This window comes from Acinetobacter sp. WCHAc060025 (assembly GCF_004209355.1).
GTDB classification, from domain to species: Bacteria; Pseudomonadota; Gammaproteobacteria; order Pseudomonadales; family Moraxellaceae; genus Acinetobacter; species Acinetobacter wuhouensis.
This window is the reverse complement of sequence record NZ_SGSX01000023.1, coordinates 1-50,589: the sequence shown is the minus strand read 5'-3', so window position 1 is coordinate 50,589 and position 50,589 is coordinate 1. Positions and strand designations below refer to the sequence as shown.

The following is a 50,589-nucleotide window of genomic DNA, read 5'->3' as shown; positions in this document are numbered from 1 at the left end:
GCCATGGCTATTTTGCAGTTGTGAGCTGATTTGTCCTGTGGTGTCATCAAAACGGAGTTGTCCAAAGCCCTCGCCTTGGTATTCTTTAGAGCGAATCCCTGCCAGTTTTTTGGTGTCAGGTAACTGTCCCTTTTTGTCGAATTGGGTCGGACTTCGTTGGGCTTCGTGAATGCGTCCTACGACAAATGGTCGGTCGATGTTGCCATCAAAGAAGTCGATTACAACGATTTCACCGATTCTCGGGAGGAATCTTACCCCATAGCCTTCTCCTGCCCATGGGGTAAGGACATCGACCCATGCTGAGTCGGTATCGTTGTCGTTAGAACCTGCACCACCATCATGTCCATGATCTTCTGTTCGAGTGAAGAGGAAGCGGACTTTGATACGTCCCCATTCATCGACATGGATTTCTTCACCACTCGGCCCAACCACTTTGGCACGTTGTGGATGGGTGCTTGGTCGATGGTGGAGTGGATTGTATTCTGGAACTGTCGTAATGTTACGTCGTTGTACCGTTAAGCTATTGGCTTGGCGTTCTTCTGTTGTGTTGTTTGTATTGTTATTAGTTTGGTTCATCCAATTGCTTTGTTCAAGCAGTTTACTGATCTGATCAGTGAGATCTTTCGGTAAGTTGTTTTGGTTGTAGTAGTTTTTTTCGGTGATCAGGAATTCTTGGTCTGAGCCATTGTGTTGATCAATCTCTGGGTGTTCGGTAAATTTGAACCAGTAGCCGACTTGTGCATCTCGTACGGTTGAGTTAGCGATGAATTGTTTGGACTGGCTATTGTAGTAGTGACTTAAGTTTTGGTTAAGCTTTTCAATTTGGCTGTTTTTGGATGCTGTGGCTTGGTCTTCGCCTTTGAGGTCTTGCATCCATGCAGGGCTGATATGCCATGCTTGTTCTAAGCCAAGACTGGCATTGTCTTGGTTGTTGCTGTGTTGGTGCTTACTTTGAACACTGCCTGCACCTTCTTCTTGTTCGAGGACATCAGCTTGCCAGCGCTGTATGTGAACGGCTGTGGGTTGTAGGCTGCGTTGTCCAATAAAGCTGGTAATGCTGTCTTGTTTTTCTGTGGCACTGCTACGATGGTAGCGAATGTTTCTACGGTCTAGCGCTTTGTATTGACTATTATCATCGATTAGGCGAAGTTTTTGTGCTTGAATTTGTGTTGCTGAATTTGGAACTTGGAGTTGTGCTTCGTCAATCAGCCAGTTGATGCCTTCGCTACGCATTAAGCGAGTGAGAAAGTCATAATCGCTTTCGTTACTTTGCATGATGAATGGGCGGATGTCGTAGTCTTTTTGCAATCCACTTTTATCAAGGCTTAGGCTTGATGCGAATAAAGGGCTTTTGTCTTGCCATTCTTTAAAGATGGTTTCGATGACTTCAACTGCCGATTTGTTCATGAATACACGACTGTTTCGGCGTTTATGCCACAGTGACGTTGCATCTTGTAATTTGAGTTTGTAAATCGTTAGTGAGCCATCGCTTTGTCCTTGGGCTGCTTCAGTGATAATGCCTGTGGTACGGAATAGTTGTCCTTGATCGGTGACTTGATCGATCGCAACTTGTGTACCGATGAATTGTTTAAGTGGAATGGTGGCTGATGTTGAGAGACAAATGAGTTCAGCAGACACGCCTTGATTCAACGCATGTTGTCCGTCGATGCGTTGTAAGTAGACGTGTTGGTCTAAGTCTGTATTTGTAAATTGGATATGGATGGCACGTTTTTGGGCGGTAAGTCCAAGTTGTTCTAATGCCTTAAATATATTGGCGAACATAATGATATTCTTATAATTAATTTAATCTTAAAAATTACTATTATTTAATCAAATTTAACGACAAAAAACTACAAATGATACAATTTAACTAATAAATAAAAAATCAGCACCAAGGTGCTGATTTTAAAATAAATTCAATGCTTTATTTTTAAATTGAGTAAAAAATTACTCGGCATCCATCATTGATGCGCTCATACCTACAGTATTAAAGCCTGCATCTACATAAAGAATTTCACCTGTAATCCCATTCGCCCAAGGTGAGCAGAGGAATAACGCAGCATTACCCACATCTTCAATCGTCACATTACGTTTTAATGGTGCAATTTTTTCATTGGCATCTAACATTTTACGGAAAGATTTAATGCCTGAAGCTGCCAAAGTACGGATTGGACCTGCTGAGATTGCATTAACACGAATACCGTCGGCACCAAGGCTAGACGCCAAATAACGCACACCCGCTTCCAAAGATGCTTTTGCCATACCCATCACGTTGTAGTTTGGCATTACAGACTCAGAACCTTGATAAGTTAGGGTCAATAAGCAACCTTGGCGAGCCAATAACAAAGGTTTTGCAGCACGTGCCATCGCAACAAAGCTATAAGCACTAATATCATGTGCAACTTTAAAGCCTTCACGATCAGTTACATCGGTAAAGTCACCGTCAAGGGTATTTGCAGGTGCAAAGCCGATCGAGTGAACCACACCATCTAAACCATCCCAATGCTTTGCAAGTTCAGCAAAAGCATTGTCAATGTCTGCATCGACAGCAACATCACAAGGAAAAACTAAAGTTGAGCCGAATTGTTCAGCAAACTCATCTACACGTTTTTTAAGTTTGTCATTTGGATATGTAAATGCAAGCTCTGCACCCTCACGGTGAAGTGCTTGAGCGATACCAAATGCAATTGATAATTTACTCGCAATACCTGCAATTAAAAAACGCTTACCTGCCAATAGTCCTTGTGCCATGAAATTCTCACTTGATCAATTTTGTAAGCATAATGCCAAGAGTTGACACAGAACAAAATTGCATAATGCATCTTTTTTTAAAAGATTACCAAAAACATAAAAAAACGCGCTATATCAAGCGCGTTTTATTTTGGTCAATAACAATATAAAAATTAGTCATCACCAGAAATTAAACTGAATAAACGTAGGAATGAATAATACATCCAGACCAATGTTGCGAGTAATGCGATACCACATAACCATTCGTATGATTTAGGTGCGCGTTGTGCTGCTGCTGATTCGATTAAATCAAAGTCTAAGATCAAGTTTAATGAAGCAATCACAGCAACAAAAGCAGCAAAACCAATGCCTAACCAAGAGCTTTCAAATAGACCTGGAATGCTGCTTCCAAATGCTAAACGCATGATGATCTGCACAACAAATACCAAAGCAATCGCAATTGAAGCAGAGATCACGATCGATTTAAATTTTTCAGTTGCACGAATGATTTGGAACTTATATAAAGCAAACAAAACCAGTGTCGTCACAAATGTTGCCAATAAAGCTTGTAAAGGTACGCCTGGAAATTTCATCTGAAAAATAACAGAAACACCACCTAAAAATGCACCCTCAAAAAATGCATAAGGAATCGCTAAAACACGAGCTGTATTCGGTTTAAACGTGGTAATCAAACCTAGAATTAGACCACCCACTGCACCGACAATAGCAGATGCAACAGCAATTCCTGCATTTAAGGTGAACATACAATAAAAGAAAATACCTAAACCAAGTACTGCTGCAATCACAGTCAATAAAACTGACTTTTGAATTGCACCTTGAATCGTCATTGGTTGTTCATAATCCGCATAGGTTTCCGCACGGCTTAAAATCGGGTTATTACTTTGCATAAGCGATCTCTTTGTAATAATTCAAATATATAAAAGGATATTAAAATGTTTTATATGCAAACAAATGTACTGCTTGCTATTTTTTGTAACGAGTTGTCGTAAATGATACGCACTCAGTATAACTGAAAATTCCAGAATACAAAGTGAATAAAAAAGAGGCAATAAATGCCTCTGATTTAACTTTACGATTTAAACCATCATTACGGTAGATTTAGTCTTGATTCGCAATGAAAAAATATTGACGATAATATTTCAATTCTGCAATCGAATCACGAATGTCATCCATTGCCAAATGTGATGCGTTCTTTTTCAAACCACCCATAATTTCAGGTCTCCAGCGTTTCGCCAACTCTTTAACAGAAGACACATCTAAATTACGATAATGGAAGAATTGTTCAAGCTCTGGCATTAAGCGATGCATGAAACGACGGTCTTGGCAGATCGAGTTCCCACACATTGGTGAAGACTTCGCATTTACCCATTTCTTTAAGAATTCTAAAGTCTGTTGTTCCGCATCTTGAGCTGTCAATTTACTACGGCGAACACGTTCAATCAAACCCGACTGACCATGTTGTTTGGTATTCCACTCATCCATTGCGTTCAGAATAATATCTGATTGATGCACAGCCAGCACAGGCCCTTCCGCCAAGATGTTGAGATTATCATCGGTCACAATTGTTGCGATTTCAATGATCTTATCATTATCGGTATCCAACCCTGTCATCTCAAGGTCGATCCAAATCAAGCGGGTATCTGGAGTGCTGCTCATATCGTGCAATCTTATTGGGCTAATAAAACAAGAATAGTAGCAAATTTCTTGCAACTTCGCTGTAATTCATTCGCCCATCATGGTATTTTTGCGTTCTAATTTTCAAGGTTTTTAGGATATGAATGGCTTTAATTCGTAAACGTCGTTTAACTGAACAGCAGCAACGTCGCATTCAGAAACAACATCAAACACGTCAAGAAGACCTCGATACCTCCAATGACCTTGAAGGTCTAGTTGTTCAACATTATGGACGACAACTCGAAGTACAAGCCCTTTCTACGCCTAGCCCACATCCGCAAAAGCCGATTGTCAATGACGGCGAACCTGAACCGTTTTGGAAACCCATCGAGCTCAATAGCGTTTGGCGTTGTCATACCCGTACCAATTTAGAACTTTTGGTCACAGGTGATCGCGTCAAATGGCAAGCTGATCCCAATACGGGTTTAGGCATTATCACTGCGATTCAGCCAAGAAATTCATTGCTGACACGCCCAGATCGTTATCATAAAGTTAAGCCTGTGGCTGCCAATATCAGTTTAATTGTCATTGTATTTGCACCACTTCCAGAACCTGCACCGACATTGATCGACCGCTATTTAGTGGCATGCGCAGATGCAGATATTCCAGTTTTATTGGTCTTAAACAAATCAGACTTGCTCAAAGAAAATGATCCAATTCTAGATATGCTCAAAGAATATCAAGACTTAGGCTATGAAGTGTTAATCACTCAATCTGAGGGCGATATCAGTGAGCTTGAAAAGCGACTAGACAATGAAACCGTTGCATTTGTTGGACAGTCTGGTGTTGGTAAAAGTACCCTGATTAATATCATTGTTCCTGACGCAGCACAAAAGACCAATATTATTTCTGAAAACTCTGCACTGGGACAACACACCACGACTTCAACGCGTTTAATTCGTTTTGGTGAAAATGGTGCATTGATTGATTCACCAGGAATCCGAGAGTTTGGTCTGTGGCATTTAGATTTAGAAAAAATCGATGCAGGATTCCCAGAAATTTCAAACTTAATTGGACATTGCCAATATCGCAACTGCACCCATACCCATGAAAAGCAATGTGCAATAAAAAAAGCCGTGCAAGAAGGTGAAATATTGGGCAGACGACATGAAAGTTATTTACGATTAATTGAAGAAATAACTGAGGCACAACAAAAAAATTAAATTTCTTTGTTGCTGACCTTGAAGCGGTGATTTTGATCACCATATATATACGCTATACTCGACGCAATTTTTGATTGTAATTAGGTGACTTGTGGAACGTTGGTTTGAGTTTATGGGGAATCACCCCTTCTTATTTGGTATTTTAGGGGCACTGATTATTTTGTTCTTTATTTTTGAAGGGCAACGTAGTGGTCGTAAAATTTCACCACAATCACTCGGTATTTTAGTAAAAGCTAAAAATGCGATGTTGATTGATTTGCGTGATGCTAAAGACTTCCGTGAAGGACATGTCAGTGGTAGCCGTAATATTCCATATAGTCAAATTGCAACCCATATTGAAGAGTTAAAAGCTGCGGATCGTCCGTTGGTGTTCATCTGTAACTTGGGTCAAGTTGCAGGAAGTGCCTTACAACAAGTCGGTCATGCAGACAGCTATCGTTTAGATGGTGGTATTAGTAACTGGAAAGCCCAAGGCTTACCATTGGTTAAAGCTAAAAAATAAGCTATAGGAGCTCAACATGACTGCTGAAGTAAAAGTTTATTCAACAACTTTCTGCCCTTACTGTGTACGTGCAAAGTCTTTACTTGAGCGTAAAGGTGTAACTTTTTCTGAAATCAATCTTGATCAGGAAGCACCAGAAGTTAAGCTTGAGCTCATGCAAAAAACCAAGCACCGTACCGTGCCACAAATTTTTATTAATAATGAATTTATCGGTGGTTTTGACCAGCTTTATGCTTTAGAAAAAGCAGGCAAGCTCGATGAATTACTTGCATAATGAATTGTTTTACAAATCACTTCTGAGAATTTAAGGAATAAAGAATGAGTGAAGAACAACAAGCTCAACCACAATTAGCTTTAGAACGTATTTATACAAAAGATATTTCTTTTGAAGTGCCTGGGGCTCAAGTTTTTACCAAAGAATGGCAACCTGAACTCAACATCAATTTGTCTTCTGCTGCTGAAAAAATTGATGAAACACACTTTGAAGTATCTTTAAAAGTTGTGGTTCAAGCGAATAATGCGGGTGATACTGCATTTATCGTCGATGTAACTCAATCTGGTATTTTCTTGATTGATGGTATCGAAGAAGACCGTCTTCCTTATATCTTAGGCGCTTACTGCCCGAACATTTTGTTCCCATTCTTACGTGAAGCGGTGAATGATCTTGTGACTAAAGGCAGCTTCCCACAATTACTTCTTACTCCAATCAATTTTGATGCCGAGTTCGAAGCAAATATGGAACGTGCTCAAGCCGCTGCTGCTGAAGGTCAAGCTTAATTCTATTGGATTAAGTTTTGATTCAAAAGACCGCTTTATGCGGTCTTTTTTTGCTTTGAAATAATTGTTCTAAACGTCAGATTAATTCGTACCATCTTCACTTTCTTCATCGGTGGTAAACGATGTAACCAAAAGCTTTGGGTACAATCTTTCATGACCAATAAACTGCCATGTTCCAATAAGACTTCAACTTTTTCTTGCGTATTCTTATGCTTAAATAAAAATCTTCGTTCTGCGCCAAAACTCAACGAAGCGATAGCCCCATTCTTTTTTAAATCTGTTTCACCATCACTGTGCCATGCCATCCCCTCTTCACCTGAGTGATAAAGGTTCAATAAACATGAATTAAATGTTTCGCTAGTTTGGGTTTCAACCAATTGTTTTAGCTCTAATAATTCCTTTGTCCAAGGCAAAGCTCGCTTTTCCGTTCCAGAATAACGATAAGAAAAATCCTGTTCTCCATACCAAGCCACTTTCCGCTTGGTTATTACCGTTTTTCCAAAAATCACGGCTCGATCATGTTGCCACTCTATAGTTTTCAATAACTGATTGAAATAATGGTTTGCAGTTTCATGATCTAATATTTTGCCAAAATAATTCACTGTTCCATCTTTGGGAAGTAAGTTTTCATTAAAATACGTTTCAGAGTTTTCTAAATCAAAGCCGATCTGCTCTGAAATTCCTTTAGACTGGCTCATGACAGTGCCCTGCTTCCCAACCGATCATTGCTGTTTTTCGAACTTTTCCCCAATGATATTCACCTAGCACACCCGTTGCTTGAATCACACGATGGCAAGGAATTAAAAAAGCCACAGGATTTGCACCAATGGCTGTACCCACTGTGCGAGAGGCTTTTGGGGCATCTATATGTTTGGCAATTTCCCCATAAGATGACAACTGCCCCATTGGAATTTTCAGTAAGCATTCCCAAACTTTAAGCTGAAAATCCGTGCCTTTAAGATGTAATTTAATTTGTGGTAAATCTACATTCTCCAATGAAAATATGGAGAGCGCATTTTCTTGTAACTCATCTGATTGCCAAATAAATTGAGCTTTTGGAAATTGTTCAACTAATTCATTTAATGCCTCTATATCAGCTTCAATAAAAGACATTTTACAAATGCCTTTTGAGGTTGAAGCAATTAAAACTCTGCCAAATCGAGTATCTGTACACTGATAATTAATTTTAAGATTTTCCCCACCATTTTTATATTCAGTAGGCGTCATGCCTTCAATTTGTACAAATAATTCATGTAAGCGACTGGTACTGGATAGCCCAGTTTCAAAAGTCGCATCAAATACACTACGATCTTGTTTTAGAATATTTTTAGCATGCGTCAAACTGATATATTGCAAAAATTTCTTCGGGCTAGTTCCCGCCCATTCCGTGAATAAGCGTTGAAAATGCGCGGGACTTAAATGCAAATGCTCGGCAACCTCATCTAAATTCGGCTGATCTTTAAAATTGTTTTGAATATATTCAATGGCTTTAGTAATACGTTCAAACTGAATCTGTGCTTGCATCATATTTCCCTCATCTTCTTGTTTTAACTTAGCAGTAACATCGAAAAGAAAAAATCCGAATCATGTGCAGTTTGAATATTTTTATGTTTTAGCCTTAAAAATAAAACCGCTAGTAATCCAACTAGCGGTTTTTAAAATATCACTGGCAAGAATTGATATCAATTAATGATAAATCTTATGCCCTTGATCACGAATCTCAGCAATTTTCTTGCCTTCCATTTTGGCATGATCTAAATGCCCTGCTTTTACCACAGCCTGTGTTTTGTCAATTTGAGCAATCAATTGATCATATAACTGTGTTGAAGTTGGTGCTTTGGCATCACCCCGACCTTTCAACTTCACTTTTTTTGCATCCGTTGCAGCAGCACGCATATTATCGAGTGCTTTATTGGCTTCTGCAGCATTATTGGTTTGGTTAAACGCTTTATAACTTTTTCCAAGCGTTTTCATATTGTCTTCTAAACTTGCAGCAAAACTCATTGAACTGATTGCAACAGTTGAAACAAGCATCATCGTGGCTAACGTTTTTTTGATCATTTTGATCTTCCTTAAAACTTTGGCTATTTGAATAATTATCCATTTTTAAGATTAAACATAATTTAAAAGTTCAAAAACACCAATAAAAAATGCAACGGATTCGTTGCATTTTTATGTCTAAAATTCAGTACTAAACAGGCTCTATTTCATTGTGCAAAGCATCATGAATCGCTTCCACCAATTGCTGTGCGATTTCTTGCTTAGAGGCTTTTTCAAGATCACGTTTTTCCATTTGATATTGCTCTGCAAAGAACACAATCATGGCATTTTCATCAGAAGCAAATCCAATGTCTGTACGGGACACATCATTACACGCAATCATATCGAGTTTTTTCGCAACTAATTTCCCAGCTGCGTATTCTTCTACATTACGTGTTTCTGCTGCAAACCCCACCATAAATGGGCGCTTTTCTTGCTTGGCAATGGTTGCGACAATATCAGGGTTTTTAATCAAAGAAACATTCAGCTCATCGCCTGCTTTCTTGATTTTATGTTCAGCCACTTCTGCCACACGATAATCAGCCACCGCTGCTGTTGCGATAAATACATCACAACCTTCTTCGAGTTGATGCAAACTTTCATCTAACATTTTAATAGCAGAAGAAACATTAATTCGTTTAACACCATTTGGGGTATCTAGGCTCACTGGACCTGCCAATAAAGTCACTTTTGCCCCTGCGCTATAACATGCTGCGGCAATCGCAAAGCCCATTTTCCCAGTACTGTGGTTAGAAATATAACGTACAGGGTCAATTGCTTCTCGTGTAGGTCCAGCGGTAATCACCACTCGCTTGCCTGCCAATAAACCAAACTTTTCAGCAATCGCACGTTGCGCTTGATGGAAATAATCTTTGACTTGTTCTGCCAAATCTTCAGGTTCAGGCATACGTCCCAAACCAACATCACCACATGCTTGTGAGCCTGATTCAGGCAAAATCACATGCACACCATCTTCAACCAAAGTATTTAAATTGCGCTGAGTCGGTTTTGCCGCCCACATTTGTTGATTCATTGCTGGTGCAACCCAGACAGGTGCTTTGGTGGCTAAGTATACGGTGCTGAGTAAATCATCCGCCAAACCTGCTGCGAACTTGGCAATCGTGTCACAACTTGCAGGCGCAACCAGAATCAAATCCGCCCAACGTGCTAACTCTATATGCCCCATGCCCGCTTCCGCTTCTGGGTCTAATAATTCAGTATGCACAGGATTGCCAGATAAGGCTTGAAAGGTTAATGGTGTAATAAATGCTTGAGCGCCTTTGGTCATGACCACGCGTACGTTAAAGCCATAATCCTTTAAACGGCGTACTAGAATGGCACTTTTATAGGCAGCGATACCACCAGTAACAGCGAGAATAATGTTTTTATTAGAAAATACACTGAGATCGAAACTCACGATCAAGTCACCTTTCTGTTGCAGTGGCGCTCACAATAGCATTAAATAGAGCATCTCCCAAGCAGTTCAGAGGAGAAATATGAAAAGTAAAATAATTTTAAAATGTGAACAATAATGAATAATTCCACAACATCCTTGCCTCATCAGTCCATTAAACAATGGCCAGAACAAGAACGCCCAAGGGAACGCTTACTTTTACAAGGTGCACACAGTTTATCCGACGCAGAACTACTGGCTATTTTTCTACGCTCAGGCTCTAAGCAACACTCTGCTGTGGAGTTGTCACGTTTATTGATCCAACACTTTGGCAATTTAAATGCGGTCTTTGATTCATCTTTAGAAGATTTAAGACAATTTCATGGCATTGGAGATACCAAATATTCACAACTCATGGCAGTGAAAGAACTCGGTCGACGTTATCTAAAAAATCAGTTAGATCAAGGTTTAGATCTCAGTCGTTCTGATTTAATTCGTGATTATTTACGTTATGAATTGCTCGGTGAAGCACAAGAAGTTTTTGCTGTACTTTGCTTAGACAGCCAATTGCGCAAAATCAGTTTCAAGAAATTATTTTTTGGTTCCATCAATTATTGCAATATTTCCATTAACCAATTATTGCGTTATGCCATTCAAAAGCATGCCACGTTTATCGTGATTGCGCATAATCACCCTAAAGGTTTTGCCAAACCTTCACGTGAAGATTACGATTTAACTCAACAAATTTTGACTGCATGTCAACTGCTTGAAATAGAATTATTGGATCATATTATTATTGCTTCTGAGCAAAGTTATTCGTTTGCTGAACATGCGCTTATCAAATCGAAGACTTTCCCAGCGAATACTGTTGACAAGTGCCCATGAAGCAGTGAAGATCACTTAAAAAATATAGATACAAATGCAATGATTGTTCGTGAACAAAACGACACCCTAAAACTGTTATTTTCTTGGCGTGGAACGATTTTACCCAAGGTTTTGCCTCCTCTCGGCTTTGTGATGCTGATTTCGGCGATTGTCGGTGGCATTGAATATACTGACATTTACCGTTTTCCAGAACTTCCACTTGTCGGCTTCACCCTGATCGGTGTAGTGCTGTCAATCTTTTTAGGTTTTAAAAATACCGCCTGTTATGACCGTTGGTGGGAGGCTCGTAAGCTCTGGGGCATGCTCATCGCTAATGCACGACACTTTGACCGTGACTGTCGTATCTTTCCGCAAGGTCGTCGTGAGCGAATCATTCAACATGTGATTGTCTATGCCAATGTGTTACGTGATCGCTTAAGACATCAAACCATGAACCCTGATGCACTTGTACAAACCAGTGGCATGAGCCAACAGGCTTTAACACAGCTGTACCAACAGAATAATGCACCACAATACACGCTCAGTTTGATTCAATGGGAACTGATGCAAGCACTGAAAGAAGGTGAAATTTCCGATATTATTTATACGCAGTTAAATGAGCATGTCAATGAACTCAGCCTTGTTCAAACGGGTTGTGATCGTATTGCAACAACGCCACTGCCTTTTGCGTATTCAGTATTACTCAACCGTACAGTGTATTTCTTCTGCTTTATGTTGCCATTTAGCTTAGGTTCTTTATTGGGTTTAGCGACACCACTTTTAGTCGGAATTTTGGCTTATACATTTCTAGGTTTAGATGCACTAAGTTCAGAAATTGAAGAACCTTTTGGCACACAAAGTAATGACTTACCGCTTGATTCGATGGTACGTATGATTGAAATTGAATTGCTAGGAACGCTTGGAAAACCAACCCCGCCACCAATTCAAGCACATGATAATAATTTGTTGTAGTCAAACCATTATCTGAATCAGCAATAAGGAATCATTGTGAAATATGTTGTGATTTTTAAAGCCAAAGTAAAACAGCTAGATCCTGAATATTTTCAAACAGCGCAACGTTTACGTGATAAAGCCTTAAGCCAGTTTCATTGTAAACAGTTTGAATCTATCGCTGAAAATGGTTTTGAAATCGCACTGTCTTATTGGGACTCACTTGAAGATATTCAGGCTTGGCATAAAGATGCAGAACACCAAGCAGCACAAGGCATCGGTAAAGAAAAATGGTATGAAAGTTTTAGTGTTGAGATTGGTGAAGTTTTAAGACGTTATCCTTAATAATTGACTCAATTAGATTGATGAATGAATCATTATTCATCAATCAACGTACTTCAAACTCAGCTTCCGCAGGATCAAAGCGCCAAGTTCGAATAATACGAAGTTCTGAAATATCCTTCATTTTCGCATCAAAGCGTCCAAACGGCGCACCCTTACGGACTGAGTTCTTGGCTGCTTCATCCAAGATTGAATGCCCTGAGCTTTCTACCAGACGGATTGCTCGTATTCCACCTTCATTGTTTAAAATCACCATCAAACGAACCTCACCAGAAAGGCGTTGTTGCTTCGCAAGATCAGGATAATAACGGTTGCCATACATTTCGACTTTTTCACGAAACTTATCTAAATAACCAGCTGAAGCATCTTGTTTGGCTTGTATACCGTCAAGAGTTTTAATTTTTTGTTGCTTACTAAAGTTTTGCTGTTTCTGTAAATATTGCGCCTCTAAGCTTGCCACCATTGCAGCCTTAGCTTGCATTTGGCTTTGCAACTCTTCCATAGCTTTTTTACGATCATTTTGCTCGGCTTGTTTCTGCCAACTTAAAACCGTCATCAATACTTTTTCTTCAAAGTTTAATTCACGCTTTTGTTGCATTTGTTCCAAAGCTTGTAACTGCTGATCCCCAGCACTTTGATCTTCTGCTTGAGCAGGCATATCGCTCGACATACGATGTTCTTTACGGAATGTCCCTGAACCCTGCTGATCAGCTTGAGCGAGAAAGTCCGCATCTTTGACTTTGTCTTCACTTGGTCGAATTGAGATCGCGATTTCTTTGGTCGCAGCATCATTTTGTTGAGGCATGCCAAATTGGATCGATAAAAAAAGCAGATGCGTAATGACTGCAACTGAGACAGCACCGATAAATAACGGATCTTGCCACCAATAGTCTAAATGCTTGGTATCTGCATATAATTTTTTTATCATGACATTTATCCGACAAAATTCCCCAACCGCCAAATTTAAAACGCATTAAAATAAGCTTAATCTGACATTATTCAGCAACTTTGCGACTGAATGAGTGTAAATAACGACGTAATTTTAAAACACTAAAAATGGTGCAATGTTTTTTGTTAAACTGCAATCCTTAGACTTAATTTTTTTAATGATCGACAAGTTTATCACCTTAAAATGTTGATGATTTGGGACAATACTTATGCCGACGCTGCTTTCTAACATTGCTAAACGTATTCGACAAGTATACCAAAAAGCCGAAGGTTTTATAGAAGAAGAACGCGAGTTTCCAGTTTCTCAAGTATTTTTAAATGCAACCTTTCAGCGCTATGTCACAGACAACGTAAAAATTTTAGAAGACTTACACGCTGACCTGCATAATGATTGGCTCAGACTCTATGCAACACTGAATGTAAAAGGTATGCATCTGGTACTTTCTGTAGATCTAAAATTGATTCAAATGGAACTCAATAAAGATATGCAACTGATCGTATTTGAACAAATCAGTAATACCCAAGTGATTGAAGCCCAATATCCAAGTTGGCTCTATAAAATTGGGGTTAAATCGGCGCTATTTTTCTATCAGAAAATATTAAAAAAAGACCCTCTCGGTATGATCTTAGAGAAATTTGAAGTCGTCACAGTCAAAGATGAATTACTTCATTTAGACCTGAATCGCTGGTTAGGCAAAAACCGTTCTATCATCGATGCATTGAATAAAGTTCATGTTAATCATGCTGAGTTACGAGAAGCTGAATTGGTGGTGATTGGCAATGTCAATCTCACTGCGCTCTTTAGTAAATTCCGTGAAGATCGTTTTGATGATTGGGAAGATGATGACGACTATATCGATAGCGAAGTCACACCGATCAAACAAAAGAATGATGATTAACTGATGTTACGCAGTAACATCAAAATCACAAATTGCATCTCGATAAAAAATAGATACGCGACAACGTCATCCGCAACGTGTTTGAGGCAGGACTACATCTGTAAGTTAACGTTTCTGCGATATATCAATCAAAAGATGGTAGTTGACGAGTCTTGCGGTGAGGAGCAACGCTCCGCAAGTTGGTTTTCTTGCGAAGCTTCGCTTCTCATTTTCCCGAAAGAAAAGTAAGTCCAGCGGAAGGCTAATCCCTAAATCAAAACTTTTGATGTAAGACTCCGCTGAGTAAGCTTCAAAACAGTTTAAAACGATACTTTACTTTTGAAGTACGTAATATCGGTAATTAAATTTCAAGGCTAAATACTCAAAACTTATACATAAGTTCACAGTTTTAATTAAAAATTTGATATTTTATACCGAATTAGCCTCCATAATAGACTCAGACTTTTAAATGCATAGGACATTTAATGATGGCAAAAACATTATTCAAAACATTGAGCATGGCAACAGGTCTTTCAACTGCAATGCTTTTAGTGGGATTTTCAAGCAATGCGCTTGCCATGAGTCCATTCCAAGCAAGTTATCAGTTTGCTTATAATGGTAAAAACTTAGGTTCAGCTACACGTACTCTGAGCCAAAGCGGTAATAATTGGAAATATGTCTTTACTGCCAAAGCGATTGGTATGGCATCTGCCAGTGAAACCAGTAACTTTAACTTTAGTAATGGTCAAATCACTTCAAATAGTTTCAGCCGTACCAGTAAAATTTTGGTACATAGCGATACCATGACCATTAACTTTAATCCAAACAGCAAAACCATTAACACCAAGAAAAAAGACACACCACGTTCTTTTGCTTGGAAAGCAGGTGCATTGGATGAGTTAAATGCTGAACTGCAAGTTCGTGAAGACTTAAAAGCGGGTGGTTTAAAATCAAGCTATTTGATTGCAGATGCCAAAGGTTTAGATACGCGTCACTTTGTTAAACAAGGCACTGAAACAGTAAAAACACCTGCGGGAACATACAACACCATTAAAGTTGTACTCACCCATGACAATAAAGCTAAAAGCTCAATCTTTTGGTTAGCACCGCAATTAGACTATGCACCAGTGAAAATGTCACACGTCGATGGCAATACTTCTTATAACTTAACCTTAACAGGTTACAAAAAATAAGAGATTTTTCACCATTTAGTTAAATTCAGCTTGCATTTTTTTGGGTGCTTTTTAAAATACGCCTTTGCTTTAAAAAGCACCTTGCCCTTAGAGGATTCTCCCTGTGTACGCACTAGAACAGAAAATCTTAGCTGAAGGTATCGTTCTATCTGATCAAGTTCTGAAAGTCGATTCTTTTCTAAACCATCAAATTGACCCTGCGATGATGCAGCTCATTGGTCAAGAATTTGCTCGTCTTTTTAAAGACGCAGGTATTACCAAAATCATCACAATTGAAGCTTCAGGTATTGCACCTGCTGTGATGGCTGGTTTGGAACTTGGTGTACCCGTTATTTTTGCTCGTAAATATCAATCTTTAACGCTTAAAGATGATTTATACCGTTCAAAAGTATTCTCTTTTACCAAACAAATTGAAAGTACCATTGCGATTTCTAAAAAGCACATTGTCAAAGGCGACAAAGCTTTAGTGATCGATGACTTCTTGGCAAATGGTCAAGCAGCATTAGGTCTTGCAGATTTGATTCATCAAGCTGAAGCTGATGTTGTCGGTATTGGTATTGTGATTGAAAAATCTTTCCAACCAGGTCGTCAACTTTTACTTGATAAAGGTTACCGTGTTGAATCATTGGCTCGTGTTGAGTCATTGGCAAATGGTACTGTGACTTTTGTGAAAGAATAATTTCGAATAAAGCCTGTATCTAAAATCGAGCGCGCTATGCGCTCTTTTTTATACTTTTTGAAAATATAAGCATCATTTTGACCATTCATTTAACCTACATTTTCAACTATATTGTTTTTAGAAATAAAATTTAGGTCAATAAAATAGAATGGAATCAATTACTCAGAATCTCATCAACTTACTCAATGTGCAGAAAATGGATGAATATCTTTTTCAGGCACAATGCACTGACCTGTTTGGAACACATTTATTTGGTGGGCAAATTCTTGGGCAGTCTCTAATTGCTGCCTCCAAAACCACAGATCGTCCTGCACACTCCTTACATGCTTATTTTATTCGCAGTGGTCGAACTGACCTACCTGTACTTTATAAAGTAGAAAATTTACGTGATGGTAAAAGCTTTGCCACTCGCCAAGTTTACGCACTACAAGATGGTACTGTAATATTTTCAGCGATGATTTCCTTTGCCAAACCTGAACAAGGCTTGGAGTATCAAACTGCTGCACCAGAATATCCTGTGCCAGAAAGCTTTAAATCAGAACAAGAGCTTAAAATACTCAATCAAAATGATATTCCTGAATTCATGCGTGAAGTTGTCATGCGCCAGTTCGATTTAAGAATGCATCCTGTGAATCCCGTCAATCCATTTCGCCCAGAAAAGGCTGAAGCAGAATATGCGGAATATGTGCAAACCTTTGACAAATTGACAAATGAGTTTGATATTCCCATGTTCCATCAAGCCATTTTGGCATATTACTCAGACTACAATCTGCTCACCACTTCGCTACGCCCACATGGGATCAGCTATGCCAATGGTGGTGTTCGCAGTGCAAGCCTAGATCATGCGATTTATTTTCATAGTGAATTTCGTGTAGATGACTGGTTGCTCTATGACATGCATGCCACTCGATCAAGTCAATCACGTGGTATTAACTATGGTCAATTTTGGCAAAATGGTAAATTGGTCAGTAGTGTGACCCAAGAAAGTTTAATGCGAGTCCGCCCATAAAATTCATGTTTGAAAGAAAATGACTTGATTCATGTTTCGATTGTATTCACATAAAATATAAAGACTTATCTGGTCTTTCGTTTACAATCAAAAATATGTCATGTATCTGACATGGTTGTTTCAAGAGTTTTAAATAATAAAATATTCTTAAACCGCTATAAAATCAGATACTTTGAATAAAAATATAGATTAATCATGGCTTAATAAAGAAAAATGGACTTTATTGAGTGAGTACAAATCAATGACTGATGAACAAAGTGTAAGTTGCCCAAAGTGTGGCTCTACAGACCTAGAACGACGTGATCACGAACAACTTTTAGGCAAAGCAGGCAGTGTGTTACTGACTTCTGCAGGTGCTGCTGCAGGAACAGTTGGTGGCGCAGCTTCTGGCGCTTCAATCGGTGCGGCAATTGGAACGGTTGCTGGCCCTTTAGGTGTCATCGTTGGCGGAACTGTCGGAACATTTGTCGGTGCAATTAGTGTCGGAATTACAGGTGGTTTCCTTGGTAATCGCTTTGGTAAAAAAGCTGGTGTGATTGTCGATCAAAATATTTTCTTTGATTATCAATGTAAAAGCTGTAAACACCGGTTTAATGTAAATTAATACGATTATAGAATTCCTGTAAAAGAACGATGCTCTTTTCAATGATTATTTACATCACAAAAGAGCTTTGTTTATTTAGCATTCCAAATTATAAAATCTATACATAATTAAAATTTTGGAATGTTTGTGTTCCAAATTCAGGGTAAATTATAGAAAATGCACATTAAAATTGAGCAATCTAAGCCATCCACAACAACATTAGAATTTGAGAATCATCAATTTTCAGACGAGGAAATTGAATTTATTTTACAATGTAAACGCTTATTGGGGCTATCTTTTAAACAATGTATTCTTTCAGAACATCATTTCGAAAAAATTGCACAACTTCCGAAATTGGTTAATCTAAATTTTGAAAATACCCAAGTTTCTGATGTCGCCCTAACCCACTTGTCTCAAATTCAAAGTTTAAATTACTTATTCATTGTAAATTCAAAATTGACTGGAGACGGTTTCAAATCTTTTACAAATCATAAAAAGTTGGATTGTATTTGGGTCTGCAATACTCAGGTGAATGATCAAACCTTGCAATACTTTCTCAACATCCCAAAACTTTCAACCTTGTTACTACATGATACCCAAGTGAGTTTTGATGGCTTAATGACTTTAGCACAACATCCTAAATTGCGAGTGATTGCTAATATGTTTAGTGCTGCACAAATTGCAGAATTCGAACAAAACCAACGTGATTTACAAAAGAAAAATAAACAATATTTTAGTCATACTCAAATTGAGGACGCCAAAGCTAAACTAATCCATTTCTTTGAAGCAATAAATCAATGGGAAGCATCTGCTGAACAAATCGGTTTCTGCGACGAACTTCAACAAAAATGCCAACAGATTTTTCAGCAATATTGTACAGATAAGCCACGTCATGGCTATCGCCCAGATGGTTTACATTATTCACATGCTCCTAATTTCAGCTATACCGATGAAATCATGACTGATATTGACCATGCAAGTAAAAAAAAGCTGTATATTTTTACCCGTGATCGTTTAGAAGGGCAAAATCGCTATACATTGCTTCTCATCGAAGGTGAATGGCGTATTGATGAAAAACATCATTTCTCAGGTGGTTGGAAAAAATATGGGCTTTGATGCTAATTGTATATTAGGCTCAATTAGCATCAAATTTAAAACTTAAACACTCAGTTTTCTCACCACCTCACCCAAACGCTTCCCTTGTGTTTCACACAATGACTTCTCATCTGTACTCAAACTTTGATCATGGCGTGGTCCACTGACATGCGTTGCACCATACGGCGTTCCGCCTGATTTGGTATTCGATAATGCTGGATTGGCATTGGTCAGCCCCATAATCATCATCCCGTGATGGAACAATGGCGGTAACATGGTCAATAAAGTACTTTCCTGACCGCCATGCATCGAACCAGATGATGTGAATACACAAGCTGGCTTATTGTGCAAAGCACCATTGAGCCAAAGACTGGTGGTTTGATCCCAAAAATACTTCATTTCCGAAGCCATATTGCCAAAACGTGTTGGCGAACCGAGTGCCAAACCTGCACAATTTTGCAAATCATCCAAAGTACAGTAAATATCACCCTCTTCTGGAATACTGGCAGCAGCCTCAGTCACGACAGTCGCTAAATTGGGCACTGTACGAATTTTGACTGTAACACCTGCGCTTTCAATTCCATTGGCAATCAAATGTGCCATTTCTTTGGTTGAGCCATATTTACTATAATAAAGAACAAGAACATAAGGTTGCATAGTGATAATTTAAATTTGAATTAAAAGAAAACTATACGGTATTTCTCTGTATTTTTGGGTAAGCTATTTGAGTAAATAGCGAAAGATAAATTAAAAAGCAATTGAAAAACAGCTGAGATCAAAGATATATGATTGAATTACTTAAAAAATTACCCTTTTATCAGAAAACTTGGTTTCAGTTTATTCTTTTCGTGATTCGTCGTTTTGAAGCAGATCGCTGTCGTGAACAAGCAGGCTCGTTGACCTATACCACCCTGTTCGCAGTTGTACCGATGTTAACAGTTTTCCTTGTTATCATTTCATCGATTAAAGCCTTAGAGCCTGCACGGCAACAGCTTCAACAGATGATTTATAGCAACTTCCTGCCGAAAACCAGTATTGCATTTGATAAAGCCTTTAATGTCTTTACCGATAACTCCAGTAATTTAACAGTCATCGGGGTGTTATTTCTATTCGTAACTACTGTGCTCATGCTGACCAGTATTGAAACTGTATTTAACCGTATTTGGCGTGTCCAAGAAACACGCAATGGTATTATCGGTTTTATGCGTTATTGGACAATTATTTCTCTTGGACCTATTTTACTGGGTAGTGCCTTTGTCATTTCCTCTGCCATGGCATCAATGAGTGTCCTGAGTAATAACTTTGCAGGTTATCAGGTGGATAGCTCCATCTTATTGATGTTGGTTTCCTTTGGCTTAACTGTTTTAGGCTTTTTCATTCTCTATTGGACTATTCCGAATCGCAGTATTCCAATTCAAGCTGCGGCAATTGCAGGATTATTTGGTGCAATCGCTTTTGAATTATTGAAAAATCTTTTTGGTTTTGTCATGGCGAATTTCACCAGTTATACCATTGTGTATGGTGCATTTGCAGCGATCCCAATTTTCCTACTCTGGATTTTCCTCTCATGGAATATCGTGCTTTTGGGCGTTGAAATTAGTTATGCACTGACCGCATTTCATACAGGGAAAATTCAGACTCGCCATCCTGTTTTGATGATGCTCGATATTTTAGAACTGTTTTATAAAAAGCAAAAAACAGGTGAAGTAGTCACCGATGTCGAAGCCCTAGATATTTTAGGACGCGGTGAAATTGGACGTTGGCCTGTCTATGTACAATTATTAGAAAAACAGAATCTCATCAAACGTACTGATAATAATGAGTATGTTTTGGTGAGAAATCTTGATGAAATTGATTTTTGGTCATTTTATACCTCATTGCCATATACCTTGCCACGCCGTAAGGATGTCGAACATGTCCATGACGATGATGTGTGGATGAAGCATATCGGACCAACATTGATCGAATCTGATGAATATTTGGCAGCGAAGTTATCTATTCCGCTTTCGACCATTTTAGATGATAAATAGCTGATTATTTGTCAATAAATAATACGATTCTCAAGTGCATGCTTCACTTGAGAATCTTGCACTTGAGAATCATCGCACAATACATTGAAAATAAGATCACTCAGAAATGTGCAATACTTTACGTTGAATCCATCCTTGTAAACTCACCACTAAAATTCCCAACATCACCAAAGCAGTGCCAATAATAAAATTCACTTCAAGCTTTTCATCTAAGAAAATAATACCGAATGCGATCCCGAACAACGGTGTGAGGAATGAAAACACCCCAAGATGATTAGCTAAATAATTTCTCAATAGCCAAAACCAAATCATCAAACTAGCAAAAGACATAATCAAAGTATGAAAAGCCAAACTTGAAAAGGTGAGTAAAGTCCAACGAATTTCAGTTTGTCCCAAAGCAAAAGCCAAAGGCATGAGCAGAATAAAACCACCCATCAACTGATAAAACAAAGTCTGTGTCGGATGTGCTTCAGCAAGTTTGGTTAAACGTAATGAAATGGTGGTGAGCGCCCACATGATCCCTGCAAGTAAAGCCATCGCATCGCCTAAAAGCACTTTGGAGAATTGCCCAGTTTGGCTATCTTTGCCCATAAAAGTAACGACAATCCCCACGAAGGCTATGAAGATTCCTGTCCATTGCAAAACAGAAAGTCGTTCAGAGGCAAACTTCCAATTCAGCCCCAATGCGACAAAAATCGGTGCGGTATACAGTAAAACTACGGTATGTGAAGCAGAAGTAAAACGTAAAGCTTCTGCAACGAGAAAGAATTCGGCTGAGAATAAAAAAGCCAACCACATCCCTGCAAGTAAATAATCTTTGGAGAATAAGCTCACGCCTTGCGGGAGTCGGATCAATGGATAAACCATCAATGCAGAAAGCCCACATCGAATTGCGATTTGCATGATCGGTGCAATATCTACGGCTGCAAGCTTGAGTACCACTTGTTGCAAACCCCAAATCATACACAACATGATCATTAAACCTGATGCTTTGGCATCAAGTGCTTTACGCATATCCACGATATTTATCTCAACAGAACAATAGCACCACTATAATCCTGTCGTTTTTATAAGATATACTTGAGAACAGACAAACCATCCTCAAATTCAGGCAAATTTCAGATGCCCCATAAAATCAATAAAAAAGCCCTACAAGCTGAAAATTACACTCGATTATTGACCAATGATGAAATTGAAGCACCGCTTTGGATTGATTTTCGAGATGATCCTGCATTATCTATTTATCCACTTCATGGGCATGCTTGGGGAGAATTTGTTTATGCCTTTAATGGTGTGATGGAGGTGAATATTGACCAAACCAATTATATTACCCCACCCCCTTATGGTTTATGGTTACCACCGAATTTACAGCACAGTGGGTTAAATCGAACTTCGGTATCGCATGCGACTTTATATATTCACGAATCATTATGCCAACAACTACCACAACAGGCGGGAATATTACTGACTGCGCCCTTAGTCAGCGCAATTTTATTGCATTTAAAACAACACCCAATTACAGATTCAGCTGAACATTTACGACTCTTACAAGTGCTTCTTGATCAGTTGCACCATGCACAATATGTGGCAAGTTATTTACCACATACCGATCATCCGACGCTCAAGCAAATTTTGAATTATCTACATGACAATCCAGCTGATCAAAGTGCATTGTCTGAACTGGCTATGCAGATCAATACCACAGAACGCACCCTTGCGCGTTTGGCACAAAAAGAACTGAGCATGTCGTTAAATGAATGGCGACAACGCTTAAAAGTGATGAAAGCCATGAGCATGTTAAGTGAGGGAAAAACCGTTGAAGGCATTGCACTAGATTTGGGTTATGCCAATGCCTCGGCTTTTATTGCCATGTTTAAGCGTTGGATGGAAGTGACGCCTGATCAATTTAGGAGATCACTCGAAGTCTGACTCAAGCCGAAAGTTGTAATTTCCCTTTTCCACTACGGCGATATAGCACTGCCAAAATCAAAGTTGGAATTACAAATCCAATCGCCACAAAAATACCATGTGTGATTGAAGCATTGGGTTCAGATAGCATTGCGACATGTTTCATTGGTGATGTCCACGGTGACATTTGCACAGCCAACAATCCAATCAAAACCACTTGCCAGAAGATATTCTCGCCCTGCTTTTTATGCTGAATAAATGCATAAGCCAATAGAACAATTGAAAATACAATTTCTAAAACCCATGCACCTATTCCCAATTTGCCCCATAACCCCAAACCTAGATGTTGTTGCGCAAAGGGATACAATGCCATATCAGCATTATGCATCGGCAAGTCTGCGATAAAATGCAGAAAACAAGATAAGGTCGCAATGATGGAGATTTGCTTATTTTTTAAAAATAACGCACCCCAAAAGAGCGACCAAATGATTGCCATCAATAAAGAATGATCCCAATCAATAAAGGTCAAATCAAAATATAAATAAGGTAAAGCATCCAAATTTGGCGTAACTTTTTCGATGCCTGTCGCCACCAAAGTCCCATTAATTAAGTCTAAAAACCCTGCTCCCAAGATGACAGGTAAAACAGGTGTTTGTGGATATTTGGCTTTTAATGCCATTCCTACAGCAAAGTGTCCGAAATACATGTGAATACCTCATGAATGAATAAAATTCATTGAACAATCGTTCAGTTAAAAGTTAAAAAATTTAAGAAATCGGTGCCCATAACATCAAAGTATGCTCAACAATCGCCTGACGATCTTGTTGCTTTGACAATGAGTAACCCACATTCATATTCAATAATTTACCCAAAGCATATTGTATGCTCATGGCAAGAAACTGTTGTGCAGACAATTCAAAATTCATCTCACGCACTTCACCCAAAGCACAACGCTGTCTTAATAGATTTGCCAACCATTCAATCCGCGAACGAATCACATTTTGAATAATATGCACTTCTTCAAGCCCCATCACATCACTTTCACGCATGATAATTTTCAATAATTCAGGGCTTTGATTAAAAAGTTGCTCGCACATTTCATAAAGCGTTGCTAAAACAATGGCTAAGGGCTGTTGTTCTAAATTGTGATTTTTTTGGTTCAAGGTCATCAACACTTCAGCCAGACCTTGTTGCACCATGACTGCTAAAATTTCACGCTTTCCACCTGAAAAATGATGGTAGAGAATCCCTTCCGACATATCTAGAGACTTCGCCAAGGCACGAATCGACGTATTGGCATAGCCTTTTTCAGCAAATAATTTTCTTGCTTGTACCAATAATTTCTCTTTAGTTTCTTGCGCTTGGTCTTGACGTAAATTTGCCATCAATATCTTCACTGAACGAACGTTTAATGAAATATATCATGTTTCGCATCCCTTTTAAAAGTCCTGTTCTATTCACTTTCTAAAAGCCAATAAAAAAGAGCTGCAAAACTACAGCTCTTTTTGGATTTTAAAATATTGATCAATATTTTATTCAGCGACCCATTTACATGAATTGCCAAATGAAACTATATGGCTTGTTGTTCTCTGTTTTCAGTATCGAGATACGCTTCTAAAGAATCATCCAGTGCATATAACCACGGCGTATGATGTGGCTTCGACATTTTCCCTGTCATCACTGAACGATACGTTTTATCTCTAAAGCCCATAATGTTGTCTTTTTTATGCTTTTTCCATTGCATAAAAATTTCATTTACCGCATCAATGTTAAAACTTGGATAGTCGGTTAGAGTAATCAATTGCTTGATATATTCACCTTGAAACTTCACCATTTGCTCAGACGTTTTTAGCTTGCTTTCTCGTGCAATCCACTTTTGTGAATGGGCTTGCATCTCCGCCTGCTCAGGTAAATCAATTTGACCCAAAATGATGTCACGCACATACCATGCTTGCGCATCAAACATATTGAAAGTGTACCACTGGTCTTGCATACCTAAATAAAACAGTTTTGGATTATTTTCCCAAACCACGCCTTGGTATAACGATTGTGGATATAAGCAATTGTGGGTTTTAAGCTTTAAATCTTCCGCCATATACGGAAAATGATGCAAATAACCTGTACAGAGAATAATGGCATCGATCTTGGCAGAACTACCATCAGCAAAATATGCTTTGCTTTCATCGACTTTTAACAGTTGTTGCTTTTCAGCCCAGTTTTTTGGCCACTTATAACCCATCGGTTGACTGCGATAACAGCTATAAATCTGTTTTGCACCATATTTATAACACTGTGAACCGACATCTTCAGCAGAATAACTACTACCAACAATGAGAATCGTTTTGCCTTTAAATTCAACAGCATCACGGAAATCGTGTGCATGTAAAATCCGACCATTAAATTGATCAAAACCCTCATATTCTGGCACTTTCGGTGTTGAGAAATGTCCAGATGCGACAACAACATAGTCGAATTGTTCTGAATACACTTGATCTTGTGCATGGTCGCAGACTTGAACCGTGAATTGTTCAGTATGTTGATCATAATCAATCTGTTGAACTGCCGTATTAAAACGGACTTGATCTTTCACACCTGCTTTTTCAACACGTCCTTTAATATAATCCCAAAGCACGGCGCGTGGTGGATAGGATGCTATCGGTTTTTTAAAATGTTCATCAAACGTATAGTCTGCGAACTCCAATGCTTCTTTTGGTCCATTTGACCATAAATAACGATACATACTTCCGTGTACCGCTTCGCCATGTGCATCTACACCTGTACGCCAAGTGTAGTTCCATAGTCCGCCCCAATCGTCTTGTTTTTCGAAACATACAATTTCTGGAACTTGCAGACCTTTGGCCTTTGCTGATTGAAATGCTCTTAGTTGAGCCATGCCACTTGGGCCTGCTCCGACAATTGCAATTCTCGTCATTGCTATCTCCATTAGTTTTGAGTTCTTTGAAAAAAGCTCCTAAAGATCGACGAGTCTGCTAGAAGTAAAACTCCATAAGAATCATCATTATTTTGAATAAAATAAGAAAGAATAGAATCTTAATTCTAGGATAAACATCATCGTTCAAATTAGGATGCTGATACAAATGCATATGAGTTCTTAGAGAAAAGCACATTGTTTATGCAACAAAATATCTCTAAATAAGAATAAAACTCATACAAAGAAAATACACCATATCACAAAAATAGATTTAGGTTAGCCAAAATCATCAATTAAATGAATAATAATTTGTTACAAGAGTTTCTAAATATTTCAATTAGTTATTTTTAATAATCATAAAAAAAGCAGATCAAAGACATATTTGATCTGCTTTTAATATTTTTTTGATGGAATAAACAACCTGACTAAATTAGGTCACAGATGTTACGCAGGAAGTATATTTTAGGATACCTCTACACTTTTAATGTATGAGTAGCTGATTATCATCAATGAATATCAAAAAATAATTAGTGATTAAGATTTCAACTCAGTGGTGCTATCGCGTTAGGCGACATGGATGTCGCCGTTGGGCGGGGGTATAGGATATACCCCTCGCCCAACAAAGGATTTTTGTAACTTTTGATCCTTCAAAAGTTAGGCATCGCCTACACAAATTGAACTAAACTTTGCAAGATAGATGGGGGCTGTGCTAGCTCAAGAATATTGTTATATAGTCAATATTTTGAGCACTCTTAGTTTTAGACATACTTTAAATACGGAACATCAGTTAAGTCATTTAAATAACTTAAAGGACATACACTAAATTTATTATTTCACAAAAGTTTTCCAAACAAAATCTTGGCTCTGACCATTCAAAGTCATGGTTAATTGATCGCCTGAAGCCAAAGCACCTACGCCTACTGGTGTACCTGTCATCACCACATCACCTAGCTCTAACGCGAACACTTGGCTAATGTCTGCGAGTAAATAACCAATATCAAAAATCAATAAAGAGGTATCACCTTTCTGGCGCACTTGATCATTCACAGCAAACTCAAACGTGATCGCATCCCATGCTTTCACTTCATCAATACTCACCCAATCAGCCAGTACACATGAACCATCAAAAGCTTTTGCTCGCTCCCAAGGCTGACCCTTTTTCTTTAAATCATCTTGTAGATCACGCAAAGTTAAATCCAAACCGAGCGTCACAGCCCCAATCGCTTCCAACGCTTTTTCAGGATTGGTTTCACCTTTTAGTGGCTGATCAATACGTAAAGTGACTTCACACTCATGGTGCAAACTGCCCCAATTTTCATTCCAAGCAATACCCTCTTGCAAAGAAACTAAACTGCTCGGTGGTTTAATAAATAAGACAGGACGATCTGGTGTAGCATTTCCCAACTCAGCGATATGTGCCGCATAGCTACGACCGACGCAGACAATTTTAGATGGACGTGTACTCATATTCTTCCCTTCCTATTTATCATCAAAATAACAACTACATGAATTTTAAAATCATAGTTTTTTAAATGTATTTACAAAAAGTGTTTTATCTTCTGAGCTTTCAAATGCACGTTTTGGCACAATCACCACAGTACGATCTTTTAACTCAATCATATAGGTCAATTTGCCTTCAGCGAATTTCGCCACATCGGTATAGTGATGAATTTTCTTTGGACGACCACTACTGAACAATTCCAGATATTCTTGAAAAAGTTCAATACCTTGCTCGCTTTTACCAAATTGATATTTCACAAATTGGCGTTTAAACATCATCGGTAAAAACCAATAACGCATCAACATTTGTAACAGCAGAAAAAAAGCACCTAGACCAATATAATACTGACCCACACTGCTGTTATTGATCACAAGATAAATCCCCCAAATGATAATCCCCGCACTCACTAAAGGCGTTAGCATTTGAGTAATTTGCTTTTTACCAAAAGTTGCTAGTTTAAAACCATCTTGTGATTCTTCTAAATTTAAATAATAACGTGCAGATAATGCAGGCTTACTGTCTGACATAGTGCTTCAATACAAAAAATTCGATACCCAAATAGTACACCAGATTGTACGTTGACATGATGATTTTCATCCCAAATTACACAACACCTCTATTTTTTAAAGCTAAATCATTTAAATATGTTGCTTGTAGAAAACCCTCAAATAAAAACAATTGAAAATATACAAAAGGAATTGCAATGAATCATTTTTCTGCGCCTATCTGCCTAATTTTTTTAGCAAGTATTAGTCCACTGAGTTTGGCAAAACTAGTCACCTGGTCAGATAATATTCCCAGTGCCTTAAAACCATTTGATAATAATGCACAAGAAATTGCAGCAATTGCACAAGATCAGATTTTGATTTATTCACATCCTGCTATAAAAACCTCGCTCCCTACATTGGTTAAAAATCCTCAGCCCACAGCTAAATTTTCTACCGCAGCAATTGTCGTTCCTGTCAGTACCCAAGAAGTTTCCAAAACATTAAGTAATTATAATCAATATGTTGGATTATTCCCGACGCTTAAATCTGCTAAGGTTTTAGAACAAGCAGGCAATGTCAGCCAGCTCAAATATAAAATTTCGATTCCTACTCCAATTCCTGTGTTGAATTTTAATGAGGATGTCGTGATGCAACATCAAATTGGGCAAAACAGCATTTCAACCATGGTCATCAGTGGTCCTATTCCCTATGGTTTAGGTAAATTTGAATGGTTTAGTTTAGGTGAAAACAAGACCTTAATTACCCTAACCCAATGGGGTGACTTAAATCAGCCACAAGGCTTTTTATTTAAGAAAATTTTAAATGCGTTCCCTGAAGTCAAACTTGCCATTCCTAGCAGTTCAGGCGCATTTGTGATGGAAGCTTTAAAGAATAAATACACAGCTAAAAAAGTCACTGCACTGAATGCAGGACAATTACCAAGCCCTCAACTGAATACAGCGCAAATCAATAAAATTGCACAAGTCAGTGCGAGTTCACAACAAACTGTAAGTTTGGTACTGAATCCAACAACTGTACCTTATACCCATGGTCGAGAAGCACTAAGATTCACCACGACATATCAATATTACAATGCCACACCACAGCAGCTGCAAAAGTGGACACAACCTTTGTCTTATAAGGAAATCTTGCCCAATCAGATTAAGAAGATTAAAGTTGAACCCATCACTGCTCAGGGGCAAGATACTGAGTTTAAAATTAGTGTCGGCTTAGGTGTAATCAGTATTCCGTTTGATTTTAAAATGCACTTTACCTATCCAAAACCAACTGAAAATAATTTTTATGCCAATGGTGGGGACTTGCGTTATTTAAAAGGACAGATTCAGTTTGTTGCACATGGCAATGGTGATGCTTTATTAAAAATGACCACAGCAATGAAAATTGATGATAAAGCACCTTTCCTACTTAGAGCTGCACGTAGTTTGCCTTATCATGAAATGCTACCTGCTGTTGGAGCCAATGCATTATTTGCACAGAAAATTAAACCGTAGAGTTAAAAATAGACAAGGATTATATGTTAAAGGGATGTCGCCAATATTTAGTCAGTACATGCGCATTTTTATTGGTTGCATGTGAGGAAATGCCTGAATATCAAGTTCCTATTACGATTGAACCCGAATATACCTATGTCCCACCACAAAAAATCGAGGCATTAGATGAACATGGCTATCTCATGTTTAACACCACAGCCTTGAGTGAAAAACCATTACATAAAATTTATGATGAATATCGCTTTCATTATGCGCATTTTCGTTGCCCTGTGAATGACCAATTTGAAGTCACGGGCTCTATTGCTGCAAATGAATTTGAAGATAATCCGATCGTTTATGAGAATCATCATTTTAAATATGATGTTTTATTTAGCATTTGTCCTGAAAATGATGCATCGAAACTGAATTGTGTCTATGAGTTTAAGCAATTAAAAACCCTGCCTAAAGAACTTTCCTGTCGTGTCATTTTTGGACGGATGTTTGGGCGTAGTGTTGTACTAGCAGACAATATTAAAATGGATATTACTCAGCTTGAACATGCGAAAGAATATCAGCCACCTGCACTTGAAAATTCAGATCAGCTAGAAAAAGTTGAATGATACTGATTGAATAATCTTATAATTTTCAAACACAAAAAAACCGCAGTTAAGCGGTTTTTTGTCAATTTTACATCTTTCGATGACCAAGTTGGTGCGCTCAGAGAGATTCGAACTCCCGACCCCTTAGTTCGTAGCCAAGTGCTCTATCCAGCTGAGCTATGAGCGCGACGTCTTGATGGGACGCATTATACGCCTTTTCACTTTATTGAAAAGCGTTTTATCTATCTTTTTAGACTGTATGTTTAGGAAATAAGCACCCAATCCAAACATCGTTGATAAATCCATCAAAACATCATTGAATCCATTCAAATTTATTTTACTAATAAATCTTTCGGATCAATCGTATCACCATAAACTGGTTTTAAGGTTTTTTCATAAGCTTGTTGAATGATACCTTCTTTAGATAATTTTTCTAAATCTTGATTGAGCCAATCCAACAATGCTTTATCGCCCTTTTTCACCGCAGGTGCGATCAAGTCATACTGACCTAGACTGGTAATGCCTACAGTATAGTTGGGATTCTCTTTTGCCCAAGCGAGAACCAAAAGATTATCATGTGCTAAAGCCACGCCACGACCATCTTTCAGTGCATCAAAGGTTTCGGTATTTTGCTCGTATTTTTGCAACTTAATTTCAGGATGTGATTTTGTGAAGAATGAATCTGCTGTTGTGCCTTTATTCACCAACAAGGTTTGATCTTTCAATTGTGCAATATCCGTGATCGGCTTGGCTTTTGGAGAAACCACTCCCAAAGATACTTTTAAATAAGGTTTGGCAAAATCAACAACGTCTTTACGCTCAGGCGTTACCGTGAAATTAGCAAAAATAATATCGACTTTATTGGCTTTTAAATATTCCACACGGTTTGCCGCTTCAGTGAGTACGAACTCAACTTTGTTTTCATCACCCAATAAGTCTTTAGCAACATGCTTGGCAATTTCAACATCAAAACCTTGGTTTTTACCTTGTGCATCCAAATAACCAAAAGGTGGTTTATCACTAAATACCCCGATGCGCACCACACCATTTTTCTTAATTTGCTCAATGCTTGATACGTTTGTTTCAGTCTCAGCTTTTTTCTCCGCTGTCGGTGCATTTTTATTACATGCCACCAAACCCAAACTCAAAACTGTTGCAGCCAATACATGACTAAGATTTTTTAAAGATAAATTCATTATTTTCATCCTATTATTCACACAAAATTTACAATATCGGTTTCGCGATAAAACTAATAATTCAACATATTTAAAAAGGCTTTGGCACGTTCAGTTTGTGGATGCTCAAAAAATTGCTCAGGCGTAGCTTGTTCAATAATTTTGCCCTTATCCATAAAAATAATCCGATCTGCGACCTTTCGAGCAAATGACATTTCATGTGTGACGATCAACATGGTCATTCCCTCATGGGCAAGTTTTAAAACCACATCTAAAACTTCGCGTACCATTTCAGGGTCTAAAGCGGCGGTAATTTCATCTAAAAGAATGACCTGCGGTTGCATCACTAATGAACGCACGATGGCGATTCGTTGCTTCTGTCCACCTGATAGTTGTCGTGGATAATCTTGCTTTCGCTCATACAATCCGACCCGCTTTAACAACTCATCTGCGACTTTTTCCGCTTCAGCACGACTTCTTTTTTGAACTTTAAGCGGACCAAGAAGAATGTTATCAATCACATTCATATGTCCAAAAAGTTCATAGTTTTGAAACACCATACCGATTTTTTGACGAACATTAACCCAAGGTAAATCTGTACCTAGAACACCTGAACCTTGTAAATGAATCGTCCCACTTTGAATTTTCTCCAAGCCATTAATACAACGCAATAAGGTGCTTTTCCCACAACCTGATGGACCGAGAATCACCACCACTTCACCTTGTTTTACGTCCAAATCAATGCCTTGTAAAATATGACTTTCTGCAAATGATTTCTGTAAATCTTGTATAGATAACAAAGTCATGGTGTCTCCCAAACTTTTTCTAAATGTGTCGCCAAACGTGATAAGGGATAGCAAATCAGAAAATATAAAATAAAGATCAAACCATAAATCCACAGCGAAGCATTCGGAACGATTAACAATGAATTTTCAATAATTTGCTGTCCGACTTTAATCACTTCCACCACACCGATCAGTACTGCCAATGAACTGGTTTTTACCATCCGTGTGAATAGATTAATTGCCCCTGGCGTAACCCGTTTCAGGCTTTGCGGAAAAACCACATAGAATAATGTTTGATTCTGGCTTAACCCCAGTGCATACGCTGAATCTCGTTGATGCTGATCTATAGACGTAATCGCAGCTCGAACCAAATCCCCCATCTCCGCCGTGCCCCACAGCACAAAAACCACGATACACACCACAACGGCTGAGAACTGCCAATTAAACCAAGTGGCAAAACCAAAGTAGAAAACAAACAGTAAAACGAGAATAGGAATGATTCGGATGATTTCTAAATACAGACGACACAAACTTTTAATGAATAGGTTTTTTGAGGTCATAATCACCCCAAAAACCGTGCCAAAAATCGCTGAAAAAAATACGGAAATAAAAGCAATTTTTGCAGTGATCCATAAACCTTGTAGCAAGCGATAGAGATGATCTGGCTGAAATAGGTAATTAAACTCCATGGCTCACCTTCCGACTACGATATTCCAAATAACTGGTGAGAATGGACACAGGTAATAAAATAATTAGGTAAGACATAATCAACAGAAATAATGCTTCCGTGGTTTTGTAATCCATACCAATCAAGTCTTTGGTCACAAAGAGCAATTCCACTACAGCGATAGCACTGACTACAGAACTTTCTTTGATGAGGAATAAACAATTTGCACCAATCGCAGGAATCGAAACAGCTAAGGCTTGAGGAAAAATAACGTATTGAAAAACTTGTATGGGACTTAACCCGATGCTTTCCCCTGAATCTATTTGCCCTTTGGCAACAGCTTGCAAACCTGCTCGAAAAGCTTCCGCCATATAGCTTCCACCAAGGAAAGTCAGCCCAATCACACCACAAGTAAAACCATCAATTTTAATGCCAAGTTTTGGTAGACCGTAGTAGAGGAAAAAGAGCTGAATGAGTAGTGGTGTATTACGTGAGATTTCAATATAAATTTTGGCTATTTTGTCGAATATCTTGATTTTATACGTGATTAAGACACTGCAAATTAAACCAACCACTATGGCAAGTATGATGCTAATCATTGAAATTTTGAGTGTCGTCAGAGTTGCTGAAACAAACTGTGGCATCACACTGTAGATATATTGCCAGTTCAAAGAATTCGTCCAAATGTTTTTGTTATGCTTTGTGCTAAAGCAAAAAAAGTGAGTTGGGACGATCTTACAGTGCTTATTTTTCCTCAATAAATATTGTTATCAGATAAGCTTTTCGATAAAAATGAATGAATATTGTTTAATTTAAAAATACATTTTCTTTAAAAATATAATTCGACAGTTAGATTGCATCGTTAGTCTGTTGCAACCAACTCCAACTGCTCCATACATTCAGCACAGAAAATAATAGCTTCATTGTCAAAACTTTGAATCTGAAGCTCATAAACAAAGCCTGTCATTGTTCGATTACAGCCATCACATTGATGTAGATTGAAATGACAAACAAAATCAACATGCTGGTAAATATAATATCCGTCTGTATATTTTTTCATGTTCTTTCAATACTTCTATTCCTCTCTTTATTTTAAAGCTTTTAGTGAGTAAATAGAGCCAGTAATCAAAGTTGTGCGACAAAAAATGACGCCCTGTATATACAATTATATTTTGTATATACTTGTGCATAAACCCATCATTTCTCTAACTTTTCTTAGCAACTCCTGATCTGATACTTGCATGGGTAAACTTATCGTTTCAATACCTACAAATCCATCACTCTTTGTTTGACAGGGAATAAATTGATATTCGACTGAATTATATGATACAGATAAAGTTTTTTGATCCCGATGCAACTCTTTTCGGGTTTTATATTCAAATTGCTGTATTAATGACATTTCTTCTTTTTTTAAAAATTCATCATATTGCAAAGTATTTTCTAATGCCTGTTTACAATAAACACTCCGCTCTTTTACTTTAACAAATGTACATCGCTCGAATGCCAATTTAATCGCATGAATAAACTCACTATCGGTACAATTCATATTCAGTACAATTGGAGCGTAAGATAAATCCCTGATAGTCAATCCAGCACTTATCCAAGTAGTAATTGAAATGAACTCACGCCCAAATACAATTTCAATATTTCGCCACTCTTCTTCTTTATGAATAAAACGATTAAATAAATTTTTTAATTTTTGCATAGTTCTATTTTCTAATTCATTTTAAAATCTTCTAAAATTACAATGTAATAATAAAGGAAACAAGAATGGGAAATTACACACAATTAGTCTTTTCAGACAATCCTATTGCTCAAAATAATTTAGCTCCCCAAGATTTAGACTTATATATCAAAAATATGTTCCCATTATTTTGGTTCTCACTATATCACCATAAAAACATTGAAATTATAGAAAACCCAACAGATGATCAATACTATGCTTATTATCTCACGATTGACAAGAATCAAGGAATTATAAACTTTAAATCACATTTAAATTTATGGAGTGTCTTTGGAAAACGTGCTCTACAACTTGCTAATGACTTTATTGCCTTTATACAGGACATTCAAAAACAATATATCGTACTTTATGTCCACGATATTTTAGGTATGTCCACATCTCCTGATGATGATGAAGCAAAACAAATACTTAATGAGATCCTTAATATTTATCAAACTTCCAATGCTGAAAAATTTTTAGAAGCAATTAAGCAGAATATTTGGCTTCAACCCTCTATCCAGTACTACCAAAATCATCAATATAAATTCGCTTTAGATGGTCTTGATGAAGAGGAAGATAATCTATGACCTAAACCCCAGACACAAAAAAACCGCAATTAAGCGGTTAATTTCATCAAGTTGGTGCGCTCAGAGAGATTCGAACTCCCGACCCCTTAGTTCGTAGCCAAGTGCTCTATCCAGCTGAGCTATGAGCGCGTACCTGATTGCCTATAAAGGCTCCGTTACTTTTCGAATACTTATTTAAGTTGGTGCGCTCAGAGAGATTCGAACTCCCGACCCCTTAGTTCGTAGCCAAGTGCTCTATCCAGCTGAGCTATGAGCGCATCATAAGTATTCGTTGGCGGTGAGAGAGGGATTCGAACCCTCGATACAGTTACCCGTATGCATCCTTAGCAGGGATGTGGTTTCAGCCACTCACCCATCTCACCGTAACGAGCCGCCATAATACAAACTAAAAGCCGATTCGGCAAGGGATGACATTAAAAAAAATAGAGAAATTTACTCAATTAAATACTTTTTAAGCAATTTTCATCATTTTGTATTTTTTTTATGCTGCAAAATAAGTATTTAGCTTAAAATTTTAAAAAAAATTTCGTAAATCAAAATTTAAAACACAATATTGCAATCAATTACGTGCAGTATTTGCCTGTATGACTTATGCTAATCCTATCTTCTGAATAGAAACCAAATACATGATGAAAAATTGGGTCGATCCTGAAGCGAAAGCTGAAGCCGAACGTTACGACAATCCTATTCCAAGTCGTACCCTTATCCTTGAAACGATAGAACAAAAACAAGAACCACAATCACATGCTGATTTAGTGGAAGCATTTGAAATTGCCGATCAAAAAAGTATAGATGCACTGAGCCATCGTTTAAGCGCAATGGTGCGTGATGGTCAACTGATGAAGGATGGTTTTAAATACCAACTCATGGCAGACCAACCGATTTTGGATGCGACTGTTTATGTCAACTCCAAAGGCTTAGGTGTTGCCAGTATTGATGGTAAAAAAGAAGAATTTTTACTGCCTGAGCGTGAACTGCGCCAAGTCTTCCACGGCGACCGTGTTAAAGTCCAACAAACCTCAGTAGATCGTAAAGGTAAAGCTTGGGGCTATATCACTGAAATTACTCAACGCAGAGTGAAACAGCTGATTGGTAAAGTCGCTGAATTTGAAGATGAATATTTTATTCAACCTTCAAATCCCAATGCACATCAGCCGATTACCTTAGAAAAAGAACTGATTGAGCATGCCAAAGCTAAAGTCGGTGATTCAATTCGTGTCGAAATTGATGATTATCCAACCCGTGATGAATTTGCCACAGGTCATATCATCCAATCCATGGCAGATAAAGCGGATACGGAAATTATTATTCCTCAAACCATTTTAGAATATGGTTTACCGTACGAATTTCCAGAAGAAGTTGTAAAAGAAGCTGAAAGCTTTAAAGAGCCTTCGGCAAAAGATCGTGCGGGTCGTATTGATTTGCGTGATTTGCCATTAGTCACCATTGATGGTGAAGATGCACGTGACTTCGATGATGCAGTTTATGCTGAAAAGCGTCCGGGTGGCGGTTATCGTGTGGTCGTGGCAATTGCAGATGTCAGCCACTATGTCCGCATTGGTAAACCTTTGGATGATGAAGCGCAAGAACGTGGTACATCGGTGTATTTCCCACATTTCGTCTTGCCAATGTTGCCTGAAGCACTGTCGAATGGTTTATGTTCTTTAAATCCGCACGTTGACCGTTTATGTATGGTCTGTGATTTGAATTTAAGTCGTGCAGGTCGTGTGACGAAGTTTGAATTCTACCCTTCAGTCATGCATTCAAAAGCACGTTTGACTTATACCCAAGTCGCTCAATACTTAGATGGTGACAGCAAAGCGGTTCCTGAAGATCGTGATGTACGTAAGTCATTAAATACACTTTATCAATTGTATGAGACACTCAAAGGTTTACGTGCTGAACGCCATGCAATGGAATTCGAAACTGTTGAAACCTATATGACATTTGATGATTTAGGTGGAATTAAAGAAATCCTGCCTCGTTCACGTAATGTTGCACATAAACTGATTGAAGAATGTATGTTGCTTGCCAACGTGGCAGCCGCTGAATATTGCTTAAAAAATGAAGTGCCAATGTTGTACCGTGTACATGAAGCACCTGAGTTTTCACGCATTCAAAAAGTTAAAGATTTTGTGAAATTGCTTGGTTTGCCATTCCCTGATCAGCCGACACAAGCCGATTATCAAAAAGTCATTGAAGCGACCAAAGATCGTATTGATGCACCAAGTATTCATGCTGTCTTATTACGTTCAATGATGCAAGCCTATTATGGTCCGAAAAATGTCGGTCACTATGGTTTGGCTTATGAAGCGTATACGCACTTCACTTCGCCAATTCGTCGTTATCCTGACTTATTGTTGCATCGTGCCATCAAAGCTAGTTTAACGACCAAGAAATATCCGCTTTCAGGCTCAGCCTTGGATGAAGCAGGTGAACACTTCTCTGCCACTGAACGTCGTGCCGATGAAGCCTCTCGCTCAGTGACTTCTTGGTTGAAATGTCATTATATGCAACAACATATCGGTGAAGAATTTGTCGGTGTGATCAGTGCAACGGCTGAATTTGGTTTATTCGTGACGCTGAAAGATTTGTATGTCGATGGTATGGTGCATGTCAGCCAATTGGGCGATGATTATTTTGTCTTTGATCAAGTCAGTCAAAGTCTTGTCGGTCAAAATCGCGGACAAGTCTTTGGCTTAGGCGATGAGGTGAAAATCAAAGTTGCTGGTGTGAATATTGAAGAACGCAAGATCGACTTTGAGCTGTTACAACAACTTTCTCATGCAGGTCGTGTGATTCGTAGTCGTGCGCCACGCGTTGCGAAACCAACAGCAAAAGAAGAAGTTTTTTCTGATCGTCCTACACGTGTTAAATCGGATGCTGACAATAACAATGTCAGTGACGATGGAGAACGTCCCTTTCGAAAGAAAAAATCAAAAGGAAAGCCTAGTTCTTACGGTAAAAAGTCTAGTAAAAACAGTGCAACGAAGCCTGAAACAAAGGCTAAAGATAAAGTAAAGAAAAAGGCTAAACCGAAAAAGAAAAAGTCCAATGCAAAAGCAAAGGATGAATGATTTTCAGTTTAAAACAAGAGCGCTTCGGCGCTCTTTTTGTTTATAATTATCTAAATTTTAAAATAAAATTTGCCATGTCAAAAAGTTCAATTTCTAAATATTATTACCATTATTATGTGATTTTCATTCTGTTTCTTTCACTCATTAGTGCAACTTACGGGGTTTCATCTGTTAATTTTCATGCAACAAAAACGGTCAATATCTTTGCTCTTTGTGCTTCAATTACTCTTTACTGTGCCATCATTCAGTATTTCTTCTTTTTAAATACTAAGCAACAATGGATCATTCCGCGTTCATGGAAGAATTTTCAGAAACGACCTTTGCTTTATTGTCTGATCATATTTCCCATCTGTTTTATACCTGTATTCTGGCTTAATTTTTCTCAGCTTTTTCCTATGTTTTATACGAAAATATCTGGAATCAAATCTGTTGAAATTTTAGCAGCACATACAAAAGAACATAGCTTTAAAGGAAATACAACTTATTGCTTATCTAACAAATACTCCTGCTTACCTATTTTCAAAATCAATAAAGATGAATTTGAGCGATATAAAAATAAACAAGTCGTTTTGCAAATCACCAGTCAAAAAAGTTCACTTGGCACAATTGTTTACTCAATTGATCATATTCGTATATCTGAGAAGAATCATTAATCGGCTCTCAAATTGCATAAAGTTCATGCTAAAATTTGAATATAAAACAAAAAGATGATGCATCAATGAAAAATATAATTTTGCTCACTCTGCTTATTTCCACAAATCTTTATGCAGTATCTATATTTACTACTCACTCTGTCCCTAAAAAATTCAGCTCATTTACAGGTAATATTCCCTACATTCAGAGTAAAGACTTTGAAAAGATCAACCAACAAATTCAACAACAACTTTTACAGGATGAGGGAGTACCGATTGACTTTGAAAGTGACAAAATTTATCAAGACCATGATTATTTAAGTATTCGGGTGAATCAAGAAATTTCAGGTGGTCGTACGTATTATCGAAGCCGATATTTTGTGATTGATCTTAAAAATAAAAAGCTCATGACACTAGATCAAGTTATTAAAAAATATGAGCTTTCAGCAACAAATATTTCACGACAAATTGGTGAAGAACTCGAACCATGTATCTTACCCAAAACACCAATCACAGAAGAATGTAATAGTGCTGATATGCAATATTTATATCGAGATTATGCAGAAGATCCGCATACAATTGATTTAAAAAATGCAGATGGTTTTTATCTTAAAAAGAACATTCTAGGAATTAGTTTTGATGCAGGTGTCTATTCAGTGCCATTTGAATTCGATCTAAAAACCAAGAAAATCCAATAGCACTGTTTAAATTTATTGCCAAAGCTTGATTTCCCTGTCCAGAAGCCCTACATCTATAGATAATTCAGGACATTATTTTGGCATCACCCATGACCTTAGAAACAATGACATTAGAAAAGGCGACATTGCCTGTACCACACTTCGATCAAATCACATTAGATCAACTCAAACAAAATATCGAACAAGCCATTCAAGATGGTCAGAATTTTTTAAATGAACTGACACAAGTCCCTGAAAGCATTCAAACACAACTGCATGTTTTAGAAAAAGTAGATACACTTGAAAACAATATGAGCGAATCATGGGGTGTTTTATCACACCTCAATGCGGTAATGAACAACGCTGAAACACGTGAAATTTACCAATCACTCTTACCGAGTTTAAGCGAGTATTACACACAGCTTGGACAACACGTTTCCCTATTCCAAACCTATCAAAATATTCATGACAATCTAATTTTCGCAGACTTGCCTGCTGCACAACAAAGCGCAATCAAATTGGCTTTACGTGACTTTAAACTTTCAGGTGTGGCACTCGAAGGTGAAGCGAAAAAACGTTATGCGGAAATTTCAGCACGACTTTCACAACTGTCATCTGACTTTTCCAACCATGTTTTAGATTCAACGCAGGCTTATCACAAGCCATTAAGTGAAGAGCAACTCAAAGGTTTGCCACAAAGCAGTATTGAACTATTAAAACAGTATGGTCAGCAACGTGAATTAGAACAGCCTGTTGCCACTTTAGATATTCCATCTTATTTGGCGATCATGACTTATGCCGAAGACCGTGCGCTACGCGAAGAAATCTATCACGCTTATGTGACTCGCGCTTCTGATCAAGCGCAGGATACACAGTATGACAATGCCCCTGTGATGGTTGAGATTTTAAGTTTGCGTCAAGAAATGGCGAAACTTTTAGGTTTTGATAATTATGCAGAATATTCACTGGCTTCAAAAATGGCGCCTAATGTTGAAACTGTGAATCAATTTCTCGTGGATTTGGCGGAACATGCACGTAAGCCTACCCTACAAGAAATCGAAGAGCTGAAAGCCATTGCTCATCAAGATGGTATTGATGAACTCAAACCGTGGGACAGCACCTATTATTCTGAAAAACTCAAAGTACAAAAATTCAATCTTTCTCAAGAAGATTTAAAACCATACTTCCCTGCACCGAAAGTGATTCAAGGTTTATTCAATGTTGTAAATCGTTTATATGGCATCAAAGTTGTTGAACGTGAAGCACCGCTTTGGCATGCAGATGCGCATTATTATGAATTGGAAGATCAAGGCTTTGTGATCGGTGGTTTCTATTTCGATCTCTATGCACGTAGCGGTAAACGTGGTGGTGCATGGATGAGTGGTTTCCGTTCACGTATGCAAACAGATGAAGGCTTACAAAAACCGATTTGTTATATGGTCGGAAATTTCACGCCACCTGTTGGTGACCAACCCGCCCTACTCACTCATGATGAAGTGAATACATTGTTCCATGAATTTGGACATGGTTTACACCACATGCTGACTGAGGTGGATAATATTTCTGTAGCAGGAACACACGGCGTGGCATGGGATGCCGTGGAATTGCCTAGTCAGTTTATGGAATTTTGGACGTGGGATACTGAAAGCCTCGCCCTAATCAGCGAACATATCGAATCTAAAGATACATTGCCAAATGACTTGCTTAAAGCATTGTTAGATGCTCGTTTCTTCCAATCAGGTATGCAAACGTTACGTCAAATCGAGTTTGCACTGTTTGATCTCAGCATTCACAAACTAACACCTGCTTTAAATGCGGAACAAATCCAAGCAACTCTAGATGATATTCGCAACAAATATGCGGTATTAGCTACTGCACCTTATAACCGTTTCCAAAATGGCTTTAGTCATATTTTCGCGGGGGGCTATGCTGCGGGTTATTACTCATACAAATGGGCAGAAGTTTTAGCCAGCGATGCCTTTGATCGTTTTGAGAATGAGGGCGTTTTTAACACCCAAACTGGTCAGGAATTTCGTAAGGCAATCCTTGCAGTTGGCGGAAAAGATACGGCACTTGACGCATTTATCAATTTCCGTGGGCGTGAGCCTAAAATAGATGCATTATTACGACATCAGGGTTGGACGAATAACGCTAAAAGCGCTTAAACTAAGCTTTAAAATTGTTTAAAGTGTGGTGGGTGTATGAATATTAAACGTCGTTTCATTGCTGGTGCAAAATGTCCTAAATGTGAAGCGATGGATCGTATTGTTATGCTCACCCAAAACGATGCTGAATGGATTGAATGCATCGAGTGTGGCTACTCTGAAAATCGTCCTACCCACATAGACGCACCTGAAGAGCCTGCCGTACCTGATGAAATTGGGGTAATTCAATTCAAGCCTCGTTCCTCAAAGTAGATTGGATCACAAAAAAATGCAAATAGATCAAAGGAATAATCCAAAATTAATGTGGATCATTGCGGCTGGCTTAGTTGTTGTTATTTTACTCATCGCTGTTTTCTTCTGGTTAAATAATCCATCGAATAAAACCGCAACCAATGATCAACTAAACACACCGATAACGACGAAAAAAACTGAAGTTGTTACACCGCCTGTTGCACAAGCAATTGAACAAACAGCAGCATCTGAATCGAATCATATTGAATTGGTGAATGAAACTATTTTAAAAGATAAGGTTCCTGAAAATGCGAGTCTTGCCAAAGAAGAGGTTGCTAAACTAGATGACATTCAAACACAATTGGGTGAACAACAACAAAGTTTAAAATCTCAACATGCTGATGCAGACCAACTGATCAAGCTAAAAGAAGAACAAATCAAAATCCTTGAACAGCAATTGGCTGCGCAAACTCAATAATCCACGCTTAATAAAAGCTTTAACTCAAATGGTTAAAGCTTTTTCAAATTTAAATATACTGTTAAGAATCAAAAACTTTAAATTATTAAAAAATACACCAATCATCCTCTGAATTTTAATCACTCAAAATTTGCTAAGATTCAACATAAATCTTGCCAATGCATCCATCATGAACACAGAATCACCCAATAACAATATTTTGATTGCAATCGGCTTACTCATGCTCTCTGCTTTTTTATTTTCAATCATGGGCGTCTGTATCCGCTATGCATCATATACTCTAGATAATTATACGATCGTGTTCTTCCGTAATTTTGTTGGGATTTTTATTTTTCTGCCACTGATTTTTAATAAAGGCATTGTTTTTTTTAAAACCCAAAAATTATGGATGCATACATGGCGTGCGCTTGTGGGACTCACGGCGATGTATGGCTTTTTCTATGCCATTGCACATCTTAAATTGTCCAATGCCATGGTCTTTACTTATTCTTCACCGATTTTTATCCCATTGATTGCATGGTTATTTCTCAAAGAAAAAATTACCTTGTCGATGCTTATTGCTGCTGGACTCGGACTATTTGGTGTCATTTGTGTCGCTAAACCTGACAGCGGAATGTTCAATCAAATTTCAATGATTGGTTTGAGTGCCAGTTTTTTAGCCGCGATGGCATTTGTCACCGTTCGTGCGTTGACCAGTACAGAACCGCCTGAACGCATCGTATTTTATTTCTGTTTTATTGGCACAGTCATTTCAGCAATTCCGATGTTCTGGATGATTCGTCCTTATACAGTTAAAGAATTAGCATTTTTAATTGGTGCTGGGCTTTTAGCGAATATCAGTCAAATGTTTATGTCCTATGCCTACAAGCTTGCACCTGCGGGACAAATTGGTCCTGTGAATTATATTGCGATTATTTTTGCAGGGACATGGGGATTTTTATTTTGGGGTGAAATACCGGATCACTATAGCTTAATCGGTTTCGGCTTTATTTTAGTTGCCATCATTCTGTGTAATCCAATATTACAGAAGAAATTAAATCAATTTAAACCCTAAACTTATACTTAGAGAGCATTCATAAAATACCCGTGAATCCTCCCATATTTTATTACAATCAGCAGAACACTAAGCTTTCTCTCTTTCACTTTATCAATCATCATTTCTCAATCATTCTTCTTCCATAACTCAGCAAAAAACAAAAGCGCCCGAAGGCGCTTTCATCTATCACTATATTTTAGTTCAACTACTTGTTCGGGTACCAGTCGAACAGATTAAACAAGTATGGACCGTAAGTAACCAAGAGCAGTGATGAGAACAACACCACGATTGGCAAGATCCAACGTTCATATCGATAATAGAAGCTTGTGTATTTGGCTTTCGCTTCTGCATCGGCGGCGGCGACTTCCGCATCACCGACGGAGAGCCTCGTCAGCAAGTGATTCAGTGCCACTGGTGGTGTCACATAACCGAATTCAAATGCAACCAGTACAATCATCCAGAAGTGGATTGGATGGATACCATTCTCAAAGGCAACAGGCGCAATTGTCGCAGCAACAAGAATCACCGCACCGAATGGATCTGTGGTCATACCGATCATCGCGAGTAATAACGCCATGAAGCCAAGTGTGATCAAGATACTACCCAAATGCGTTGGAACCATAGTCACGATTTCACTACGCTCAATCAGACCGCCCACACTTGCAGATAACGCCATCAAGATAATTAAAGCACCAATATGCCCCACACTTTCAGAGGTTGAGAACCAAACTGAACCTGCAAAACCACGCTTCTTCTCAGCCGTATTTCCATGTTCACGTAAATATTCAGAATCTTGCTCATGTTGCAATGCAAGTGCTTTATTTGGATTCTCAGGTACTGGTAACTTATCACCAAAGAACTTATCAAATAAGATAAATGCCAAGAGCATAATTGGAAGAATTACAGGTGCTGTAAACTCATCCATTTTAGTGTCTAAACCATATTGGTAGAAACCAATTACTGCAATAACCACTAAAACATAAGGAATCACAGGTACTAAAGCACGTAGCATTCCAGGTACAGCTGTTTTCGGTGAATTAATACGGAATTTATCTTCAGCAAGGAATAAAGACACACCAAGGAAAATAAATGCAGTTAACCAGAATACATAGATACCATGATCAAATAATTCATCTGAAGTCACATGACGGCTATCGAGCATCGAGATCAGAATAACAAGTAAACATGGACGTAGTACGACACCCAATGAACCTGACATTGCAGATACAGCCAATGCATATTGACGACGCGCACCTGAGTTCCAAACTTCCTTATAAATGATCGCACCCGCTGCAACGACGAAGATACCCGAAGCACCCGTATAAGCAGTTGGAATTGCAGCACCAATCAAAATGATCCAAGTCAATGTTTCTGGCGCAAGATTCCATGGGCGTAAAATCGCTAAGAATAAATCCATGACGCGTGTTTGCGTCAACAACATACCTGCCCAAATGAACAATGCTAAATTCAAGAAGATATTCGAGAACTCAGTCAACAAGCCAAGGTAAATTCCTTGCCCCATTGGATAGTCCATAAAGAAGGTAAATGCAATACCTGTGACTATCGCCATGAATGCGTATAACGGAATACTCAACATTGCGAGTCCGAAGTTACCACCCTCTTCAGCATCAGCAGGTGTACGGAACAATTTAAACAAACTGATAATGGTCAAGATGACAAATAAAATCATCCATAGCCAATACACACCTATGGTTTCGTGAGTAGACTCCACACCAGAATTTAAAACAGAACGGTATTGGCTAATCACTGAATAGCTCAGTAAAGCATTACCGATTACCATTGCGATGTTATAGACTTTGAAATCAAGTTTGGTACGCGCAGGACGCAAACCGATGTGGTGCATTTTCAATGAAGCTGTAATTGAAGCAATTACCACCATTAAAATAAGAATCAGAACGCGGTTCTCTGTACCCCATTTGAGTATCCAGAAGAAACCTGTTTCCATCGAACGATAGCTACGAATCGTTGAATGCTGTTCCATATGCTTATTGGCTTTATCATAAAAAGCATATTTTTGATTACAGTCTGATTGAGCTGAAACAAATGAAGCACGAACATCAGCCTCTGGGGTTAAACCGAAAAACGCTGCATCCGGATCTTTTGCTTCCTGCTCCATTTTTTCTTTTACAAGCTTATCGATGTCCATATTACGGTCACACGATGGCTTGGTGGGTTCAGCACGTAAATAGGAATATTGCATTCCTATTTTCTCATCTCCATATAGACGCTCACCGAAACGAAGCATCTGTCCATGAATCATATCCCCTGTTCCAATGATCAAAGTCAACAGAAGCAGAACAAGGACGACAAAGGTTGAGATCCACTCATTCCAGATATAACTGAGTAGACCTAATCCTGATCTATTATTTACAGAATCTTGCATTGTTATTCCAGTTTTTATGCCCACCGTACAACAAACATGTACAGCTCATCTTTATTATTAGGTGATAGTAAAATCCTTTACCAATACCCATTCCTATCATTACACTCTAAAGGTGCCGTAATTTTCTTAAAAAAAACATGACAAAGATTTATTTTTTCGGCGAGTATTTTGTCAACTCATCGCTTAGTTTAAAAATTAATGTCTACACATCATCTTATGCCTATCTTTTACTCTTATTAAAATACCTTGAATTTCAAATGAATCAATATAAATAGTGACTGATTATTCATTAATCACGGAAAAATTAATAAAAATTCAGGTTTTAACTCTAAAAATGCATTATTGTAAATATTTTCTTTTCATTGTTTTAAATAAAACTAAGCAGAATCAACCCAATACACTTTCTTTGTGTTTTGGAAATATGACAATAAAATTCCTCACAGCACATCATTCATTTCAACATTTTCAATCAAAGTGCGATTCTTTTGAAGTCTGTAGTTTTGTGTTAAAAACATTGATTTGAAAAAATAAACACAACGCAGCGGCTAAACTTCCATAGATCACGCCAAGTAAGTGAGCTTGTGTCAAGACTGGATGCCCGATCAATTGCTGCGTTTGTAATGCGCCAAAAAAATGTTCCCAAACAAGCTTTAAAATGATGCCCAGTAAAATAATCAAAGCAAAATGTCTTTCTGACTTTTCTTTTAAACTCATCAATGCAGAAAAAACAAATAAACCATGCAATATGCCTGATAGTCCTGCATAGGCATAAATTTCAGGATAAAAAAAATAAAAACTCAAGCTCAATAATGGTGGTAAAACAATCAGCAAACCTAATAAAGCTTTTTTATTGATCTGCGGAAATAAAAATGGCAAACACATCAAAGCCAGCACATTTAAAACGTAGTGTATCCATCCCACATGTACCCAATGCGCCGTCCACCAACGCCAAGGCTGATTCCAAAACAAGTCATGTCGATAAATCAAATGATCCTGAAAACATTGCAGTACCGCAAAAAAAATCAGACTGAAGAAAATAAACAATACTGTGTCATTTTGCTTAACTTGTATCATTTTCCACCATGAAAATGTAAAAAAAGAAGAGCGAGCGCTCTTCTTTGATTCTAACTCATCTTCAAACTTAATGACCTTTTATCGATCAGCGCTTGCATAACGTCACCTAAAGTTAAGGTGCTACAGTTGTATCTTCAGCTGGCGCTGCTGTATCTCCAGCACCTTCTGTTGGCGCAGGCAAGTCATTAAATAACTCATCATCACCACTTGAAGCTTGTTCGTCCCAGAATGTTGTCATACCATCATCCGCAGCACGAACCCCAGTATGCTCAGTCCAATAACGATCTGCGATACCTTGAATCATTTGACCAGCCATACCATCCAATAATCTAAACTCAGGATTGATCGGCTTATCATCTGCACGTGATGCCGCATATGATTTCAATGCGCCTCTTAACTTAGCATCATCACCACTGGCTTGTGCTGCTACCGCATTCATTGCAAAAGCTAAACGTACACCTTTTTGTTCAGCAATCTGCATCGACTGTTGTAATGTTTGATAAGGATCCGGCTTACCATCACCCGCACCAGGTAATAAAATCCAAATCACTGCACGGGTCGCCATTGGCGCGCCCCAGAATTTATTATTGTCCAAACATGCCATACCACGTTCAACAATCGCGGCAATATCTTTTGGCACGTTGACAGCACCACCCGAGTTAATGTCATTGGTCATGGCTTGTAAACCACTCAACATACCAATCAGGTAAATCGTCTGGTCTAAATCTTTACGCATGGTTGGACAAGAGTCGCCAAGCGTATATTTATATTTTGCTTGCCAACGTTCTGCAAAAAGTTGATAGCCTGCATATTGACGCTCTGCAGCAAGCGCAGCCCAGCGTTTTTGCTCTACACGGGCATCCTGAGCTTCTGTCACTTTACCGTCTTTTGAGGCACGTAAATATCTAAGTTCCGCATCGAGCGCACGATTTTCAGCACACATACCCGCTGCTGAATAGAGCAATACCGCCATACGTGTAGGGTCTGCACCCATATCTTTGGTTGCCATAATTGCAGGTGTTAAAGCACTACCTGAATTACAAGCCATGTCTGTATCATTACCTGCCAAAATAGGTGGAACAATGTGCTTTTCACTGAATCCTAATGCTACATTTGCACCAGATTTAACGACATATGAACAACCTGATAAAACAGATGAGGCAACAACTGCGGTCAGCATCAATTGACCAAACTTGTGGACCTTAGACATACTTCCTGTCCTCTATATAATTGTGTTTATATCCTTTTTCACTCACAATATCAGAAGCTACTTCTGAATAAAAGAGTAATAGCTCTAATTTTATCTCAACAATTTGCCATACTTCAAATGTTGTGCAATTGACCCAATGTGATTTTTATCAAAATTTTAGGCAAAAAAAAGCAGCATAGCGACGGTTCGGCACATGCTGCTTATTAAACGGTAAACTCTAAGAGAGCTTATTTGTTTTGAGTTTTCTAAATTTACGGCTAATAAATGTATTACTGTCCGCTTTCTCAATCTGTTCCCTCAGCATAGTTCCTAATCTTCCTACAGTAATCGCAAGTACAATTGCGACGATTAGAAACCAATACGTATGAATTTCACCCATTTGGAAATTCCTCATTCGCTGTTGGTAGGTTTAATTTACCTGTAGAATGAATTATTCATCATGAAAATTGTCTAACAATTCTATTTTGCTGTGATTTTCATGCGATCTCGTCTAACAATGTTTATTATTTAGACATATTTTTCTATAAGTAGTTATTTTATAATATTTATTATTCTTATCAAAAATTTAAAATTGTTTAACAATCAATTCAATCTTGCACGTGTTTGCATCGATTTCCATTGTTGTTTAGATAATTGATCACACCAAATGATTAAATTTGGGTCTTCTTTGTTTTGAAAAGTGATCACAATATATAAAGAGTGATTGAGTATTTTTTTGACTTTCACTTGTTGAATCAACCTACAATCAGCTTGTTGTAAACTCCACACATCATGATCAAGTTGTTCTAAACAAATAACCGTAGATTGCTTCCTAAATATTTTTAATATCAATAAAGCAAGGCCCAGTAAAAGAATACACAACCATATATTCAATAAAAAAGACAATAAAATAGTGATACACAAGAGACTAAAAAGCTGAAAACCCAGTGCAACACGACTGGGTTTTAACGCATAGCGCTGATGCATACTCACATCAATTCACTTAAAAATTGATTCATCAGAATCAACCATGAACATAATGTTTGAGTTTATTAATCAAATCTCGTAACTCAGGACGTGGTGGTTCTGACACTTCCATAAACCAGTCCAATAAATCCGGATCTTCTTGATCAACCAATTCTTTAAAGAGTAACTTTTCTTCAGCATCTGCCTGTAAGTAATACTGTTTTACATAAGGGTCAAAATATACATCGATTTCTTTTAAACCACGACGTGCGCGATAAATCACTTTACGTTCTTCTAAAGTCAGTTCTTCAGACATCATTTTCCCCTATGGTAAATTCTGCATTAGTTTACCTGATTCCCCATAAATTTCTTGCTAAATTCTACCAAATGACCAAATTCATCATTTAAAAATGGGTTTTGAGCATTCATCTCATTGCGAGTCTATTCTTTTTCACATAATTTCAAAGCACTAAAACTCATATGGATATTATAAAAATGCAATCAGGTGCAATCCGACCTTTAGCAAATATGTTACCACGTAAATTATTTAATGCTGAACATGAAGCATTTCGTGAAACTGTACGTAAATTTTATGAAAAAGAAGTCGTTCCCAATATTGCCAAATATGAAGCTCAACAACATGTAGATCGTGATTTGTGGAATAAAGCGGGTGAAATGGGCTTACTCTGTGCAACCATGCCTGAAGAGTATGGTGGTTATGGTGTAGACCGCCTTTACAGTATGATTTTGATTGAAGAACAAGCTTATGCCATGGATTCTTCAACAGGTTTTTCTTTACATTCAGACATCGTTGCGAACTATATCAATAACTTTGGTAATGAAGAACAAAAGAAACATTGGATTCCAAAAATGGTGTCTGGTGAAGCAGTCACTGCAATTGCGATGACTGAGCCAGGTACAGGTTCAGATTTACAAGGTGTACGTACCACTGCTGTTTTAGATGGTGATGAATATGTCATCAATGGTTCTAAAATTTTCATCACCAATGGTTACTTATGTGACATGGCAATCGTGGTTTGTAAAACAGGTAATTCTGACAAAGGTTCTGCCAACTTGTCTTTAATTATTGTTGAAGCAGATCGTGCAGGTTTTACCAAAGGTAAACCGCTCAATAAAATTGGGATGAAAGGTCAAGATACTTGTGAATTGTTCTTTGAAGATGTGCGTGTACCGAAAGAGAATTTACTCGGTATGGAAGGCATGGGCTTCATCATGCTCATGAAAGAGTTAGCGTGGGAACGTATGCTGGTTGCGATCATTTGCCAAGCAGGCTCTGAAGCAGCTTTAGCACACACTGTTCAATACACCAAAGACCGTAAGGCTTTTGGTAAACCGATTGGTGCTTTCCAAAATACCCGTTTCAAACTTGCTGAAATGCGTACAGAAATTGATTTCTGTCGTGCTTATTTAGATCGCTGCATGGAACTACAACTTGAAGGTAGTTTAGGCGTAGATGCAGCTGCGGCAGCTAAATATAAAATTTCTGAATTATTCTCAGAAGTTGTCGATGAGTGCTTACAATTACACGGTGGCTATGGCTATATGCTTGAATATCCGATTGCCCGTGCTTATATCGACAACCGTGCGAACCGTATTTATGCAGGTACCAATGAGATTATGAAAGAGCTCATTTCACGTTCAATGTAAACAAATTGTCAATAAATTCAAAATAGATCAAGGAGCGAAAGCTCCTTTTTCTTCATCTACCTTTCGTAATCCGCCGTTATCTTTAACAGATCAATTTAGGCTATAACGAATAAACTACACTGCGATCAAGTTGCGTTAAATTCATCTATATTAGTTATAAAAATAATACTTTACATAAAAGTTAACATGACCCATTTGTATTTTATTTAAAATTGAATTAAATTCAATTCAAAACAAGAAGGAAGTTTAAAATGACAAAAGTAGT

The 50,589-nt window shown here is 38.1% G+C and carries 53 protein-coding genes and 4 tRNA genes; 26 read left to right on the top strand and 31 right to left on the bottom strand.

Annotated elements, in window-relative coordinates; genetic code table 11:
- From EXE09_RS16515 to orn, 4 genes are all read right to left on the bottom strand, one after another.
- Positions 1-1,782, bottom strand: a 1,782-nt coding sequence (locus EXE09_RS16515; protein ID WP_130117971.1) for a type VI secretion system Vgr family protein, incomplete at its 3' end; no start/stop codon positions are given.
- A gap of 165 nt (positions 1,783-1,947) precedes the next feature.
- The gene (locus EXE09_RS16510; RefSeq protein WP_130117970.1) at positions 1,948-2,751 is read right to left on the bottom strand and encodes an enoyl-ACP reductase FabI; all 804 of its coding nucleotides are present in this window, start codon (positions 2,749-2,751) and stop codon (positions 1,948-1,950) included.
- A 152-nt stretch (positions 2,752-2,903) separates the two neighbouring features.
- The gene (locus EXE09_RS16505; RefSeq protein ID WP_068973633.1) at positions 2,904-3,638 is read right to left on the bottom strand and encodes a Bax inhibitor-1/YccA family membrane protein; all 735 of its coding nucleotides are present in this window, start codon (positions 3,636-3,638) and stop codon (positions 2,904-2,906) included.
- 211 nt (positions 3,639-3,849) lie between these two features.
- A complete protein-coding gene (gene orn, locus EXE09_RS16500; RefSeq protein ID WP_068973632.1) occupies positions 3,850-4,407 on the bottom strand; it encodes an oligoribonuclease in 558 nt (185 codons plus the stop codon).
- A 122-nt stretch (positions 4,408-4,529) separates the two neighbouring features.
- On the opposite strand from orn, the gene rsgA reads away from it, so the two are divergent.
- From rsgA to secB, 4 genes are all read left to right on the top strand, one after another.
- Positions 4,530-5,588: a ribosome small subunit-dependent GTPase A gene (gene rsgA, locus EXE09_RS16495; protein WP_087553812.1), complete on the top strand. Its 1,059-nt coding sequence runs from the start codon at positions 4,530-4,532 to the stop codon at positions 5,586-5,588.
- Positions 5,589-5,679: 91 nt separating this feature from the next.
- A complete protein-coding gene (locus EXE09_RS16490; protein ID WP_068973630.1) occupies positions 5,680-6,090 on the top strand; it encodes a rhodanese-like domain-containing protein in 411 nt (136 codons plus the stop codon).
- A gap of 16 nt (positions 6,091-6,106) precedes the next feature.
- Entirely contained in the window at positions 6,107-6,364 is a 258-nt protein-coding gene (gene grxC, locus EXE09_RS16485) for a glutaredoxin 3 (RefSeq protein WP_068973629.1), read from the top strand.
- 44 nt (positions 6,365-6,408) lie between these two features.
- Positions 6,409-6,867, top strand: coding sequence for a protein-export chaperone SecB (gene secB, locus EXE09_RS16480; protein WP_068973628.1), 459 nt, complete (start codon positions 6,409-6,411; stop codon positions 6,865-6,867).
- Positions 6,868-6,902: 35 nt separating this feature from the next.
- Here the strand turns inward: secB and EXE09_RS16475 are convergent, their stop codons facing one another.
- The 4 genes from EXE09_RS16475 to coaBC form a co-directional block, all read right to left on the bottom strand.
- Positions 6,903-7,565: an alpha-ketoglutarate-dependent dioxygenase AlkB family protein gene (locus EXE09_RS16475; RefSeq protein ID WP_130117969.1), complete on the bottom strand. Its 663-nt coding sequence runs from the start codon at positions 7,563-7,565 to the stop codon at positions 6,903-6,905.
- The gene (locus tag EXE09_RS16470) at positions 7,552-8,391 is read right to left on the bottom strand and encodes a bifunctional transcriptional activator/DNA repair enzyme AdaA (RefSeq protein ID WP_130117974.1); all 840 of its coding nucleotides are present in this window, start codon (positions 8,389-8,391) and stop codon (positions 7,552-7,554) included. Before EXE09_RS16470 ends, EXE09_RS16475 begins: the two co-directional genes overlap by 14 nt.
- A 162-nt stretch (positions 8,392-8,553) precedes the next feature.
- Positions 8,554-8,928: a cytochrome b562 gene (locus EXE09_RS16465; RefSeq protein WP_130117968.1), complete on the bottom strand. Its 375-nt coding sequence runs from the start codon at positions 8,926-8,928 to the stop codon at positions 8,554-8,556.
- 130 nt (positions 8,929-9,058) lie between these two features.
- Complete coding sequence (gene coaBC / locus EXE09_RS16460; protein ID WP_130117967.1) at positions 9,059-10,324, bottom strand: bifunctional phosphopantothenoylcysteine decarboxylase/phosphopantothenate--cysteine ligase CoaBC; 1,266 nt, start codon at positions 10,322-10,324, stop codon at positions 9,059-9,061.
- A 114-nt stretch (positions 10,325-10,438) separates the two neighbouring features.
- Between coaBC and radC the strand changes: the two genes are divergently transcribed.
- The 3 genes from radC to EXE09_RS16445 are packed head-to-tail and all read left to right on the top strand — an operon-like array spanning position 10,439 to position 12,460.
- The gene (gene radC / locus EXE09_RS16455) at positions 10,439-11,185 is read left to right on the top strand and encodes a RadC family protein (protein WP_130117966.1); all 747 of its coding nucleotides are present in this window, start codon (positions 10,439-10,441) and stop codon (positions 11,183-11,185) included.
- A gap of 39 nt (positions 11,186-11,224) precedes the next feature.
- A complete protein-coding gene (locus tag EXE09_RS16450) occupies positions 11,225-12,136 on the top strand; it encodes a bestrophin family protein (protein ID WP_068973624.1) in 912 nt (303 codons plus the stop codon).
- A 36-nt stretch (positions 12,137-12,172) separates the two neighbouring features.
- The gene (locus tag EXE09_RS16445) at positions 12,173-12,460 is read left to right on the top strand and encodes an antibiotic biosynthesis monooxygenase family protein (RefSeq protein ID WP_130117965.1); all 288 of its coding nucleotides are present in this window, start codon (positions 12,173-12,175) and stop codon (positions 12,458-12,460) included.
- 43 nt (positions 12,461-12,503) lie between these two features.
- On the opposite strand, the gene EXE09_RS16440 is transcribed toward EXE09_RS16445, so the two are convergent.
- A complete protein-coding gene (locus tag EXE09_RS16440) occupies positions 12,504-13,385 on the bottom strand; it encodes an energy transducer TonB (RefSeq protein ID WP_130117964.1) in 882 nt (293 codons plus the stop codon).
- Positions 13,386-13,614: 229 nt separating this feature from the next.
- On the opposite strand from EXE09_RS16440, the gene EXE09_RS16435 reads away from it, so the two are divergent.
- The 6 genes from EXE09_RS16435 (at position 13,615) to EXE09_RS16410 (ending at position 18,863) form a co-directional block, all read left to right on the top strand.
- Positions 13,615-14,304 carry a hypothetical protein gene (locus EXE09_RS16435; RefSeq protein WP_130117963.1) on the top strand — a complete coding sequence of 230 codons (690 nt, stop codon included), beginning with the start codon at positions 13,615-13,617 and terminating at the stop codon, positions 14,302-14,304.
- Positions 14,305-14,768: 464 nt separating this feature from the next.
- Positions 14,769-15,476 (top strand): DUF3108 domain-containing protein, encoded by a 708-nt coding sequence (locus tag EXE09_RS16430; RefSeq protein WP_130113815.1) that lies wholly within the window; start codon positions 14,769-14,771, stop codon positions 15,474-15,476.
- 103 nt (positions 15,477-15,579) lie between these two features.
- Complete coding sequence (locus EXE09_RS16425; protein ID WP_068973620.1) at positions 15,580-16,155, top strand: xanthine phosphoribosyltransferase; 576 nt, start codon at positions 15,580-15,582, stop codon at positions 16,153-16,155.
- 148 nt (positions 16,156-16,303) lie between these two features.
- Positions 16,304-17,164, top strand: a complete 861-nt coding sequence (locus EXE09_RS16420; RefSeq protein ID WP_130117962.1) for an acyl-CoA thioesterase — start codon at positions 16,304-16,306, stop codon at positions 17,162-17,164.
- Positions 17,165-17,405: 241 nt separating this feature from the next.
- Positions 17,406-17,768, top strand: a complete 363-nt coding sequence (locus tag EXE09_RS16415) for a hypothetical protein (RefSeq protein ID WP_068973618.1) — start codon at positions 17,406-17,408, stop codon at positions 17,766-17,768.
- A 156-nt stretch (positions 17,769-17,924) separates the two neighbouring features.
- Positions 17,925-18,863, top strand: coding sequence for an NTF2 fold immunity protein (locus tag EXE09_RS16410; protein WP_130117961.1), 939 nt, complete (start codon positions 17,925-17,927; stop codon positions 18,861-18,863).
- Between the two features lie 42 nt (positions 18,864-18,905).
- On the opposite strand, the gene wrbA is transcribed toward EXE09_RS16410, so the two are convergent.
- The gene (wrbA, locus tag EXE09_RS16405) at positions 18,906-19,499 is read right to left on the bottom strand and encodes an NAD(P)H:quinone oxidoreductase (RefSeq protein WP_087553826.1); all 594 of its coding nucleotides are present in this window, start codon (positions 19,497-19,499) and stop codon (positions 18,906-18,908) included.
- Between the two features lie 128 nt (positions 19,500-19,627).
- On the opposite strand from wrbA, the gene EXE09_RS16400 reads away from it, so the two are divergent.
- On the top strand, positions 19,628-20,872 hold the full coding sequence (locus EXE09_RS16400; protein ID WP_130113811.1) for a YihY family inner membrane protein: 1,245 nt from the start codon (positions 19,628-19,630) through the stop codon (positions 20,870-20,872).
- Positions 20,873-20,968: 96 nt separating this feature from the next.
- On the opposite strand, the gene EXE09_RS16395 is transcribed toward EXE09_RS16400, so the two are convergent.
- Positions 20,969-21,892, bottom strand: coding sequence for a DMT family transporter (locus EXE09_RS16395; protein ID WP_130117960.1), 924 nt, complete (start codon positions 21,890-21,892; stop codon positions 20,969-20,971).
- A gap of 102 nt (positions 21,893-21,994) precedes the next feature.
- On the opposite strand from EXE09_RS16395, the gene EXE09_RS16390 reads away from it, so the two are divergent.
- Entirely contained in the window at positions 21,995-22,801 is an 807-nt protein-coding gene (locus EXE09_RS16390; RefSeq protein ID WP_130117959.1) for an AraC family transcriptional regulator, read from the top strand.
- A 1-nt stretch (position 22,802) separates the two neighbouring features.
- Here EXE09_RS16390 and EXE09_RS16385 read toward each other — a convergent pair whose 3' ends face one another.
- From EXE09_RS16385 to EXE09_RS16365, 5 genes are all read right to left on the bottom strand, one after another.
- Positions 22,803-23,486, bottom strand: a complete 684-nt coding sequence (locus EXE09_RS16385; protein ID WP_130117958.1) for a hypothetical protein — start codon at positions 23,484-23,486, stop codon at positions 22,803-22,805.
- Between the two features lie 61 nt (positions 23,487-23,547).
- Positions 23,548-24,165: a TetR/AcrR family transcriptional regulator gene (locus tag EXE09_RS16380; RefSeq protein WP_068973612.1), complete on the bottom strand. Its 618-nt coding sequence runs from the start codon at positions 24,163-24,165 to the stop codon at positions 23,548-23,550.
- Between the two features lie 185 nt (positions 24,166-24,350).
- A complete protein-coding gene (locus EXE09_RS16375; RefSeq protein WP_130117957.1) occupies positions 24,351-25,712 on the bottom strand; it encodes an NAD(P)-binding domain-containing protein in 1,362 nt (453 codons plus the stop codon).
- A gap of 828 nt (positions 25,713-26,540) precedes the next feature.
- On the bottom strand, positions 26,541-27,179 hold the full coding sequence (locus EXE09_RS16370; protein WP_130117956.1) for a fumarylacetoacetate hydrolase family protein: 639 nt from the start codon (positions 27,177-27,179) through the stop codon (positions 26,541-26,543).
- 51 nt (positions 27,180-27,230) lie between these two features.
- Positions 27,231-27,740 carry a YcxB family protein gene (locus tag EXE09_RS16365; RefSeq protein ID WP_130117955.1) on the bottom strand — a complete coding sequence of 170 codons (510 nt, stop codon included), beginning with the start codon at positions 27,738-27,740 and terminating at the stop codon, positions 27,231-27,233.
- A gap of 176 nt (positions 27,741-27,916) precedes the next feature.
- Between EXE09_RS16365 and EXE09_RS16360 the strand changes: the two genes are divergently transcribed.
- Entirely contained in the window at positions 27,917-29,212 is a 1,296-nt protein-coding gene (locus tag EXE09_RS16360) for an SRPBCC family protein (protein WP_130117954.1), read from the top strand.
- 23 nt (positions 29,213-29,235) lie between these two features.
- Positions 29,236-29,811, top strand: coding sequence for a hypothetical protein (locus tag EXE09_RS16355; RefSeq protein ID WP_130117953.1), 576 nt, complete (start codon positions 29,236-29,238; stop codon positions 29,809-29,811).
- Positions 29,812-29,900: 89 nt separating this feature from the next.
- On the opposite strand, the gene EXE09_RS16350 is transcribed toward EXE09_RS16355, so the two are convergent.
- The 7 genes from EXE09_RS16350 to EXE09_RS16320 all read right to left on the bottom strand — a co-directional run bounded on the left by EXE09_RS16350 (position 29,901) and on the right by EXE09_RS16320 (position 34,122).
- Positions 29,901-29,977, bottom strand: a tRNA-Arg gene (locus EXE09_RS16350).
- Between the two features lie 145 nt (positions 29,978-30,122).
- Positions 30,123-30,986: a cysteine ABC transporter substrate-binding protein gene (locus tag EXE09_RS16345; protein WP_416332370.1), complete on the bottom strand. Its 864-nt coding sequence runs from the start codon at positions 30,984-30,986 to the stop codon at positions 30,123-30,125.
- A 53-nt stretch (positions 30,987-31,039) separates the two neighbouring features.
- On the bottom strand, positions 31,040-31,771 hold the full coding sequence (locus EXE09_RS16340) for an amino acid ABC transporter ATP-binding protein (protein ID WP_068973605.1): 732 nt from the start codon (positions 31,769-31,771) through the stop codon (positions 31,040-31,042).
- A complete protein-coding gene (locus tag EXE09_RS16335) occupies positions 31,768-32,439 on the bottom strand; it encodes an amino acid ABC transporter permease (protein ID WP_130113802.1) in 672 nt (223 codons plus the stop codon). The genes EXE09_RS16340 and EXE09_RS16335 overlap by 4 nt, the downstream gene beginning before the upstream one ends.
- A complete protein-coding gene (locus EXE09_RS16330; protein WP_213071513.1) occupies positions 32,429-33,088 on the bottom strand; it encodes an amino acid ABC transporter permease in 660 nt (219 codons plus the stop codon). The genes EXE09_RS16335 and EXE09_RS16330 overlap by 11 nt, the downstream gene beginning before the upstream one ends.
- A gap of 191 nt (positions 33,089-33,279) precedes the next feature.
- On the bottom strand, positions 33,280-33,477 hold the full coding sequence (locus EXE09_RS16325; protein WP_068973602.1) for a hypothetical protein: 198 nt from the start codon (positions 33,475-33,477) through the stop codon (positions 33,280-33,282).
- Between the two features lie 105 nt (positions 33,478-33,582).
- A complete protein-coding gene (locus tag EXE09_RS16320) occupies positions 33,583-34,122 on the bottom strand; it encodes a contact-dependent growth inhibition system immunity protein (RefSeq protein ID WP_130117952.1) in 540 nt (179 codons plus the stop codon).
- 65 nt (positions 34,123-34,187) lie between these two features.
- Between EXE09_RS16320 and EXE09_RS16315 the strand changes: the two genes are divergently transcribed.
- Positions 34,188-34,727, top strand: coding sequence for a hypothetical protein (locus EXE09_RS16315; protein WP_130117951.1), 540 nt, complete (start codon positions 34,188-34,190; stop codon positions 34,725-34,727).
- A 52-nt stretch (positions 34,728-34,779) separates the two neighbouring features.
- Here EXE09_RS16315 and EXE09_RS16310 read toward each other — a convergent pair.
- The 3 genes from EXE09_RS16310 to EXE09_RS16300 form a co-directional block, all read right to left on the bottom strand.
- Positions 34,780-34,856, bottom strand: a tRNA-Arg gene (locus tag EXE09_RS16310).
- Positions 34,857-34,907: 51 nt separating this feature from the next.
- Positions 34,908-34,984, bottom strand: a tRNA-Arg gene (locus EXE09_RS16305).
- A gap of 15 nt (positions 34,985-34,999) precedes the next feature.
- A tRNA-Ser gene (locus EXE09_RS16300) sits at positions 35,000-35,089 on the bottom strand.
- A 264-nt stretch (positions 35,090-35,353) separates the two neighbouring features.
- Between EXE09_RS16300 and rnr the strand changes: the two genes are divergently transcribed.
- The 7 genes from rnr to EXE09_RS16265 all read left to right on the top strand — a co-directional run bounded on the left by rnr (position 35,354) and on the right by EXE09_RS16265 (position 43,041).
- Positions 35,354-37,804 (top strand): ribonuclease R, encoded by a 2,451-nt coding sequence (gene rnr, locus EXE09_RS16295; RefSeq protein WP_130117950.1) that lies wholly within the window; start codon positions 35,354-35,356, stop codon positions 37,802-37,804.
- Positions 37,801-38,457 (top strand): hypothetical protein, encoded by a 657-nt coding sequence (locus tag EXE09_RS16290; RefSeq protein WP_130117949.1) that lies wholly within the window; start codon positions 37,801-37,803, stop codon positions 38,455-38,457. Before rnr ends, EXE09_RS16290 begins: the two co-directional genes overlap by 4 nt.
- A gap of 65 nt (positions 38,458-38,522) precedes the next feature.
- Positions 38,523-39,134: a hypothetical protein gene (locus EXE09_RS16285; protein WP_130117948.1), complete on the top strand. Its 612-nt coding sequence runs from the start codon at positions 38,523-38,525 to the stop codon at positions 39,132-39,134.
- An 89-nt stretch (positions 39,135-39,223) separates the two neighbouring features.
- A complete protein-coding gene (locus EXE09_RS16280) occupies positions 39,224-41,278 on the top strand; it encodes a M3 family metallopeptidase (protein WP_165382078.1) in 2,055 nt (684 codons plus the stop codon).
- A gap of 42 nt (positions 41,279-41,320) precedes the next feature.
- Positions 41,321-41,530 carry a YheV family putative zinc ribbon protein gene (locus tag EXE09_RS16275; RefSeq protein WP_171405037.1) on the top strand — a complete coding sequence of 70 codons (210 nt, stop codon included), beginning with the start codon at positions 41,321-41,323 and terminating at the stop codon, positions 41,528-41,530.
- A 16-nt stretch (positions 41,531-41,546) separates the two neighbouring features.
- The gene (locus EXE09_RS16270) at positions 41,547-41,987 is read left to right on the top strand and encodes a hypothetical protein (RefSeq protein WP_087553845.1); all 441 of its coding nucleotides are present in this window, start codon (positions 41,547-41,549) and stop codon (positions 41,985-41,987) included.
- A gap of 169 nt (positions 41,988-42,156) precedes the next feature.
- Positions 42,157-43,041 (top strand): DMT family transporter, encoded by an 885-nt coding sequence (locus EXE09_RS16265; protein WP_130117947.1) that lies wholly within the window; start codon positions 42,157-42,159, stop codon positions 43,039-43,041.
- A 187-nt stretch (positions 43,042-43,228) separates the two neighbouring features.
- On the opposite strand, the gene EXE09_RS16260 is transcribed toward EXE09_RS16265, so the two are convergent.
- The 5 genes from EXE09_RS16260 to EXE09_RS16240 form a co-directional block, all read right to left on the bottom strand.
- Positions 43,229-45,427 (bottom strand): TRAP transporter large permease subunit, encoded by a 2,199-nt coding sequence (locus EXE09_RS16260; RefSeq protein ID WP_087553847.1) that lies wholly within the window; start codon positions 45,425-45,427, stop codon positions 43,229-43,231.
- Between the two features lie 465 nt (positions 45,428-45,892).
- Positions 45,893-46,501, bottom strand: a complete 609-nt coding sequence (rrtA, locus tag EXE09_RS16255) for a rhombosortase (RefSeq protein WP_130117946.1) — start codon at positions 46,499-46,501, stop codon at positions 45,893-45,895.
- 112 nt (positions 46,502-46,613) lie between these two features.
- The gene (locus EXE09_RS16250) at positions 46,614-47,711 is read right to left on the bottom strand and encodes a hypothetical protein (protein ID WP_087553849.1); all 1,098 of its coding nucleotides are present in this window, start codon (positions 47,709-47,711) and stop codon (positions 46,614-46,616) included.
- A gap of 582 nt (positions 47,712-48,293) precedes the next feature.
- On the bottom strand, positions 48,294-48,677 hold the full coding sequence (locus EXE09_RS16245) for a hypothetical protein (RefSeq protein WP_416332371.1): 384 nt from the start codon (positions 48,675-48,677) through the stop codon (positions 48,294-48,296).
- 37 nt (positions 48,678-48,714) lie between these two features.
- A complete protein-coding gene (locus EXE09_RS16240) occupies positions 48,715-48,972 on the bottom strand; it encodes a succinate dehydrogenase assembly factor 2 (protein ID WP_068973589.1) in 258 nt (85 codons plus the stop codon).
- Positions 48,973-49,151: 179 nt separating this feature from the next.
- Here EXE09_RS16240 and EXE09_RS16235 point away from each other — a divergent pair, with 179 nt between their 5' ends.
- On the top strand, positions 49,152-50,324 hold the full coding sequence (locus EXE09_RS16235) for an acyl-CoA dehydrogenase family protein (protein ID WP_087554085.1): 1,173 nt from the start codon (positions 49,152-49,154) through the stop codon (positions 50,322-50,324).
- The last annotated feature ends 265 nt before the right edge of the window (positions 50,325-50,589 follow it).

Excerpts from the sequence above, each read along its gene's own strand:
- EXE09_RS16465 (WP_130117968.1), bottom strand. The coding sequence starts at position 8,928 with ATGATCAAAAAAACGTTAGCCACGATGATGCTTGTTTCAACTGTTGCA.
- EXE09_RS16365 (WP_130117955.1), bottom strand. The coding sequence starts at position 27,740 with ATGTCAGACAGTAAGCCTGCATTATCTGCACGTTATTATTTAAATTTA.
- rsgA (WP_087553812.1), top strand. The coding sequence starts at position 4,530 with ATGGCTTTAATTCGTAAACGTCGTTTAACTGAACAGCAGCAACGTCGC.
- EXE09_RS16240 (WP_068973589.1), bottom strand. The coding sequence starts at position 48,972 with ATGTCTGAAGAACTGACTTTAGAAGAACGTAAAGTGATTTATCGCGCA.
- wrbA (WP_087553826.1), bottom strand. The coding sequence starts at position 19,499 with ATGCAACCTTATGTTCTTGTTCTTTATTATAGTAAATATGGCTCAACC.
- EXE09_RS16340 (WP_068973605.1), bottom strand. The coding sequence starts at position 31,771 with ATGACTTTGTTATCTATACAAGATTTACAGAAATCATTTGCAGAAAGT.
- EXE09_RS16235 (WP_087554085.1), top strand. The coding sequence starts at position 49,152 with ATGCAATCAGGTGCAATCCGACCTTTAGCAAATATGTTACCACGTAAA.
- EXE09_RS16435 (WP_130117963.1), top strand. The coding sequence starts at position 13,615 with ATGCCGACGCTGCTTTCTAACATTGCTAAACGTATTCGACAAGTATAC.
- EXE09_RS16360 (WP_130117954.1), top strand. The coding sequence starts at position 27,917 with ATGAATCATTTTTCTGCGCCTATCTGCCTAATTTTTTTAGCAAGTATT.
- grxC (WP_068973629.1), top strand. The coding sequence starts at position 6,107 with ATGACTGCTGAAGTAAAAGTTTATTCAACAACTTTCTGCCCTTACTGT.
- EXE09_RS16270 (WP_087553845.1), top strand. The coding sequence starts at position 41,547 with ATGCAAATAGATCAAAGGAATAATCCAAAATTAATGTGGATCATTGCG.
- EXE09_RS16390 (WP_130117959.1), top strand. The coding sequence starts at position 21,995 with ATGCCCCATAAAATCAATAAAAAAGCCCTACAAGCTGAAAATTACACT.
- EXE09_RS16335 (WP_130113802.1), bottom strand. The coding sequence starts at position 32,439 with ATGGAGTTTAATTACCTATTTCAGCCAGATCATCTCTATCGCTTGCTA.
- radC (WP_130117966.1), top strand. The coding sequence starts at position 10,439 with ATGAATAATTCCACAACATCCTTGCCTCATCAGTCCATTAAACAATGG.
- EXE09_RS16440 (WP_130117964.1), bottom strand. The coding sequence starts at position 13,385 with ATGATAAAAAAATTATATGCAGATACCAAGCATTTAGACTATTGGTGG.
- EXE09_RS16430 (WP_130113815.1), top strand. The coding sequence starts at position 14,769 with ATGATGGCAAAAACATTATTCAAAACATTGAGCATGGCAACAGGTCTT.
- EXE09_RS16505 (WP_068973633.1), bottom strand. The coding sequence starts at position 3,638 with ATGCAAAGTAATAACCCGATTTTAAGCCGTGCGGAAACCTATGCGGAT.
- EXE09_RS16320 (WP_130117952.1), bottom strand. The coding sequence starts at position 34,122 with ATGCAAAAATTAAAAAATTTATTTAATCGTTTTATTCATAAAGAAGAA.
- EXE09_RS16470 (WP_130117974.1), bottom strand. The coding sequence starts at position 8,391 with ATGCAAGCACAGATTCAGTTTGAACGTATTACTAAAGCCATTGAATAT.
- EXE09_RS16265 (WP_130117947.1), top strand. The coding sequence starts at position 42,157 with ATGAACACAGAATCACCCAATAACAATATTTTGATTGCAATCGGCTTA.
- EXE09_RS16290 (WP_130117949.1), top strand. The coding sequence starts at position 37,801 with ATGATTTTCAGTTTAAAACAAGAGCGCTTCGGCGCTCTTTTTGTTTAT.
- EXE09_RS16355 (WP_130117953.1), top strand. The coding sequence starts at position 29,236 with ATGTTAAAGGGATGTCGCCAATATTTAGTCAGTACATGCGCATTTTTA.
- EXE09_RS16325 (WP_068973602.1), bottom strand. The coding sequence starts at position 33,477 with ATGAAAAAATATACAGACGGATATTATATTTACCAGCATGTTGATTTT.
- EXE09_RS16420 (WP_130117962.1), top strand. The coding sequence starts at position 16,304 with ATGGAATCAATTACTCAGAATCTCATCAACTTACTCAATGTGCAGAAA.
- rrtA (WP_130117946.1), bottom strand. The coding sequence starts at position 46,501 with ATGATACAAGTTAAGCAAAATGACACAGTATTGTTTATTTTCTTCAGT.
- EXE09_RS16245 (WP_416332371.1), bottom strand. The coding sequence starts at position 48,677 with ATGCATCAGCGCTATGCGTTAAAACCCAGTCGTGTTGCACTGGGTTTT.
- EXE09_RS16370 (WP_130117956.1), bottom strand. The coding sequence starts at position 27,179 with ATGAGTACACGTCCATCTAAAATTGTCTGCGTCGGTCGTAGCTATGCG.
- EXE09_RS16510 (WP_130117970.1), bottom strand. The coding sequence starts at position 2,751 with ATGGCACAAGGACTATTGGCAGGTAAGCGTTTTTTAATTGCAGGTATT.
- EXE09_RS16415 (WP_068973618.1), top strand. The coding sequence starts at position 17,406 with ATGACTGATGAACAAAGTGTAAGTTGCCCAAAGTGTGGCTCTACAGAC.
- orn (WP_068973632.1), bottom strand. The coding sequence starts at position 4,407 with ATGAGCAGCACTCCAGATACCCGCTTGATTTGGATCGACCTTGAGATG.
- EXE09_RS16250 (WP_087553849.1), bottom strand. The coding sequence starts at position 47,711 with ATGTCTAAGGTCCACAAGTTTGGTCAATTGATGCTGACCGCAGTTGTT.
- rnr (WP_130117950.1), top strand. The coding sequence starts at position 35,354 with ATGATGAAAAATTGGGTCGATCCTGAAGCGAAAGCTGAAGCCGAACGT.
- EXE09_RS16345 (WP_416332370.1), bottom strand. The coding sequence starts at position 30,986 with ATGAATTTATCTTTAAAAAATCTTAGTCATGTATTGGCTGCAACAGTT.
- EXE09_RS16410 (WP_130117961.1), top strand. The coding sequence starts at position 17,925 with ATGCACATTAAAATTGAGCAATCTAAGCCATCCACAACAACATTAGAA.
- EXE09_RS16285 (WP_130117948.1), top strand. The coding sequence starts at position 38,523 with ATGAAAAATATAATTTTGCTCACTCTGCTTATTTCCACAAATCTTTAT.
- EXE09_RS16450 (WP_068973624.1), top strand. The coding sequence starts at position 11,225 with ATGATTGTTCGTGAACAAAACGACACCCTAAAACTGTTATTTTCTTGG.
- EXE09_RS16380 (WP_068973612.1), bottom strand. The coding sequence starts at position 24,165 with ATGGCAAATTTACGTCAAGACCAAGCGCAAGAAACTAAAGAGAAATTA.
- EXE09_RS16280 (WP_165382078.1), top strand. The coding sequence starts at position 39,224 with ATGACCTTAGAAACAATGACATTAGAAAAGGCGACATTGCCTGTACCA.
- EXE09_RS16260 (WP_087553847.1), bottom strand. The coding sequence starts at position 45,427 with ATGCAAGATTCTGTAAATAATAGATCAGGATTAGGTCTACTCAGTTAT.
- EXE09_RS16400 (WP_130113811.1), top strand. The coding sequence starts at position 19,628 with ATGATTGAATTACTTAAAAAATTACCCTTTTATCAGAAAACTTGGTTT.
- EXE09_RS16385 (WP_130117958.1), bottom strand. The coding sequence starts at position 23,486 with ATGTATTTCGGACACTTTGCTGTAGGAATGGCATTAAAAGCCAAATAT.
- secB (WP_068973628.1), top strand. The coding sequence starts at position 6,409 with ATGAGTGAAGAACAACAAGCTCAACCACAATTAGCTTTAGAACGTATT.
- EXE09_RS16375 (WP_130117957.1), bottom strand. The coding sequence starts at position 25,712 with ATGACGAGAATTGCAATTGTCGGAGCAGGCCCAAGTGGCATGGCTCAA.
- EXE09_RS16315 (WP_130117951.1), top strand. The coding sequence starts at position 34,188 with ATGGGAAATTACACACAATTAGTCTTTTCAGACAATCCTATTGCTCAA.
- EXE09_RS16475 (WP_130117969.1), bottom strand. The coding sequence starts at position 7,565 with ATGAGCCAGTCTAAAGGAATTTCAGAGCAGATCGGCTTTGATTTAGAA.